Below are 54,839 nucleotides of genomic sequence, written 5' to 3'. Positions count from 1 at the left end.
GGTCGCGGGCCGCCTCCAGCGCGGCGATGAACGCCGCGCGCACCTTGTGGTCCTCCAGCTCGCGGATCGCGCTGATCGTCGTCCCCCCGGGCGAGGTGACGGCTTCCCGCAGGGTCACGGGGTGCTCGCCGCTGTCCCGCAGCATCACCGCCGCGCCGACCGCCGCCTGCACGATCAGGTCGTGGGCCTTGTCGCGCGGCAGCCCCAGCAGGATCCCGGCGTCCGTCATCGCCTCGACGAGGTAGTAGAAGTACGCCGGGCCCGAGCCCGACAGCGCGGTGGCGGCGTCCTGCTGGTACTCCGGCAGCCGCAGCGTCTTCCCCACCCCGTCGAAGATCTCCTCGGCGTGGACCAGGTGCTCCTCGGTGGCGTGCTTGCCCGCCGAGATGACGGACATGCCCTCGTCGACCAGCGCGGGCGTGTTGGGCATGACGCGGACCGTGGGAACGCCGGGCGTGAGGCGGGACTCGACCGTGGCGGTCGTGATGCCGGCGGCGCAGGAGATCACGAGCCGGTCGGCGGGCGTGTGCGGGGCCAGCTCGTCCAGCAGCGCGGCCATGTCGCGCGGCTTGACGGCGAGGATGAGCGTGGCGGCGACCTTGGCGGCCTCGGCGTTGCTGACCGACTCGATGCCGTAGCGCTCGCGCAGCTCGGCCGCGCGCTCCGCGCGGCGCGTGGTGGCCAGCAGGTCCTCGGGGCGGCGTCCGGCGCGCAGCATCCCGCCGAGCAGCGCCTCGCCGATCTTCCCGGCGCCGAGGACGGCGATCTTCTGGGTGGTGGGCGTCATGGGAGCGGCTCACTTGTCGTGAGGTGACGGATGGACGTATGCCCTCATCCTCGCACCGGGCAGGCGCCGGCCGCGCGGGCGTCCACTACGCGGTCGTCCGCTTGCGGATGGCCTCTTCGTCCGCGTCCGTTCAGTCCCGCGTCCGGGGGACGACCGTCAGGCGCACCACGTACGCCTCCTCCACCTCCCCGGCCGGGAACAGGGCGGCCAGCCGCTCCGCCTCGGCTTCCACGAGGGCGCGGGAGCGCTCCGGCGGCAGCACGGCGAGGGTGGAGTGGGTCGCGAGGTGGGTGAGGTGGGTGGCGAGCGGGATGGTGCGGCTCCAGCGCACCTCGCGGTGGGAGGCGGCGAGGCCGAGCCCGAGCTCGCCGATCATGGCGGGGGCGCGCTCGGGGATGTTGAAGCGGCGGCGTTCGGGGTTGATGGCCGTGAAGCGCTCCTCCTGTTCGCGGAGCCACGGCACGCGCGGGTCGGGGACGTTCCACCACAGCGCCAGCGCCCCGCCGGGCCGCAGCACGCGCAGCGCCTCCGGCACGGAGTGGCGCGGCTCGGTCCAGTGCCACGCCTGGGCGTAGGTGACGAGGTCGAAACGGCCGGCGGCGAACGGCAGGGCGTCGCCGTTGGCGCGCACCAGCGGCACGCCGGGCAGGCCCGCGCGGAGCTGGGCGGCCATGCCGGGGCCGGGCTCGGCGGCGGTGACGTGGGCGCCGCGCTCGCGCAGCAGGCGGGTGGCGATGCCGGTGCCGGCGCCGACGTCCAGCGACCGCGCCCCGGCCAGCGGCAGCCCAGCCAGCTCCTCGATCGCGTCGAAGAGGGCCGGCGGGTAGCCGGGGCGTGCGGCGGCGTACTCGGCGGCGACGGCGTTGAAGGACGAGGCGAAGGAGGTGGAGGAGATGGACGAGTAGAGATCGGCATCGGACATGACGATCAGCCTTCCCGATCCGGCTCCTTCGAGTCCATGGGCTCCCTCACGCTGCGCGGGTGCTCCAGCGGGAAGCCGTCGTTGGCGTACTCGCCGCGCGGTCGCGGCAGTAAGGGGCGGGACGGGCGGGAGGGCCGGGAGGGGCGGTGCGGGAGGGTGGGTCGCAGGCGGCGGACGAGCCTGCCCAGGCTGGGCATGGAGGGTCTCCTATTCCACTTCGCGCATCATGCGTTCGATCGAGGTGACGGCCTTGCGGGTGTCGGCCAGCTCGTCGGTGTAGCGGCGAAGGATCTCCGTGTTGTCCTCCAGCAGTTCGGCGTACTTGAAGGCGAGCTTCTTGTACTCCTCCTCCCGCGCGGCCAGCATGCGGGCGCGCCAGGTCGCCGCTGTCTGCCAGACGATGACGATCAGCAGCGCGAAGAAACCGGCGACGCCGAATCCCGCTCCCACGACGCCGGCCCAGTCGTCCCCGGCCAGAGTGGTGTGGTGGTTCACGTGGCGTCCTCTCTCTGCCCGCTGAGCGTCCTGGCGGCGTCGGCGATGGTGCGCGGGGTCAGTTCGTACAGGAAGGGCGTCACCTCGTAGAACTTCATGGCCTTTCCGTCCTCGGACAGCTCCAGCGTGCCGACGACGAGTCCCGCCGCCTCCAGGCGTTGCAGGTGCATGTGGAGGAGCGGACGGCTCATGCCGATCTCGCGGGCGAGTCTGCTGACGTAGTTCCGTTCGGCGGCGAGCGCGGCGATGATCCGCATCCGGTGCGGGTTGCCGAGCGCGGCCAGGACCTTCAGCAGCTGATCGCCCTGCAAACGGTTCCCCTTCCGTCCTGGTCAGTTGAAGCGTGGCAGCGCGGCAGCTGACCTGTCAATCAAACCTGACACATGTCCGGGACGAGTCAGGGACGAGTCAGGGACGACCCTGACCGCGACCCTGACCGACCCCTCTGACGCGCTACTGACGCCGCTTCCCGGCACGCCGCCGGGCCGGGTTGCCGGAACGCCGGGACAGGGAGCGGCGGTGGCGTTCCAGCGCCTCCTCGTGGTCCGCGCGCCGCAGCCCCTCCCCCGGCGCCTCGACAGCGGTGCGCAGCGCGTACGCCAGCAGCACGCCGACGAAACCCGCCGCCTTGATGCTGCGGAACGCCGACTCCTGCGCCGCGTCGCGGGGCCCGGGGCGGGTGTAGCCCTTCCAGGTGTGGGTGAACGCCATGACGGAGGCCAGGGCGAGGCCCAGGACGACCAGCGCCCGGAGCCAGCCGGCGCCCACGCCGGCGAAGAGCAGCACCAGCAGCGTCGCCCCGGCGGCGGCGAGCAGCAGCGCGCCGAGGCCGAGTCCGGCGCGGCGCAGCGCGTATCCGCGCGAGTGGTCGACCCAGCACGTGCCGTAGAAGCGGATGGCGTCGGGTATCGGTTCGGGTTCCCGTTCCGGTTCGTGAGGTGATCGCGGCATGTCGGCAATTATCGCCGCGGGTACGCTGTGCTCCGGCGATCGGGCATAACGGCGAAGGCGTTATATCGGGGGATGGCTCATGACGGATGATCGTCTATCGGTTGGCGGCGGCATCGGCGCCGGCGCCGGGGTGCCGGACCGGCTGGGGGACTACGTGCTCGAACGCCGCCTGGGCGCGGGTGGGATGGGCGTGGTGTACCTGTCCAGGACGGTGGCGGGGCGGCAGCTCGCGGTGAAGGTGATCCGCCGCGAGTACACCGAGGATCCCGCCTTCCGCGACCGCTTCCGGCGCGAGGTGGCGGCGGCGCGGCGCGTGAGCGGGGCGTTCACCGCGCCGGTGGTGGACGCCGACCCCGAGGGCGACCCACCGTGGCTGGCCACGCTGTACGTGCCGGGCGGCTCGCTCACGGACCGGATCGAGCGCGACGGGCCGATGGACGCCCGCGAGGCGGCGCGGGTGGGGGCGCAGCTCGCCGAGGCGTTGCAGGACATCCACCGCTGCGGGCTGGTGCACCGGGACCTCAAGCCCGGGAACGTGCTGCTGGCCGAGGACGGCGTGCGGCTGATCGACTTCGGGATCTCGCGGGCGCTGGCGGCCTCGCGGCGGCTGACGGAGAGCGGGGTGGTGCTGGGGTCGCCGCCGTTCATGGCGCCGGAGCAGCTCACCGGGTCGGGAGAGGTGACCGAGGCGGCGGACGTCTTCGCGCTGGGCGCGGTGGTGGCGTTCGCGGCGACCGGGCACAGCCCGTTCGAGGCGGGCGGGCTGCCGGGCGGCGACCCGCTGGCGGTGGCGTACCGGGTGGTGCACGAGGAGCCGGACCTGAGCGACGTGCCGGACTCGCTGCGGGACCTGGTGTCGCTGTGCCTGGCGAAGGACCCGGAGCGGCGGCCGGAGGTGGCGGCGGTGCTGCGGATGGCGGCGTGGGCGGACTCGCCGCAGGCGCAGGAGGTGCGGGGGTGCCCCACGTCGCCTCCGCCGGCCTGGCAGGGCGCGGTACGCCGGGCGGCGGCACCCCCGGATCCCGAGACGCGGCCCGAGGTCCTGCGGCGGGGACGGCGGGGGCGGTTCGCGTCCGTGGCGGTCGCGGTGGCGCTGGCGGTCGCGGTGGCGGGCGTGGGCGTGTGGCTGGGCGTTTCCCCCGAGGAGGACCTGGAGAAGGCGAGCGGGGATGGGGATGCGCCGGCGTTCCGGCCGTGGGAGCTGGACCTGCGGGACCTCGGCGTGCGCGACGCACCGACCGAGGGCTTCGGGTGCGCGCGGCCGGCGCTGCTGTGCACGGCGGGCAGCGGCATGACCGTGCTGCTCGACCCGGCGCGCGGCGGGGAGCTGTGGGCGCACAACGGCCCGCGCGACGCGGTCGGCGGCCCGGGCGCGCTCGCGGCGGACGGCAAGGTCTTCGCCCACTCCGACAAGGGCGTCGTGGCGCTCGACGCGGCGACGGGCGAGGAGCTGTGGGAGATCGACGCGCCCGAGCTGATGGGCGCGATGCACCGGGTGGGCGGCGCGCTGGCGCTCCAGAACGGCGACAGCACGCTGCGCTTCTACGAGCTGGGCGGGCCGGAGCCGGCCGGCAGCTGGGAGGTCCCGGGCCGCTACATCACGCAGACGACCGGCGACGGGGCGCGGCTGCTGGCGGAGAGCCGCGAGGGCGACACCGGCGCCGACCCGGAGCTGATGCTGCTGGACGCCGAGGGCCGGGAGATGTGGCCAACGGCCCTCGCCCCGCCGCCCGAGGCGCTCGGCTTGCTGGAGATGGTCGGCATGGACGGCCAGGCGGCGTACTTCCAGGAGATGGACACGGATCTGCCGGTGATCACGTCGGTGCTGCGGCTCGATCTGGCGGAGGGCACGTGGACCCGCACCGAGCTGCCGCACACGGCCGACCCGCGGTCGGTGGTGGCCGGGGGCGTGGTGTACGCCACGGACACCGGCGGGCGGGTCACGGCCGTGGACGCGGCGAGGGGGGAGGTGCTGTTCAGCGAGGTCGTCGAGGCGCGCCATGCCTCCGAGCCGACGGTGGTGGACGGCGTCGTGTACCTGTCCGACGCCGACGGCCGGCTGTACGGCGTCGACGGCCGCGACGGCTCGGTGCTGTGGAAGGGCGACGCGCACCCGGGAACGCCGGGGCCGGGCAGCGACGCCTGGGCCCCGGCGCCGTTGATCGTGGACGGCAGGGCGTTCGTGACGACGCTGGGCAACACCCTGTACGCGGCCGACCTGCCTCCGTCCCTCGGCTAGGCCCTGTCCGGGCGGCCGGTTCGGCTAGCCGAGCTGGGCCTTGACGTGGTCGATGGTCTTGTCGAACTCCTTCGTCGGCGAGAAGTCCATGAACTCCGTGTCCTCAAGGGCCTCCGGCGCGTGCCCCGGCTCCCAGTAGAACGCGTCGCCGGGCTCGTAGGTCTCGCTGCCGTGCGGGGTGCGCAGCAGCACCCTGCCCTTGTTGATCACGCCCCAGTGCTGGCTCTGGCACATGTCGTCCGGCAGGCCCTTCAGCGGCGGGGCCATGTCCGTCCCCTTGGGCAGCCGGATGTACGCGACGCTCATGTCGCCGCCGATCTCCGCCCTGCGCAGCTCGACGCCCTCCTCGGTGCTGAACGCGACGGGCGCGTCCGCACGCTTGATCGCGGTCATCGCCACTCCTCCATTTCATTTCGCCCTTTTTGTCCAGTCTCGCGCTGCGAGACCGGAGGGCGAAACCCGAGGGCGGCGGGGCCCTCAGCCGCCGAGGAGGCGCTCGTCGCGGACCGCGCCCTTGTCCGCGCTGGTCGCCATCGCCGCGTAGGCGCGCAGCGCCCGCGACACCGGCCGGTCGCGGTCCGCCGGGGCGTAACGCCCGTCCAGCTCCGCGCGCCGCGCCGCCAGCTCCGCCTCGCCGACCCTCAGCTCGATGCTGCGCCCCGGGATGTCGATGCGGATCGGGTCCCCGTCCCGTACCAGCGCGATCGTGCCCCCGGCCGCCGCCTCCGGCGAGACGTGCCCGATCGACAGGCCCGAGGTGCCGCCCGAGAAGCGCCCGTCCGTGACCAGCGCGCACTTGGCGCCCAGCCCGCGGCCCTTCAGGAACGCGGTGGGGTACAGCATCTCCTGCATCCCCGGCCCGCCCTTGGGCCCCTCGTACCGGACGACGACCACGTCGCCCTCCTTGACGCGCTTGGCGAGGATCGCCTCCACCGCCTGCTCCTGGGACTCCACCACCACGGCCGGGCCCTCGAAGGTCCAGATCGACTCGTCGACCCCGGCGGTCTTCACCACGCAGCCGTCCTCGGCGAGGTTGCCGTAGAGCACCGCGAGCCCGCCGTCCGGGCTGTAGGCGTGCGCCACGTCGCGGACGCAGCCGCCGGCGGCGTCGGTGTCCAGGGACTCCCACCGCTCGGACTGGGAGAACGCGGTGGCGGAGCGGACGCAGCCGGGCGCGGCGTGGAACAGCTCGACCGCCTCCGCCGAGGGCGAGCCGCCCCGGATGTCCCAGGTCTTCAGCCAGTCGGCGAGCGAGGGGCTGTGGATGGAGTGCACGTCCTCGTTCAGCAGCCCGGCCCGGTACAGCTCGCCGAGGATCGCGGGGATGCCCCCGGCCCGGTGCACGTCCTCCATGTGGTACGCGCTGGAGGGGGCGACCTTCGACACGCACGGCACGCGGCGCGAGACGGCGTCGATGTCGGACAACCCGAAGTCGAGACCGGCCTCGTGGGAGGCTGCCAGCAGGTGCAGCACGGTGTTGGTGGAGCCGCCCATGCCGACGTCCAGCGCCATGGCGTTCTCGAACGCCGCGCGCGAGGCGATCGCGCGCGGCAGCACCGTGGCGTCGTCCTGCTCGTAGTGGCGGCGGGTGATCTCGACGACCGTGCGGCCCGCCTCCTCGTACAGGGCGCGGCGGGCGGTGTGGGTGGCGAGGACCGAGCCGTTGCCCGGGAGGGCCAGGCCCATCGCCTCGACCAGGCAGTTCATGGAGTTGGCGGTGAACATCCCGGAGCAGGAGCCGCAGGTGGGACAGGCGGCCTCCTCGATGCGCAGCAGGTCCTCTTCGCTGGTGGTCTCGGAGACCGCCTCGGACATGGCGTGGACCAGGTCGAGGTTGCTGCGGACCGTGCCGTCGACCAGGGTGGTCTTGCCCGCCTCCATGGGGCCGCCGGAGACGAAGACGGTGGGGATGTTGAGGCGGAGGGCCGCCATCAGCATGCCGGGCGTGATCTTGTCGCAGTTGGAGATGCAGATGAGGGCGTCGGCGCAGTGCGCCTCCACCATGTACTCCACGGAGTCGGCGATCAGGTCCCGGGAGGGGAGGGAGTAGAGCATCCCGCCGTGGCCCATGGCGATGCCGTCGTCCACGGCGATGGTGTTGAACTCGCGCGGGATGCCGCCGGCGGCGGCGATCGCCTCGGAGACGATCCGGCCGACGGGCTGGAGGTGGGTGTGGCCGGGCACGAACTCGGTGAAGCTGTTGGCCACGGCGATGATCGGCTTGCCGAAGTCCTCACGCGCTACGCCAGCGGCGCGGAGGAGGGCGCGGGCGCCCGCCATGTTGCGGCCGTGGGTGACGGTGCGGGACCTCAGCGTCGCCATGGTTCTCACCTCTCTGCGGGGATGCGTCAGCACGAGGCTACGCCTCTCGCCCGCGTTCCGGGACGGGGATATCGCGATCCGAGACACGGGCGGGGCGGGGGCGGGGGTGGTGGGCGGCCTCAGCCCCGGGGCGGCCGGTCCGCCGGGTGCGGGGCCAGCAGGGGCAGCTCCGACGCCAGGCGGCGTTCGCAGAACTCCGCCAGCACGTCGTAGCCCTCCTTGCCCATGAGCTGGGTGAGCTCGGGCCGGTAGGTCACGTACAGCGGCTCCCCCGCGCCGTGCGCCGACGGCGCGCCCGTGCACCACCAGTGCAGGTCGTGGCCGCCCGGGCCCCAGCCGCGCCGGTCGTACTCGCCGATCGACACGTACAGCACCTGCTCGCCGTCCGGCCGCTCCACCCACTCGTAGGTGCGCCGGATCGGCAGCTGCCAGCACACGTCGGGCTTGGTCTCCAGCGGCTCGCGCCCCTCGCGCAGCGCCAGCGTGTGCAGCGCGCAGCCCGCGCCGCCCGGGAAGCCCGTGCGGTTGAGGAAGATGCACGCCCCCTCCACGCGGCGCGTACGCCGCTCCGGCCCGCCGTCCTCCTCCTCCGGGTCCTCCGGTCCCTCCACGTCCTCTTCCGCGTCTTCTTCCTCGTCCTCTTCTTCGACCCAGCCCCGCTCGCCGTGCCCCTCGGCGTGGAACTGCCACGTCTCCGGCGTGAGGCGGGCGACGTGCCCCGCCACCCGGCGTTCGTCGTCCTCGTCGGCGAAGTGCGCCCCGAGCGTGCAGCAGCCGTCGTCGCCGCGGCCCGCGGTGATGCCCTGGCAGCCGCGGCCGAAGACGCAGTGCCAGCGCGAGGTGAGCCAGGTGAGGTCGCAGCGGAAGACCTGTTCCTCGTCGGCCGGGTCCGGGAACTCCACCCACGCACGCGGGTGGTCGAGCGCCATCTCGTCGCCGACGGCCCGCCGCCGCGCGCCGTCGAACGACAAAACGTCGACACTTGCGCCCGGCTTCTCCCTCTTCGCGTTCTTCGCCACACCGCAAGGGTAGGGCTCGGAGTAGCGTGGAACCTCATGAGGCTGGGAGTTCTGGACGTCGGATCGAATACGGTCCATCTGCTGGTCGTCGACGCGCACCCCGGGGCGCGGCCACTGCCGGCGTATTCACACAAGGCGGAGCTGAAGCTCGCCGAGCTGCTGGACAGCAGCGGCGCGATCGACGACGACGGCGTCGAACGGCTGGTGGCCACCGTCCGCGAAGGGCTGGAGGTGGCCGAGGACCAGGGCGTGGCGGACCTGCTGCCGTTCGCCACCTCGGCGGTGCGGGAGGCGAGCAACGCCGACTCCGTGCTGGCCCGGGTCGACCGGGAGACCGGGGTCAGGCTGGCGGTGCTGACCGGCGAGGAGGAGGCGCGGCTGACCTTCCTGGCGGCGCGGCGGTGGCTGGGGTGGTCGGCGGGGCGGCTGCTGATGTTCGACATCGGGGGCGGCTCGCTGGAGATCGCCTACGGTCTTGACGAGGCGCCGGACGCGGCGGTGTCGCTGCCGCTGGGCGCGGGGCGGCTGACGGCGGCCCGCCTGCCGGGCGACCCGCCCTCACCGGCCGACGTGCGGGCGCTGCGGCGCAGCGTGCGGAGCGAAGTGGCGGGCGTGGTGGGCGACTTCACGCGGTTCGGGGCGCCGGACCGGGTGGTGGCCACCTCCAAGACGTTCAAGCAGCTCGCGAGGATCGCGGGGGCCGCGCGCTCGGCGGACGGGCTGTACGTGCGGCGCGATCTCAGCCGCGACGACCTGCGGGTCTGGAGCCAGAAGCTGGCGGAGATGCCCGAGCGGGAACGCCAGGAGCTGCCGGGCGTCTCCGAGGGCCGGGCACGCCAGCTCCTGGCGGGCGCGGTCGTCGCCGAGGCGGCGATGGACCTCTTCGACGTCGATTCCCTGGAGATCTGCCCGTGGGCGCTGCGGGAGGGCGTGATCCTCCGTCGCTTGGACAGCATGCGCAACGGGACGGGCTAGGCCCAGTCCGGGCGGCCTTGCCGGATCCGGGGTTCCGTCGGGCGGAGCCCCGGCACGGTCACGGCGTGCGGCGGCGGAGCGTCGCCGCGCCGAGGGCCAGCACGGCGACCGCCGTGACCAGCACCACCGTCGCGTCGCGCACGAAGTCCCCCGTGAGGTCGGAGCTGGCCAGCACCTCGTTCATGCCGTCCACGGCGTACGACATCGGCAGCACGTTGGAGACGTACTCCAGCACCGGCTGCATGCTCTCCCTCGGCGCGAACAGCCCGCACAGCAGGATCTGCGGGAACAGCAGCGCAGGGCTGAACTGCACCGCCTGGAACTCCGACGCCGCGAAGGCCGAGACGAAGAGCCCGAGCGCCGTGCCCAGCAGCGCGCTCAGCAGCGCCACCACCAGCAGCAGCCACGCCGACCCGGTGATGTCCAGGTCCAGGAACCACAGCGCGACCCCGGTGGCCAGGCTGGCCTGGACCACGGCGAGCAGGCCGAACGCCAGGGCGTACCCGGCGATCAGGTCGCCCTTCCCCAGCGGCATGACCAACAGCCGCTCCAGCGTGCCCGAGGTGCGCTCGCGCAGCGTGGCGATCGAGGTGACCAGGAACATCGTCACCAGCGGGAAGATCCCGAGCAGCGAGGAGCCGATGAAGTCGAAGGAGCCGCGGTCGGCGTCGTAGACGTAGTAGAGCAGCACCAGCAGGAAGACGGGCACGAGCAGCAGCAACGCCACCGTGCGGTGGTCGTGCCCGAGCTGCCGCAGCACGCGGCGGGCGGTGGCGGTCGTACGCGTCAGGCTCACGGCGTTCACACCCCCGCGTCGACGTCGACGAGGTGCAGGAAGGCGTCCTCGACGCTGCCGCCGACCAGGTGCCGCAGCGCGTCGGGCGTGTCGTCGGCAAGGATGCGGCCCTCGCGCATCAGCAGCAGGCGCTGGCAGCGGTCGGCCTCGTCCATGACGTGCGAGGAGATCAGCAGCGTGGCGCCGCGGCCGCGCGCGAGGCTGTGGAAGAGCTGCCACAGGTCGCGGCGGAGCACCGGGTCGAGGCCCACGGTCGGCTCGTCGAGCACCAGCAGCTCGGGGCGGCCGAGCAGGGCGACGGCGAGGGAGACGCGGGAGAGCTGGCCGCCGGAGAGATTGGCGGCCAGGGCGTCGGCGCGCGAGGTGAGGTCGACGTCGGCGAGGACGGCGGTCACCTGGGCGGCGCGCTCGGCGCGGGGGATGCCGAGGACGGCGGCGTAGTAGTCGAGGTTCTGCCGGGCGGTCAGGTCGCGGTAGACGGACGGGCTCTGCGTGACGTACCCGATGCGGTGGCGCAGCTCGGCGCTGCCGGCCGGGAGGCCGAGCACCTCGATCCTCCCGCTCACCCTGGCCTGGGCGCCGACGATGGCGCGCATCAGCGTCGTCTTGCCGCAGCCGGAGGGGCCGAGGAGGCCGGTGACGCTGCCGCGCTGGACCGTGAAGTCCAGCCCCTTGACGACCGCGGCGCCGCCGCGCACCACCATCAGCCCCTCCGCCCGGATGGCCGCCCCCTCGGCGGCGGTCCCGGACGGCTCGTGCTGGATTTTATTCATCATGCGATGAATACTTCTCGGCGTGGACCTCGCTGTCAACCCGGTGGACGCCCGGCTTCCCCTTAGGCTTGCTGCCGTGGCACACCAGGCACCGCAGGCACGGATCCCGGGGACGAAGGTCGCTCTGTCGACGGCCTCCGTCTATCCGGAGAACACGGAGGCGGCGTTCGAGATAGCCGGACGGCTGGGCTACGACGGGGTCGAGGTCATGGTCTGGACCGACCCGGTCAGCCAGGACACCGACGCGCTCAACCGGCTCGCCGACGGGCACGGCGTACCGGTGCTGGCCGTGCACGCCCCCTGCCTGCTGATCACCCAGCGGGTGTGGTCCACCGACCCCTGGCGCAAGCTGACGAGGGCGCGGCACGCCGCCGAGCGGCTCGGGGCCTCGACCGTGGTCGTGCACCCGCCGTTCCGCTGGCAGCGCGCCTACGCCCGCGACTTCGTCGCCGGAATAGGGCGGATGGCGCATGAGACGGACATCAGGTTCGCGGTGGAGAACATGTACCCCTGGCGCTACCGGGACCGGGAGATGCTGGCGTACGCCCCCGGCTGGGACCCCACCGAGGAGGACTACCGGCACTTCACGCTGGACGTGTCGCACGCCGCGACCTCGCGCGTGGACGCGCTGGCCATGGCGGAACGCATGGGCGACCGGCTCGGGCACGTCCACATCGCGGACGGCAGCGGCTCCGGCAAGGACGAGCACCTGGTGCCGGGGCGCGGCGGGCAGCCCTGCGCCCAGCTGCTGGAACGCCTGGCGGCCACCGGCTTCGACGGGCACGTCGTCGTCGAGGTCAACACGCGGCGCGCCGTGTCGTCGGCGGCGCGCGAGGCCGACCTCGCCGAGGCGCTGGCGTACACCCGGCGGCACCTGGCCGCGCCCGCGCCACAGCCCCGGCTGCCGCTGGCGCCGGTGTCGGCGGAGCGGGGAGAGCCGCGGTGAGCGGCACGCATGCGGCCGGCCGGCCGCGGCTGGCGAGGGGCGGCCGCCGTCGCCGCGGCGGAGACGCCGTGAGCGCCGCGCCACGCGCCTCCACGGGCGCCGCCTCGGCGGGCCGCCGCCACGTCGACGTGCGCGGAAGGGCACGCGGAGGCCTGCCAAGCGCCCCCACGAGAAACGCCACGCCAGGCCCCGCGCCGGGCGCCGCGCCGGGCGGCGGCATGCCGGACGCCTCGCCGGCGGGCCGCCGCAGCCGGGCGGCGCATGGCCAGCCAGGCGGAGGCACGCCGTGAGCGTCCCCGCGGGCGCGAGGCGCGGGCGCGGGCGACCGCCGCGCGCCGCCGCCCAGGACGGCACGCCCGCCGCGCGGGAGCGCATCCTGGACTCCGCGCGCACCGAGTTCGCCAAGCGCGGCTACGACAAGACCTCCATCCGCGCCATCGCCCGGGGCGCCCAGGTGGACCCGGCCCTGGTCCACCACTACTTCGGCACCAAGGAGCGCGTCTTCTCCGCCGCCGTCGCCCAGGCGGCCGCGCCCGCGACCAACGCGCTCATCGGCGAACAGCCCATCGACATCGAGGCGTTCGGCGAGCGCTTCACCCGCATCTTCTTCCGCATCTGGGAAAACCCGGTCACCCGCAGCCCGCTGCTGGCGATCGTGCGCTCCGCCGTGAACCACGAGGCCGCCGCCCGCATCTTCCGGGACTTCGTCGCCACCCAGCTCCTCTCCCGCGTCGCGGGCGGCATACCGGGCCCCGACGCCCGGCTGCGGGCCGAGCTGGCCGCCGCCCAGCTCATCGGCTGCGTGCTGCTGCGCTACGTGATGAAGGCCGAGCCGGTGGCGAGCGCCGACCCCGAGGACCTGATCCGCCGCCTGGCGCCCGTCGTCCAGCACCACCTCACCGGCACCCCGCTGGACGGGCCCCAGGACAGGCCTGGCTAGGGCGCGTCCGCGCGCCGCAGCGCGGCGTAGCCGCCGAGCAGCGAGGCGGCCGTCCACAGCACGACGATGACCACGGCCGCGCCCGGCCCGTAGGCGTCGGTGACGGTCTGGTCCTTGGCGCCGTCCCACAGGTGCATGGCCACCATGCCCGCCTGGTCCGGCTGAGGGGCGCCACCTCCCGCCCCCGCCCCTGACCCGAGACGAGGGTGGGCACACCTCGGGGCGGCAGGCCGCGCCCTAGGGCGGCGAGCCGGGCGCTAGCTCGGGGACGGCTCGCCGCTCGGCGGCGAGCTCGTCGGCTCCGGCTCGGGCTCCGGCTCCGGCTCCGGCTCCGGTTCGGGTTCGGGCTCCGGCTCCGGCTCCGTCGTAGGCGTCGCGGACGGAGCCTCCCCGCTCCCCTCCACCGTGATCACCGTCGCCGCCGGCTCCACCGAGATCCGCCCCCGCCACGGCCCCGACGGCTCCCGCTGGCGGTCCACGGTCACCTCGATGACCGCCGTCTCCCCCGGCCGCAGCCTCCCCGAAGCCTCGCTCAGCACCAGCCAGTCCACGTCCGGGACCGCCGTCCACTCCACCGGCGCGTCGCCGGACGCGGTCAGCGTGATGCGCGTGCCCGTCTCCGTCGACTCCGCGTGCGCCGTGAGCCGCCCGGTCCCCGGCCGGGTGCCGCCCTCGCCGGGCCCGGCGCCCGGGCCGCCGCCGCTCCCGCCACCGCCACCACCGCCGCCACCACCAGAACCGCCCGCCTCCCCCGCCGAGCCGGACGTGGTGCCCGAGCCGGAGCCGTACGGGTCGGAGCCGGTGCCGCCCTCCCCGCTCTCCCCGCCCGCCGCGCCGCCCGAACCGGCCGAGGGACCCGCCCCGCCCGCGCCGCCCTCGCCCACGCCGTCCCGCTCGGCGCCCGCGAACGCCCCCTCGCCCCCGCCGTCACGGCCGTCCAACGCCTCCGGGTCGCCGTCCGCAACGGCAGCCGCCGCCGAGCCGTCCCGCGCCTGGCCGCCGAGGTCACCCGTCAGCGGCGCGCCCCGGTACGCCGCCCACAGCGCCAGCACCGGCGCCGCCAGCACGCTCGCCACCACGGTCGTCGTCACCGCCCGGCTGCGCAGCCGATCGCGCCGCGCCGCCCGGTTCCGCTCCGACAGCGGGAACCCGGCCCGGTCGAAACGGGGCGCGTGCTGGGCGCGGGCGCGGCGCACCGCCAGCCGGGCGGCGTTCACGGCGGCGCGCGGCGCGGCCAGCACCGGCAGCCGTGAGGCGCAGGAGCCCACCAGCGTGGAGGCCGTGGAGGCGGCGGAAACGGAGACGGTCGTGGCCGTCGAGCCCGGCCAGCCGGCCGAGACCATCGCCCGCTGCGCGATCAGGCGGCAGGAGGGGCACTCGTCCACGTGCCGCACCAGCTCGTGGCGCAGCCGGGGCCCCAGCAGCAGCCGCCGGTCGTCGCCCGACAGCACCGCGACCGCCGGGCAGCCGCCGGACTCCACGGCCGCCAGCGCTCCGCGCGTCCGCTCCACCTCGCAGGCGGCGGCCGTCAGCAGCGTGCGGGTGGCCTCGTCGGACAGCCGCAGCACGCGGGCGATCTCGCGCGGCGGCAGCTGGTGGCGTACCGCCAGCTCCAGCGCCTCGCGCTGCTCAGGGCTGGTGCCGGCCGCCTCGGGCCAGGCCAGCGCGGCCAGCTCGCGGCGGCGGCGCCGGGCGTCGTCGCCGTCGGTGGCGCGAGGCGTCGCGGGGCCCGCCGGTTCCTCGTCCTTCAGCCGCTGGGCGGCGAGGCGGCGCAGGCAGGCCCAGCGGGCCAGGGCGTACAGCCAGGGCCGCAGCAGCGCCGCGTCAGGCGGGCGGCGCCCGCGCTCGTGCCGCCGCTCGGCCAGCGCCAGCGCCTCGCCGAGCGCGGCCGTGGCCGAGTCGTGCTCGCACATGATCGACAGGCAGTAGGTGAACAGCCCGTCGAGATACACGTCCTCATACGCCGCCTGGCGGGCCTTCTGCCGCGGGCGTGGACCAGCGGTGGTGGCCGGGGTGGCCGGGGTGGCCGGGATGGTCGGTGTTGCCGGTGTTGCCGGGATGACCGGTGTGGCCGGGTCGCCGCCTCGCCGGGGCGCGCGGGCGACGGTGTCCGTGTCGGTGGGTCGTACGCGACTGCGGGTGCTCACGTCGCGACCGTAGGCGCCCGGCCGCCGCGCCGCCGAGCCCGCCCGGCACATGTTCCCCCGATCGGGTGAAGCGAGACGGCAGTTGTTGTCGTGTGGTTGTCGGTCCCTGCCGGTAGCGTTTCGGCATGGCTCGTAAACCTGGTAAAGCGGATCGGCCCGCCTATCGCTGCGGCGAGTGCGGCTGGTCCACGGCGAAGTGGCTGGGCCGCTGCCCCGAGTGCCACGCCTGGGGCACGATCGAGGAGGTCGGGGGCAATCCGGCTGTCCGGACCGCCGCGGTCGCGCGCGTTGCGCAGCCCGCCGTGCCCATCGGCCAGGTGGACGGGCAGCAGGTCATCGCCCGGGGCACGGGCGTTCCCGAGCTGGACCGGGTGCTGGGCGGGGGGCTGGTGCCGGGCGCGGTGGTGCTGCTGGCCGGGGAGCCGGGCGTCGGCAAGTCCACGCTGCTGCTCGACGTCGCCGCCAAGGCCGCCTCCGGGCAGCACCGCACGCTGTACGTCACGGCCGAGGAGTCGGCCGGGCAGGTGCGGATGCGCGCCGACCGCATCGGGGCCCTGAGCGACCACCTGTTCCTGGCGGCCGAGACCGACCTGGCGTCCGTGCTGGGCCAGCTCGACGCCATCCGCCCCGCGCTGCTCGTGCTCGACTCGGTGCAGACCGTCGCCTCGGCCGAGGTGGACGGCGCGCCGGGCGGCATGGCGCAGGTGCGGGAGGTGGCCGGGGCGCTGATCCGCGCCTCCAAGGAGCGGGGGATGTCCACGGTCCTGGTGGGGCACGTCACGAAGGACGGCGCCATCGCCGGGCCCCGGCTGCTGGAGCACCTGGTGGACGTGGTGCTCCAGGTCGAGGGCGACCGGCACGCCCGGCTGCGCCTGGTGCGCGGCGTGAAGAACCGGTACGGCGCGACGGACGAGGTCGGCTGCTTCGAGCTGCACGACGAGGGCATCACCTCGCTCGCCGACCCCTCGGGCCTCTTCCTCACCCGCCGCGACGAGCCGGTGCCCGGCACCTGCCTGACGGTCACCCTGGAGGGCCGCAGGCCGCTGGTGGCCGAGGTGCAGTCGCTGACCGTGGCCAGCCAGATCCCCTCGCCCCGGCGCACCACCTCGGGCCTGGAGACCTCGCGGGTGTCGATGATGCTGGCCGTGCTGGAGCAGCGCGGCCAGATCGCGGCGCTGGGGAAGAACGACATCTACACGGCGACGGTCGGCGGCGTACGCCTCACCGAGCCGGCGGCCGACCTGGCGGTGGCGCTGGCGCTGGCGAGCGCCGCGAGCGACACCCCGCTGCCGAAGAACCTGGTGGCCATCGGCGAGGTCGGCCTGGCGGGCGAGGTGCGGCGGGTCACCGGCGTTCAGCGGCGGCTGGCGGAGGCGTCGCGCCTCGGCTTCACGCAGGCGCTGGTCCCGGCCGACTCCGGGGACGCGCCGCCGGGGATGCGGGTGCGGGAGGTCGCCGACATAGGCGAGGCGCTGCTGATGCTGCCGCGCAGGCCCCCGCGCCCGCGCACGCAGGACGCGCCGGTTCCCGGCGGGACGGATGTCTCGGATCCGTACGCCGAACGGCTGGCCGAGATGCCCCGGTAGACTCACGGGCACTACGGCCAGATTCGTCCACTCTCAGCCCCCCGTCCCTGCTCCTTGGCCCCTGTCACCCGACCCTTGTCCCTTGTCCCTTGTCCCTTGTCCCCGCCAACGCCCGTACCCCCGCTCGTGGAGGACCGCATGGCAGCCAGCGACCGACCGGCGCTGCGCGCCGCGCTGAGCGCCGTCGCCCCCGGCACCCCGTTGCGAGACGGCCTGGAGCGGGTCCTTCGGGGGAACACCGGCGGCCTGATCGTGCTCGGCGTGGACCGCACCGTCGAGTCGCTGTGCACGGGCGGCTTCGTGCTGGACGTGGAGTTCACGGCGACGCGGCTGCGCGAGCTGTGCAAGCTGGACGGCGCGGTGATCGTCGACCGCGAGATCTCCAAGATCGTCCGGGCCGGGGTGCAGCTCGTGCCCGACCCGTCGATCCCCACGGAGGAGACCGGCACGCGGCACCGCACCGCGCAGCGGGTCTCGATCCAGACGGGCTTCCCGGTGGTGTCCGTCAGCCGCTCGATGCGGCTGGTCGCGCTCTACCTCGACGGGCAACGCCGCGTGCTGGAGGACTCCGGCGCCATCCTCTCCCGCGCCAACCAGGCGCTGGCGACCCTGGAGCGGTACAAGCTGCGCCTGGACGAGGTGACGGGCACGCTCTCGGCGTTGGAGATCGAGGACCTGGTCACGGTGCGGGACGTGGCGGCCGTGGCGCAGCGGCTGGAGATGGTGCGCCGCATCGCCGCCGAGATCGCCGAGTACGTGGTGGAACTGGGCACGGACGGGCGGCTGTTGTCGCTCCAGCTCGACGAGCTGATCGCGGGCGTGGAGCCCGAGCGGCAGCTGATAGTGCGGGACTACCTGCCGGACCCCGGCGGCTCGGGCGGCTGGGGCGGCTCGGGCAAGCGGTCGCGCCGGGTCGGCAGCGCGCTGGCGGAGCTGGACCGCCTCGGCCACGCGGAGCTGCTCGACCTGGCCATCGTGGCCCGGGCCCTGGGCCACGGCGCCACCCCCGAGTCGCTGGACGGCTCCGTCTCGCCGCGCGGCTTCCGCCTCCTGGCGAAGGTGCCGCGCCTGCCGGGCCTGGTCATAGACCGGCTGGTCGACCACTTCGGCGGCCTGCAGAAGCTGCTCGCGGCGAGCGTCGACGAGCTCCAGGCGGTCGACGGCGTCGGCGAGACCCGCGCCCGCTCCGTCCGCGAGGGCCTGTCGCGCCTGGCCGAATCCTCGATCCTCGAACGCTACGTCTGAGCCACGCGACCGGCCGGGCCGGTCCCTCAGCCGTTCAGCCGTTCAGTCGTTCAGCCGTTCAGTCGTTGTCGAGGCGGAACGGCGCCTGCGGGACGTCCGGGAAGCCCGAGAGCGTCGCCTCCGCCAGGTAGCTCGTCCCGGCCGCCGCGGCCGGGCCTCGCGCCGGGTCGCAGTCCCCGGTGCTGTGGTATCGGTCCCACTCGATCGTGTACGTGGCGCTGTCGTCCGCCCACACGGCCGTGGGCAGCGAGGCCGCGCCGTCGGGGCAGTCGGCCGAGGACCACACCTGCTCGGCGCCGGCGTCGGTGATCGTGACGGTCAGCGCGCTGTAGCCGAAGTCCACCGCACAGGAGACGCCCGAGACGTTCTCCACCGTGAGCACGAGCTCCGGCACCTCGTCCAGGCCGTACTCGTTCTCCGCGCTGCTCAGCGACAGGGACACGTCCCCCGGGGCACACGCCGCCAGCCCCTCGGCGTCGTCCGTGCCGCCGCCGCCCGCGCCGCCGCCGGAGGCGGTGCCGCCGCTGCCGCCGGTGCCACCGCCCGCGTCACCCGAGTCGCCCGCGTCACCCGTCCCGTCGTCGTCGCTGGGGTCCGGTTCCGGTTCCGTTTCCGGGTCCGGTTCCGGCTCCTCGCGCCCGCCCGGGCGTTCGTCGATGAAGGACTCCGAGGGCGTCGGCCCCGGCGTGATCGACTCGGCGGGCCCACCCCCCTTGCCGTCGCCGGCCGGCTCGGTGTCGTCGCCCCCGCCCCCGCCGACCGAGTTCCACGCCCAGACGACGAGCAGCACGATGAGCGCGATCCCCAGCAGCACGACGAGCCTGCGACGCCAGTAGATTGATGACGGCAGTGGCCCGACCGGGCGGCGCAGAGAACCCATGGCGGAAACCTTACGAGACTTGACCTCCTCCCCCGATGCGGGGGATTCCCGGACCAACGCTGCGCGCTGCTCGCGGGTTTCGGCCGGTCGCCCGGCCTACGGGTTCCTGCTTCGCAGACCGCCCCATGGCGAGGTCTCCACAGGCTGAGACGGCGAGCCCCGCCGCCTTGATGATGCGGGCCGCGTTCACATCGGCGTGCTCGGTATGACCGCAGGCGGTGCAGGCGAACTTCGCTTGGCTCTCGCGAGAGTTCGCGTCCACCACCCCGCACCGGCTGCACGTCTGAGAGGTGTGCGCGGGATTGACGACGACCACCGTGGTGCCGGTGGTCCGGGCGGCGTTGCGGAACGCCCGCTCGCCGATGCGCCAGCCCTTGTCCAGGATGGCCCGGTTCAGCCCGGCCTTCTGCCGCACCCGCCGCCCCGGCGCCTCGACCGTGCCGACCGCGCTGGCCGTCATGCTCTTGATCCTCAGGTCCTCCAACACCACCAGGGCGTTGCGCCGGCAGATCCGGTGGGCCGTCTGCGCCCAGAAGTCAGCCCGCCGGTCGCTCACCCGGGCTGTCATCCGGACCATCGAGTGCCGTGCCGTGACACGGTTCTTGGAGCCCTTGGCGCACCGCGCAAGGCGTCGCTGGAGCCGTCGGTACCGCTCGGCCTCACCGGGCCGGATGAACTCCCGGTCGAAAAACTCACCCTCGCTGGTGGTGGCGGCCACCACCACGCCCCGATCGATCCCCACCGAAGCGCCGGGCACCGCGTGCCGCTCAGGCGTCGTGGCGCCGTCCTCCACCAGGAAGGACACATACCACCTGCCCCTCTTGCGGGACACCGTGGCAGAGCGCGATCCCACCTCCCAGGGGGCGAGACCAGCGGAAGCGGACCCAGCCCAGCTTGGGCAGCTTCGCCCGGCCCCACTTCCGCCCCAGGCGCTCCACCACAATCAGATTCCCGGCGGGGAACCTGAAAGACGGAGCCCAACGCGCCTTGGACCGCCAGCGGACCCTGAACGTGCCATGCTCCCGGCACGCCCGACCCAGATCCCGCAGGGTTTGCTGCAGCACGTGCGAGGGTGCCGTCTTCAGCCACGGGTGTTCCTTCTTGGCCTCGGCCAGCTCCGCCGCCTGCGGCACATAGTTCATCCACGCACCACGCCGCCGTACTCCCGCCGCTGCTCCAAGGCGGTGTTCCACACCGCCCGGCAGACGTTCCCGAACTCCTCGCACGTCTCCGCCTGCTCAGGCGACAGGTCGAGCAAATACCGGCGACCGGACAGCATGACAACACCCCCCTCAGTACATGATTAGTGGGCCCATCTTATGGTATCGGTGCAGGTCAGGACAGTTCGGAGCGATGCCACGGCGCTCTGCGCCGGAAGGCCGGGCCGCCTTATCCCTCGCCTGAAAGCGGGCTACAGCGAAGAAGTTTCACCACCCGCCGCGAACATGCGACCCGAGCCGCTTTGTCCGGTGCCCGGAACATGCCAGGATCGCCCTGCGATGACTACCACGACCCCCACCACGACCGCGACCACCACGACCGACAGCGCAGCGACGGACGACGCCCAAAGTCCCGACCACGCCACCCTCCACGCCCCCGTCATCGACTGGTTCGGCCAGCACGCCCGCGACCTCCCCTGGCGGCGGCCCGAGGCCGGGGCGTGGGGCGTGATGGTCAGCGAGTTCATGCTCCAGCAGACCCCCGTCAGCCGCGTGCTTCCCGTCTACACCGAGTGGCTCGCCCGCTGGCCCCGCCCCTCCGACCTCGCCGCCGAGCCCCCCGGCGAGGCCGTACGCGCCTGGGGCCGCCTGGGCTACCCGCGCCGCGCGCTGCGCCTCCACGGCGCCGCCGCCGCCATGGTCGAACGCCACGGCGGCGAGGTCCCGCGCGACCACCACCAGCTCCTGGCGTTGCCGGGCGTCGGCGAGTACACCGCCGCCGCCGTCGCCTCCTTCGCCTACGGGCAGCGCCACGCGGTGCTCGACACCAACGTCCGCCGCGTCTTCGCCCGCGCCGTCAGCGGCACCGAGTTCCCGCCGAACGCCACCACCGCCGCCGAGCGCAAGCTCGCCCGGATGCTGCTCCCCGACGACGAGGCCACGGCGGCCCGCTGGGCGGCGGCCACCATGGAGCTGGGCGCGCTGCTGTGCACCGCCCGCAACCCGCAGTGCGGGCAATGCCCCATCGCCGACGCCTGCGCCTGGCGCAGCGCGGGCTCCCCGCCCCACCAGGGCCCGGCCCGGCGCGGCCAGACGTACGCCGGCACCGACCGCCAGGTGCGCGGCAAGCTGCTGGCCGTGCTGCGCACCGCGCCCAGCCCGGTGGAGCGGGCGACCCTCGACCTGGTCTGGCAGCACGACCCGGAACAGCGCGCCCGCGCCCTGGCCGGCCTCGTCGCCGACGGCCTGGCCGAACGCCTCCCCGACGGCCGCTACCGCCTGCCGGGGGCGCGCTAGGCGGTTCTCCTTCGTCCCGACTACTGCGTCCCGACTATTGCGTGACGCGTCGAGGAAATGCGGGTCAATGCGACTGCGGTGGCACGTGAGCCTTGCAGGGCAGCCGATGGAAGAACAAGCGTAGGGGGACAAAGCCCCCTGGCGTGAAGGCGACGTCGACGGCGAGAAACCTCCAGCCCTGGCGCTTCCCCCCGGCGTACTCGAATGGCGGCAGCACGGCCTGCCGCATCCGCCCTTTGCTCGCCCACAACCCGATCAGGAATGCGGCCCCTGCGGCCGCCGCGAGGAGCGGAAAGGGGGGCGAACACCCCTGTCTCGCCGAGGTGTCCGCCCCCTCTCGCTCGTGCTCGCTCAGCTCAGGAGCACTGCTTCCAGGCGAGTTCCAGCGTGGTGCCCGGGACGTCGGTGGACTCCATCGCCATCATGTTGACCGCCCCCGAGCCGGAGGACGCGGGGTCGACGCGGAGCTCGGTGTTGACGTTGAGGTTCCGGGTCTGGTCGCAGGGCGCCCAGACCAGATCCTCCTGCGGGATGTCGTCGGAGCTCGACAGCGACCCGTCGTACGGGCCCGAGAAGTCGTGCTCCACCTCCGTCCCGTCGGTCGAGCCCTGGAAGTAGTACTGCGCCTGCTGCAGGCCGACGGCTCCGTTCTCGAGGTGAGCGAAGCCGTCGTAGTCCAGCCCGCGGATCGCGTACGTGTACCCGGCCGGGGCGTCGACCTGGAGCCCGATCGCGCAGTTCTTGCGGATGTCCTCGGGCGCCGCGCCGGGGCCCGCCCAGGCGAGGAAGTCGCTGTACACGATGGTCAGCGTGCTGCCGCCCGACGCCATCCCGACCTTGACGGTGCCGGCGGGACAGCCCGAGCCGTTGACGCTGACCAGGCTGACGCCGGCGGCCTGGTACGGCGTGTCGGTCGTATCCGCGGAGGCGCTGGGGGACAGGCAGAGCACGGCAGTTAACGCGACTGCCGCGCCTCCAGCGGCAGGAAGACGAGCAGGAAGACCAGCCATGATGGTCCAATCGGTGTAGGGGAAACGTGACGGATGCTCCACAACCGTTGCGGGGGAGGTGGGAGCGCTCCCAAATATTGCACAACTCACACCCCCAGCAACAGGGCGTGATGAAAATGCACCGTCGACCTCGGGCGCGGCGGGGACGAACGCGCAGCTGAGCGCGGCCCGAGGACGCGGAAATCCGTTGCCGGTTAGCCGGTTTGCGGCGGCGGTCGGCTCAGCCGATGACCGTGCTCACGACCCGGCGGACGGCCCCGGGCTCCGGCGGGGCGCCCTTGCGGTCGGCGAAGAGCAGGTGCGCGGCGCCGATCAACGCCGGGGCGAGCGTGTCGACGTCGGCGTCCGCCGGGACGCGGCCCAGCTCCCGCTCGGCGGCGAGGTACGACGCGATCATGGCCGCGGCCTCCGTGAGGAGCGGAACGCCGGTGGGCCGGGTCTCGCGCAGGCGCGCGCGCAGCCCGTCCCGGGAGATGACGAGGCCGACGATCGCCACGGCGACCGACCCGAAGAGGTCGGTGAGCGCGTCGGCGAGATTGCCGACGACGGTGCCGGTCCCGGCGGCGTCGCGGAGGGCGGCGGCCTGGGCGTCGAGCCGGGCGATGCGGTCCAGCACGAGCTCGGCGAGGAAGGCGTCGAAGTCGGCGAAGTGCCGGTGCAGAACGCCCTTGGCGCAGCCCGCCTCCGTGGTGACCGCCCTGCTGGTCAGCGCGCTCGGCCCGTCCCGGAGCAGGACGCGCTCGGCGGCGCCGAAGAGCTGCTGGCGTGCGTCGCGCATGGCCACACCTGTCGGCACCGCGCGTTCCTCCGTCCCCGGCCCGTTGGCGGGATTGGCTGGCGGGGTGGGCGCGGGTCAAGTGGGCAGGCGCCCACTTGTCTTGCCCGCCGGCCCCACTAGAGTGGGCACGTGCCCACTCTATCGAACGAGCCCCATCAACACCGCCAGATGGCGGAGTCGTTCGGCACCGACGCCGAGCGCTACGACCGGGCCCGCCCCCGCTACCCCGACGCCCTCGTCGACCGGATCGCCGCCGCGGCGGGCCCCGGCCGCCGCCGCGTCCTCGACGTCGGCTGCGGCACCGGCATCGCCGCCCGCCAGCTCCGCGCCGCCGGCTGCCGGGTACTCGGGGTCGAGCCCGACGCGCGCATGGCCGACCTGGCGCGGCGGCTCGGGGACGAGGTGGAGGTGGCGACGTTCGAGGGCTGGGACCCGGCGGGCCGGGCGTTCGACGCGGTCGTCGCCGCCACCGCCTGGCACTGGGTCGACCCGGTGGCGGGTGCGGCGAAAGCCGCGCGCGTGCTGCGCCCCGGCGGCCTGCTGGCGGCGTTCTGGAACGTGCCGCAGCTCCCGCCCGAGGTGGCGGAGGCCGTCGCCGAGGCCTGCCGACGCGCGCTCCCCGACGCGCCGTTCGACCCCCGTGCCTTCCAGGCCATGTCGAAGGACGCCGGAGCCGGCTACCAGCCGATCCTCGACAAGGCGGCCGACGGGATCCGCGCGGCGGGGGCGGCGGTGACGGCGCAGCCGGGCGGCGGGTTCGGCGAGCCGGAGCAGTGGCGTTACGACTGGGAGGTGCCGTACACCCGGGACGAGATGCTGGACCTGCTGCCCACCCAGGGCCTCTTCACCCGGCTCCCCCCGGACAAGCTTGCGGAGGTGCGGGAGGGGGTGGGCGCCGCGGTCGACGCGCTGGGGGGCAGCTTCACGATGCGCTACGCCACGGTGGCGCTCGCCGCGGCGCGGCTCGCGGAACCGGGGCCCGCCCGCGCCCGTTGAACGAGCACGATGCACGCCGCATGGCTCGTCGCCGGAGGCGTGGTGGTCGCCCTGCTCCTGGCCGACCGTCCGAAGGAGTGAGGCGTGGACCAACTCGTGCCCCTCATGGTGATCACTGGCTGCCTGCTCGCCGCCCTGGCTCTCCTCTCGTGGTTCGCGGCTCGCGTCCGGCGCCGCGGGACGGCCCGGGACGCGTTCCAGGTGATCACCGGGGTCACCGACATGATGTACCAGCCGTCGGCCCAGGAGTCCCACCACGAGATCCAGGCCCAGGCCGAGCGCAAGTCCCCCTTCTCCACCCCCGGCGCCGGCCCCTGGCGCCCGGCCGCCGCCCGGGACCTCCGTACGCCGCCGGGAGCCGGGCGCCGCCCGCGCCGGCGCCGCTGGCGGCCGAGGCGCTGAGGCTACGGCCTCCCGGGCGCGGCGGCCTCCAGGGCGTCGACGCTGCCGGACATGATCGTGCGCACGTGCTCCGTGATGTGCTCCAGCTGCCAGTCCCACCACGCGACGGCCAGCAGGCGGGCGATGTCCTCGTCGGCGTACCGGCGGCGTATGAGCCGGGCCGGGTTGCCGCCGACGATGCCGTAGTCCGGCACGTCGTCGACGACCACGGACCCGGAGGCGATGACCGCCCCGTGGCCGATGGGCACGCCGGGCATCACCAGCGACCGGTACCCGAACCACACGTCAGCGCGCATGGCAGTCCTCCAGGTGGTCGTTGACCAGTCCGCAGGCCTGCATGAGGGCGTACGCCGTCGTCGGGCCGACGAAGCGGAAGCCGCGCTGCTTCAGCGCCTTGGAGAGGGCTATCGACTCCGGCGTCGTGGCCGGGACGTCGGCCAGGCGCCGCGGCACCGGGCGGTCGCCGGGGTCCGGGGCGTGGGACCAGATCAGGTCCGTCAGCTCGCCGTCCGGCCACTCCGCCGCGACGCGGGCGTTGGCGATGGCGGCCTGGATCTTGAGCCGGTTGCGGATGATCCCCGGATCCGCCAGCAGCCGGGCCGCGTCCGCCTCGTCGAACGCCGCCACCTTCGCGATCTGGAACCCCGCGAACGCCGCCCTGAACCCCTCGCGGCGGCGCAGGATCGTCAGCCACGACAGCCCGGACTGGAACGCCTCCAGGCACAGCCGCTCGAACAGCGCGTCGTCCCCCCGGACCGGGCGCCCCCACTCCTCGTCGTGATACGCCCGGTAGTCCTCCGGCGCCACGCCCCACGGACACCTCGGCAGCCCGTCGGTCCCGGGCACCACACCACTCTCGTCGTCCATGGTGTGAAGTGTGGCGCACGGGACTGACAGTCAGCGCTTCACCGACGTCCCCCCGCCTCCGCTCGGCCGCCCGTGCTCAGCCGGCGGTCAGGGATCTGTGACGTCACAGTCACACTCTTCTCATGACCTCAGACGTCCACGTGCGCCGGGCGCACACCGCCGATGCTCCCGTCCTGGCCCGGCTGCGCTGGGAGTTCAAGCAGGAGGACTGCGGAGAAGACCCTCCGGCGCCGGTCCGGCCGGTGGCCGACGCCGAGCGGTGGATCCGGGAGCGGCTCGGCAGCGGACGGTGGCTGGCCTGGGTGGCGGAAAGCGGCGGGGAGGTCTGCGGGCATGTCTTCCTCCACCTCGTGGAGAGGATGCCGGAGCCCTACGAGGACAACACCCCCGTCGGCTATGTGACCAACTTCTACGTGGTGTCCCGGCACCGCGACCGCGGGTTCGGCACCGCCCTCCTTCGGGCTCTGCGACGGCACGCTCGGGAGAAGGGCATCGCGGCCCTCATCGTCTGGCCCTCCGAACGCAGCGTCCCGCTGTACCGACGCGCCGGGTTCGAGCCCTCGGCGGAGCTGCTGGAGGCACGATGAACACGTGGCCGGCCGGGCGGCTGCCGGGGCCGCGTCGCCCCCCAACGGACCGAGGCGCGTGAGGGCTTCGCTTCCGCACCGAGCAGCCGCCGTACTCGCTCAGGACGGCGCCCCGGTGCCCGCCCTCGCTCATCCATCTCGCGCGCCGACGGCGGGCGGTGTCGGACCGGGCCGCGGCGTAGGACGCGATCCGGGACGCGAGCCGGGACGCGAGCCGGGGCCGGGGCGAGGGCGCAGGAGCCGCAGTGCGAGGGCCGGGTACGGGGTCGCGAGGAGGACGAACGCCGCGGCGTGGCTGCCCGTCGTCGCGGCCAGCGGGGCGTACGCGGCGTAGACGGCGATCGTCGTCAGGCCGGTGGCGACGCCGGCCAGCGAGGTGACCGTCGCCCGGCTCGTGCCGGCGATGCGCTCCTGGAGGCGGGCGTCGGCCAGCACGCTCGCCATCTGGAAGCCGCAGAACGCCGCCGCCACCAGGCCGATGCCCGCCGGGGTGCGCAGCGCGGCGCCCGCCGCGAGGGACAGGGCGCTGGCCGCCAGCAGCCCCGCGAAGCCGGGCGTGCTCAGCCGCTGCCACCGGCCCACGCCCGCCAGCAGGCCGCCGAGGGTCGCGCCCGCCCAGATGAGCAGCAGGAGCCACGGCACGGCGGCGGCGGAGACGCCGGTGTCGCGCGACAGGAGCGGCGTGTACTCGTCGAGGGCGCCCCACACGGCGGTGACGGCGGGGACGAGCAGCAGCGCGCCGCGCACGGCACGGTCGCCGCGCGCCTCGGCGAGCCCGGCCCGCAGGGCGGCGGCCCAGTCGCCCTCCCCGCCGCCGCCGGAGGCAGGGGCGCTCTCGGGGAGGCGGGTCGCGATCAACGCCGCGAGCAGGCAGGCCAGCACGCTCGCCAGGCCGACGGCCCGGTATCCGCCGGCCGCGAAGACGGGCCCGGCCAGGCCCATCGACGCCATCGAGGCCGCCATCCCGCACGCGCGGGCGCGGCCCATGGTGCGGGCGTACCGGCCGGCAGCGCCGAGCCGGTCCAGCTCCTCGTACACCAGCGCCTCCAACGCGCCCGAGCCCAGCGCGTCCTTGGCGCCCCACAGCACGAAGCCGAGGGCGAACGCCCAGTACGACGGGACGAGCACCCACAGCGCGAAGCCGGCGGCGCCGAGCAGCGGACCGAGGACCAGCAGCCGCCGCCGGGAGACGGCGTCGGCCCAGGCCCCTGAGGGGACTTCGAGCAGCATGCCGCTGAGCGACCACAGCACGAAGAGCGAGGAGATCTGCCAGACGGCCAGGCCCGTGTCGCTGAACAGCAGCGCGTACAGCGGGTAGAGGAGGATGAGGTTTTCGAGGAACGCGTAGCCGTACAGCGGGATCGTCAGACGCGTGTGCGCAGAGGTCATGGAGTGCCTTCCCAGGGAGGTCGTTCGGACGCCGGAGGTGCGGCGCCCGAGGCGGACCTCGGGAGGCACAGGCACGCGTGCCGCTAGGGCTGCTGCTCGATCAATGTCGTCGTCGGTTCATGGTGTCGATGCTACGTCGCCGCGCCGACAATCGTCTCCGCCGCCCAGCGGCCGTTGAACGCCGCCGCGTCGGTCCAGGGAAATCCCATGTGGTCGCCGGCCAGCAGCACGGGGCTGCCGGGGGCCGCCTGCGAGCGGTACCGGGCCACCGCTGCGGCGTGGCCGAAGGGCACCATCGGCAGGGCCCGGTCCCAGCGGACGACGCGGGCGTCGGTCACGCGGCCCGCCAGGCCGGGCACGAGCGGCGCCAGGGCCGCCACCGCCGCGGCCACCACCTGCGCGTCCTCCGCCGCCCACAGCCGGTCGACGGCCCCCGTCCGGAACATCACCGTGATGACGTCGCCCTCGCCCTTCGTCCAGGCGCCGGTCCGGGAGTAGACGGCGACGCCCGCCAGCGGTGAGGGTTCGCGCGTGCCGACGAGGACGCCGTAGGCGCCGTCGAGTTCGTCCGGGTCCAGCGGTTCGGCCAGCCCGAGCCCGACGACCAGCGTCTGGCTGTAGGGCACGGTCAGGACGCCCCGCTCGGCGGGGGTGGGGTCGGCGAGGAGCGCGACGGACTCGCGCGAGGGCGTGGCGAGGATGACGGCATCGGCGCCGCGGCGGCCCTGGCCGGTATGGACCACGGCCCGCGGGCCGTCCGCCCCCTCGGCCCGGCGTTCCACGCGCTCCACCCGCTCGACGCGAACGCCGTACTCGACGTCGAGCCTCCCCCAGCCCTTTGAGGGCCTGAGAGGTGCCCCCTTCGCGAGCGCGGCGGTCAGCCGGCCCACGCCGCCGCGGATGGTGAGGGCCTGGGCGCGGCGGGCGCTGAAGGCGGCCATGACGCCCGCGAGGGCCGCGCTGTCCGACAGTCCGTCGTAGAAGAGCAGGCCCTGGAGCGCGGGGTCCAGCAGCCGCGTGGTCACCCCGGCGCCGAGCCGCTTCCGCGCCCAGACCCTCCCCTCGGTCATGTCCAGGTCGAGCCAGGCGCCCAGGTCCGCCGTCGGCCGCGCGGCCAGCCCGCGCGTGGCGAAGGCGCCGCGCAGCGCGGGGAGGACATCGCGCGCCCGCAGGACGCCGCCGGTCAGGAAGGACGGCACGCTGCCGGTGTCGAAGGTGTGGGTGCGGCCGTCCACGAGCACCATCGTCCGCCCGGAGACGTGGGTCACGTCGTCCGCGAGCCCGGCGGCGTCGATCAGCTCGGGTATCAGCCGGTAGCCGGTGGAGAGGAACTGCGCGCCGCGCTCCATCGGCCCGGTGTCGAGTTCGAGCGTGGACATCCGCCCGCCCGGGCCGGGCGCCGACTCGAGCACCGTCACCTCGGCGCCGGCCTCCGCCAGGCGGTGCGCGGCACTCAGCCCCGCGATGCCCGCGCCCACCACGATGACCCTCACGACCACGTCCCCTCGTCGCGCCGAAAGCCGATCGCCTCAGCGTGCCGCATGGGGGCACAAGGACCTCAGCGGGGGTCGGTCTGCTCCTCGCCGAGGACGTCGTTCCCGAGGGAGCGGCTCGGCACGTCGAGGCATCGGCGCCCGGCCAGGCCGTGACCGCTCCCGGCGCCTGCTACGAGCCGGGCGGCAGCAGCGCGGCGGCGTAGTTGCGGACCGAGCGCTGGTAGCGGGGCAGGTGCGGGGCGAGGGTGTCGAGGAGGAGGGAGACGGCCTCGCGTTCGCGGCCGGCGTCGGTGAGGGCGAGGGCGAGGAACGCCGCCACCGCGTCGCCCAGGGCGTTGCCCTCCTCCCGCGTGTCCTCCAGACGCAGCAGCGCGATGCTCTCCTCGGGCCGCCCGAGGTTGCGCAGCGTGCTGGCGAACTGGATCACCGCCTGGTCGCGCCGGGCCGTGTCGGCCTCGCCGAGTCCGGCGGCCAGGGCGCGGCGGTAGTGGTCGGCCGCCTCCGCCTCGCCGTCGGTGGAGTCGTAGGCCGAGGCCATCTCGAAGAGCCCCACGGGGTCCTCGTCCGGGAACTCGGCGACGAGCCGCGCCATGGCGGCGCGGAACCCGGCCTCGTCGCCGAGGCGTTCGTAGGCGTCGTACTCATCCCACAGGGCCTCGACCCGGCGGTCCCAGTCTTCGCTGCTGACGCCGCTGCCCCTGCTGACTCGGCTGCCCCTGCTGCCCCTGCTGACTCGGCCGTCCCTGCTGTCGCTCGTCACCCCGGCATTGTCGCAGCGTGGGCGGTGTAGCAGCGTGGGCGGTGTCGCAGCGTGGGCGGTGTCGCAGCGTGGGCGGTGTAGCAGCGTGGGCGGGCCCGAACCCGCCGGGGCCGCCTCGCCCCCCGGGCGGCGCGCGGCCCCGGCGAGATCAGCGCCCGCCCACGCCGCTGGGAACCGTGGGAGCCGGCGGCGTCCGCACGGGGCCGGGGCTCTGGCCCCGCGCCGGCGTCTCCGTCTCCGGGCCCAGCAGGCTCGGGGGCAGCGCCACGAACGCCGAAACCCCCGCCCCGGTCGCCACCGGGCCGCTGCCGGTGGGCGCCTGCGTGTGCCGCACCTCCACCTGCGCGCCGAGGCGGGCGGCCAGCTTGCCCACCACGTAGTGGCCCAGGTGGCGGCTGGGCGCGACGAGGAAGCTCTCCCGGCCCGCGAGGCGGGCGTTGGCGCGCGCCAGCTCCGCCTCGGTCATGCCGCGGCCCCGGTCGACGACGGCCAGGCAGAACTCCCGGCCGTCCCACCAGCCGGCCACCTCCACGGGGCGGGCGGGCGGCGTCGCGGCGAGGGCGTTCTCGATCAGCTCGGCCAGCAGGTGCGCCAGCTCGGCCACGCACTGCCCCCACACCTCGCAGCGGTCGATCGCGGTCAGCGTCACGCGCCGGTAGTCCTCGACCTCCGAGACGGCCGAACGCACCACCTCCGCCACGGGAACGGTGCCGGGCCAGACGCGGGGCGGCGACTGCTCGCCGGTGAGGATCAGCAGCGACTCGGCGTTGCGCTGCATGCGGGTGGCGAGGTGGTCGAGCTCGAAGAGCCCGGCCAGGGCCTCGGGGTCGGTCTCCTGGCTCTCCAACGCCGTGATCAGGCGGAGCTGGCGGTCGACGAGCCGCTGATTGCGCTCGCCGAGGTTGGCCAGCGACTCGCTGCTGTTGCGGCGCAGCGCGGTCTGCTCGGCGGCCAGCTCGACGGCGGCGCGCTCGACTCCGTGCAGGGCCTCGGCGAGGCGGGAGATCTCCTCGGCGTCCGGGGTGCGGGTGCCCTCCGTGGGAGAGGACGGCCCGGCGGGCACCGGGAGCAGGCGTTCGGCGGCGTCCGGCTCCGCCTCCTGGATGGCACGGACGGTCTCCGGCAGCCAGCGGCCCGCGACCTCGTTGGCCTCCCTGGCCAGCGCGTCGAGGGGGCGGGTGATGGAGCGGACCGCCAGCCACGCCAGGGCGGCGACGGCGACGACCACGAACACGCCCAGGCCGAGGAAGCCCGCGAGCTGACGGCCGGCGTCCTGGCTGAGGCCCTGGGCGCGTGCCCGGGCGTCGGCGCCGAGGCCGCGCTGCGCGGCGTGGAGGGAGTCGACGACCGTCGTGGCGGAGCTCCACCACGCCTCGGGATCGACGGCGAGCGCCGAGCCGTCGGCGGCGAAGGCGGCCTCCTCCTCGAAGCCGGCGGCCCGCGCGGCGGCGTCGGAGGCGAACGCCTCGTCCAGCGGCGCCTCCTGCTCCGCGGTGGCGAACTGGCGGAAGTCGCCGAGCGCCGAGAGCCGGGCGGCGCGCGCCTCGCTGAACGCCGCGTACTCCTCGGTGCCGGCGAAACGGCCCGCGGCGAACACGCCGTTGAGCAGGCCGCGTTCGAGGGCGAGGGACTCGGTGACGTCGGCCAGGGAACGCAGGGCGTCCAGGGTGTTGCCGAGCCGCCGGTCGCTGTGGTGGTGGTCGGCGACGAGCGCGTCGTTCAGGTGCGTGATGACGCCGGTGTAGAAGCCGAGCGACTCGGCGCGCCCGATGCCGCCGCCGTCCACGGCGTCGCGGACCGCGGGCAGCCCGCCGTCCAGCTCGCCGAGGGCGTCCTCGACGGCGGGCGGGCCGGTGCCGCGCAGCGCCCGGCGCGCGTCGTCGGTGCGTTCGCGGGTGGCGGTGAGGCCGTCGCGATAGTCGCCGGCACCGCCGAGGAGGCCGTTGGTGAGGCCGCGTTCGCGTTGCAGCTCCCGCACCAGCGTCTGAACGTCGAGGAGGAGCTCGACCCGCCCGGTGGTGTCACGCGCCTCGAACCAGTCGTCGGCGCGCTCGGCCACCTCCGTGCCGGCGAGCGCGAGCAGGAGGCATGTCGGCACGACGAGCACGACGGCCACCCGGCCGCGGATGCTGCGCCAGGCGGACAGCCGCATCGGGAAGCCCTGCCGGTACTGACCCTGACCCTTCTGACCCATGGCCAGAAGCTAGAGAGGCGACGGAGAGCCCGCGGTTACCCGGCCGTAAGGGATGAGTTGCGCTCCGCTCAACACGCACGGCGCGCCGCCGTGCAGTGTGCGCCACGCGGCCGTAACTCACGGGATTTCGCGCAGATACATGGCGCCGCAGGTATGGCAGAACGGCTCGGCGGTGCGGCCCCACTCCTCCTCCGGCAGCGCGGCGGCACCCGGCGGCAGAGGCCGCCCGCACATCGCGACCGCCTCCTCGGCCCGCACCATGTGCCAGAACCTCACCCGGCCCGGCTTCCCGCCCTGCGCCTCCTCGCCCTCGTGCTCGGCCCGCATCTCGTGCCGCACGACCGGCTCACCTCCCTCCGCTCTCCTCTCCCTCCTCGGCCTCCTCGCCTCACGGCCTCCTCGGCCTTCCTTCCATGCTGGAGCCGGCCGCGCCCGGCCGCACGGCGGGGCCGCCGTCAGTGCGCCCGCCCGGGCGAGATCGGCAGCAGCCCCGCCCCCGCCTCCGCGACATGGCCCTTGTGCAGCCCACGCACGGTGCCTCCCAGCGGCTCGACGACGCGACGCTTCAGCGGCGTCAGCCGCTCCCGACCGCCGTCGCCGCCACCACCCCTGGGTCGCCGCCGACCGCCCCCTGCGTTGCCCGGAACCCGCGGCGGTACGCCGTCGGCGTCGTCCGCATGATCTGCCGGAAGTGGTGCCGGAAGGTCACCACCGACTCGAACCCGACCGCCGCCGACACCTCCTCCACCGGCGCGTCCGACGACTCCAGCAGCGGCAGGCTCGCCCGCACCCGCTGCGCCGTCAGCCACCGCATCGGCGCGCTGCCCGTGGCGCGCGCGAAGTGCCGCAGGTAGCTGCGTTCCGACATGCGGGCCACGCGCGCCAGCGTCCCCACCGTCATCGGCTCGGTCAGGTGCCCGAGCGCCCACTCCATGCTCCGCGCGACGCCGGTGTCCTCCTCCACCGCCCGCACCGGCACGTCGATGTACTGCGCCTGCCCGCCCTCCCGGTGCGGCTGCGTCACCAGCCGCCGCGCCAGGGCGTTGGCCACCTCCGCGCCGAGGTCCTTGCGCACCAGGTGCAGGCAGAGGTCGAGGCTCGCCGCGCTGCCCGCGCTCGTCAGCACGTCACCCTCGTCGACGTACAGCGGCCTGGGGTCGACCGTCACCCGCGGATACATCTCCTTGAGCTGCGCGGCCCACTTCCAGTGCGTCGTCGCCCGCCGCCCGTCCAGCAGCCCGGCGGCGGCCAGCGTGAACGCCCCCGTGCAGGTCGACGCGATGCGCGCGCCGCGCGCGTGGGCCAGCCGCAGCGCCTCGACCAGCTCCGGCGACGGCGGCACGCCCACGCCGTGCGAGCTGGGCACGATGACGGTCCCGGCGCTCGCCAGCACGTCCAGCCCGTGCGGCGTGGTCAGCCTCGCGCCGTTCCCGAGGTCCACCACGCCGCCGTCCTCGCCGCAGATCAGCAGGTCGTAGTGCCGCTCCATCATGCCGGGGACATAGCGGCCGAAGACCGCCGTGACCATCCCGATCTCGAAGGTCGAGCCGTTGGGCGTGGAGAGCAGGGAAACGGTGCGGCGCGTCATGGCGGCATCTTATCGAAGAGTGGCGTTTACGCCAGTGGCGGGGTCGCCCCTCCCACCGCATCCTCGAAGCATGAAGATTCCACGCGTACTCAAGGACCTCGCCGAAGGCATCAACACCGCCCACGCCATCAGGCACGGCACCTACCGCCACCAGCCGCCGTCCCGGCCTCAGCCGACCTCGCCGCCGGAGTCGCCGGAGTCGCCGGAGTCACGGCGTTGGGTCAGCGAGTACCAGTTCCCGGTCGGATCGCGGAGGATCGCCTCAACGCCGTACGGCCGCTCCTGCGGCTCCTGAACGAAGTCGACCCCGAGCCCTCGCAGCCGCTCGTACTCCGCGCGGCAGTCGTCCGTCCGCAGCACGCCCGCGCCCAGCACCCCCTTGGTGACCAGCTCGGTGAGCGCCTTGGACGACTCCGGATCCAGCCCCGGCCCGTCCGTCCGCATCAGCGAGTACTCCATGTCCGGCTGGCCCGGCACCCCCACCGTCAGCCACCGGAAGTCCCCCATGGTGGCGTCGGTGCGGACCTCGAAGCCCAGCTTCTCCGTGAAGAACGCCAGGCTGCGCTCCTGGTCGGTGGTCCACACGGTGGTGATCGCGATCCCCTTGATCATGACTGACCCATCCCTTTCGCACTTCGCATCGCGGACCCGATGCGAGCCACGCTAGGGGCGATACACCTCAGCCCGCTTCTTCAGAATTGCGGTCTCCGCCCTCGGCGCGCCGCGGGAACCCGCCGGCCCACAGCAGCGCGTAACACCCCGGGATCAGCGCCACCCCCTGCCCCAGATGCCGGTCCCGGTACGCGGTCGGCGTCATCCCCGTCTGCCGCTTGAACGTCGCGCAGAAAGTGCCGAGGCTGCCGAAGCCGACGAGCCCGCAGATCTCCGTCACCGCGAGATCCGCCGTGCGCAGCAGCTCCTCGGCCCGCTCGATGCGCCGCCGCGACAGGTACTGCCCGGGCGTCTCGCCGTACGCCGCCTTGAACGCCCGCACGAAGTGATACGCCGAATACCCGGCGTGCGCGGCGACGTCCGCGACACCGATGGACCGCCCCCACTCGCGATCCATGTAGTCCTTCGCGCGCCGCAGCTGTCGCAGCCGCACCATTCCCGGGGTGTTCACGCTGGCGAGCCTAACGTCTTGACATGTACTCGCTTGGCGTTGAACATCCTTCCGACGAGGTGGTGGGAGCGCTCCCATCGCCGCCTCCCATCGCCCAGACAGTGCGGACGGATTGAGGTGCGCGACGCATGGCCACGAGGGACAGACGACGGCAGCGACACGAGCACACACAGCCGGGAGGGACCAGGCGCCCGCGCGGCGTACGCACCACCCTGCTCGCCGCCATCGCGGCGTGCGCCCTGGCCCTGATCGCCACGGGCGCGGGCGCCACCCCGGCCGCGGCCGACCACCCGGAGATCCAGCAGCCGTTCTTCGCGGACCACACCCGCACCTGCCAGTACAGCTACGCCGAGGGCGAGCTGAACTGGGCCGCCACCCACGACCCCGAGCCGCACCACGTGGACGTCACGGGCGTCGTGGCCGAGAAGCACCCGGACGACTGCGACACGCACTGGGTGACGTACGCCGAGTTCACCGCCTACATCAAGGGCGGCACCGAGCCCGTGGACTTCGCGTCCGTGCCACTGGGCGAGCTGGATCTCACCCTCAGCGGCGACCCGGCCCTCTCCGAGGCCCGCATCGACCTCGTCACCGTCCGGGTCTGCCAGAACGCGGGCCCCTCCCTCCCGGCCTTCACCTGCGGCGAGCCCGTCTCCGTCACGCCCGCCGGATCCGCCGCCCTCACCCCCTGAGCCGATGGGGCGGACGGGCCAGCGTCGTCCCGTCCGCCCCATCTCCTTCCGCGTGTTCCGCGTGCCCCGGTTCGCGGGTTGCACCCCCATGACGACTCGCTGCCGGATCTCTTCCCCTGGGTCATCCTCCTGAGTACGTGGAGACCGCCCGCCGCTGCACCGCGACTCAGCACCTCACGGCGTTGGACGAGAAGATCGCCGAATGGCATGACCGAAGGGGCAGCATCCGGCGGCAGAGTGACGCATGAGCGCATGTCTTGACGCACAAGCTGTAGAATGTACGACATGAGCGCCGAGGAGTGCGACACCAAGGTCACCGTGCGGGACCTCCAGCGGAACGCCGCCGCTGTCCTGCAACGGATCGAGCATGGCGAGACCATCACCGTGACTCGCCGTGGCAAGACCGTGGCCCGGATAGTCCCTCCGGACCCCGCCGAGGACGCCATCAACCGTGCCATCGCCGATGGCTACCTGGACCCCGCAGACCTCGCCCGAGCCCGCACGGCCGCCGAGTCGGCGCGCAGACATCCGGCGCCAACCGCCCCAGATGAGAAGCCCGCGACACAGGTGCTGGCCGAACTGCGCGAGGAGGACAGCGAGCGGTGACGAGGCTCATCTATCTCGACACCTCCGCCGCGCTCAAGCTCATCAAGCGAGAGACAGAATCCGATGCCCTCGCCGCCTGGCTCTCCACGGAGGGATCGGCCACCGTTCTCACCTGTGACCTCACACGGACAGAAATGCGACGGGCGCTCCACGCCCTCGGCACCTCCCCGGCCGTTCTGCGGGACGCCGAGGAGTGGCTGGAGGAGTGTGCCCTGATTCGGATGCCGCCCGATCTCTTCCGGCGAGCCGGGGATCTGAGCCATGGGAGCCGACTCCGCTCTCTCGACGCCCTGCACTGCGCCGCCGCCATGAAGCTGGGCGCGGCCTTAACCGCCTTCGTGGCCTACGACAAGCGGCTGGTCGAGATTGCCGCCTCCCTGGGGCTCCCGGTGAAAAGTCCCGGGCGGTAACGACCTGGACATCTTTTTCCGCAATGCGGACGGTGGCCGGGACCTGGCCAGATCACATGGCCAACAGGCTGTTGGACAACTGCCGCAGAGCCAAGTCGTGGCCTCGTGAGCAAGCTGGACGCCTACGGCGAGCTGGATCTACGCCGCCCCCAGTCGAGCACGGCTCTCACCCGCCTGCCTCACTACGTGGTCCAGGCGAACGGCTGAGCGCCCGGCCACTTTGGCAACAGGCTGTTGCCAAAATTGTGCAACAGGCTGTTGCACAATTGGCCAGGCATGGAGATAGCCGCCATGACCGCCCACCGCCTGATTCACGAACCCGGATACCTCGCCGCCGACTACGGGTGCACGAAGCTCGACGCCGGGCTGCTCCGGCATCGAGCCGCCCGAGGTGTTCACGATCAACGCCCACGGCCGCGCGGGCGGGGCCACCGCCACCATCAGGAGGGGCTTGATGCCGGTCACTGACACAGATCGGGGGCGAACACACCGGCCACACTGGTCTGTTCGCCCCCGATCTGCTGCTCAGCCCTTGACGTGCCGCACGAACGCCCCCCACGCGTCAGCCGACACGGCGATAACTGGGGAGGGGTTCTTGCTGTCCCGGACAGGAACGACCCCCTCGAAGCCGCGCGCGAACTCTATGCACTGTCCCCCATTGCCATTGCTGTAGCTGGACTTCTCCCACACCGCTCGGGAGATGTCGATGAAGGTGCTCATCGGGTGAAACCCTCCATGTATGTGCCGATCAGAGCGAGGGACTCGGCCCGAGGCAGAGCCTCGGCCCTGAGACGATCATGGATTTCGTCCACATGGGTGACCGACCCCAATTCGTCGGTCATCTGCCCCTGCATGATCGTGTCCGCGTACACCATGGTGGATCGGTCAGCGAACGTGAGCAGCGTGAAGCTGTCCACAGCCGGTGGCGTTGTGCCGAACGGCAGCACCTGGATGGTGACGCCGGGCGACTGGGCCTCCTTCAGCACGTGCTTGAGCTGGTCTTCCATAACGCGAGCGCTCCCGACCTGCGTCCGCAAACAGCTCTCGTGCAGTACAACCCACAGCAACCGCGGCTTCTCCCGGGCCAGCACGTCTCGTCGCTTCAGCCGGGAAGGGGCTTTGGCCTCGATCGCCTCGGAGGTCCAGCGCGGATTCTGAGCGCGGAACACAGCTTCGGCGTACTCCCGCGTCTGCAACAGGCCCATGATCAGGCTCGCGCTGTAGTCCAGGATGGAAACGGCCTCCTCCTCCAGCTTGGCGTAGGGCCGGAACCACGAGGGATGGCCACGCTTGACGATCCGTTCACGCAGACGCTCGAAGAGTCCGTTGCTGGCGAAGACCAAGTCGCAGCCGCTAGCGAGCTTCTCGCTGCATAGGAGGGCGCCAGCCTCCACCTTGCTGACATAGCTCTCCGAGTACTTGCCGGCAGACCTGCCCAGCTGCTTCTGCGTGATCTTCCTCCCCTTCCTGGCCTCCCGGACCTCGATTCCGAAGTGCTCAAGATCATTCAGATGCTCACCGGGTGCACCCACTCCCTTCGGCCTGACCTCCCACCATTCGACCGAGGCATCGTCAACTTCGCACCCATCGACATGAACCGAGGGGCATCAAGTCTGGTCAACCCTACCGACTTTCGGCCGAACTGGTAACCGCGCAAGCACGCAGCGTAGAACACCTGAGCGGAAGGACATCACCCATGGACACCGAGACGGCACGCCGCGAGGCGGCCGAGACGTGCGAGGAGCTGAAGCAGGCGCTCGACCGGCACGGCATCGTCCTGCCCTCGCTGGACGTGGACTTCGTCTCGTACGCCCGCTTCACGGGCCGCCCTCTCATCGAACTCGGCCGCGTCAACACGCGACGGCAAAGGCCCTCACGGCCGTGCTCAACCAGGCGGAGGTGGCTGAGCGGTGAACGCCCGAGCTGTCCGCCATCTACCCTCGTACGTATGGACGTTGGGGGTGCCGGGGTCGGCTTGCGATTGGCGTCGGGAGCGTTCCAGCCGCTGATCAGGCGGCTGTTCCCGCAACAGAGCCCGGGGGCGGGCCTGGTGGACAAGCCGGTGCGGGTGTCGGCGCTGGTGGCGTTCAAGGGCGAGAAGCGGACGCTGACCGAGAAGGATCTGCGCAGGCTGAGCGAGGAGCTCGTCCGGCGGGCCGTGCATGCCATCGGACGGCACGACGCGCCGTCCGACGACGAGGTGCTGATCGTCTCGGACGTGCTCGCCCGCTCCCTCGTCCGCCTCGGGGAGCTGGACATGGACGACGTGCAGGCCGTACGCCTCGGACACGACGGGCTGGCGGAACGCATCGGCGCACCGATCGACCTGTTTCACTCCCCCGGCACCTACGCCCTCTACCGGCGGCTGCTGGACCAGTGCTGCCTGCACATCCTCAACTTCTTCACCCAGCGCTCCACCTTCGTCGCCCGCACCCTCGTCGAGCAGAGCCGCCAGCTCGACCAGCTCACCAACAGGCTCGACCTGCTCGTCGAGCGCATCGGCCACCGGTCGTCCGAGGACGCGGCGTTCGAGAAGCGGTACGCCGAGTACATGCAGCGTGAGCACAGCAGGCTCACGATCTATGGCCTCGACCTCCACCAGGAGCGGGAGTGGCCACTGGACGACGCCTACCTCAGCCTGGAGGCCCGGGGCCGAGTCAGCGAAGATGCCCCACCTGTGCGCGCCGAACGGGCCCTCGCGGGTCAGGAGCGCGTCCTGCTGCGCGGCCTCGCCGGATCCGGCAAGACGACCCTCGTCCAGTGGCTGGCTGTCTCCACCGCCCGCCAGGACGCCAGCGACGGTAGCAGCATGACCCACCTCCTCGGCCGCGTGCCGTTCGTGCTGCCGATGCGCACGCTCACCCGTGAGGGCGGCAAGCCTCCTGGCCCGGAACGCTTCCTCACCGCCGTCGGCTGCCCTCTGGCGGCCGCCCAACCAGAGGGCTGGATCGACCGCGTGTTCTCCGCCCGGCGCGGACTGATCCTCATCGACGGCATCGACGAGATCCCCGAAGCCGAACGCGAGGACGTACGCCGCTGGCTGCGCCGCGTCAACGCCACCTACCCCGGCAACCTCTGGCTCGTCACCGCCCGCCCGTCCGCCGTGAGCGAGGACTGGCTGGAGGCGGAGGCGTTCACGGAGCTGACTCTCGCCCCCATGAACATCCGCGATGTCGAGGCGTTCATCCAGCGCTGGCACAACGCCGCCGACGCAGGTGATGAGATGTCGAACGCGCTACTGGACCTCGTCCACTCCCGGACCGACCTCAGCACCCTCGCCACCAACCCCCTGATGTGCGCGATGATCTGCGCCCTCCACCGGGAGCGGAACCGCTACCTGCCTCGCGGTCGCAAGGCGCTGTACGACGCCGCACTGATGATGCTGCTGGAACGCCGCGACCGAGAACGCCCCGACCGGCCGCGCGGTGGCGTGCAAGGCGTGGAGCTCGACGCGGAGACGCAGATTTCTCTGCTCCAGAAGCTCGCCTACTGGCTGGCCAACAACGGCCGGTCGGAGATGACGAAAGCTGTGGCGGCGTCACTCATCAGGCAAGCGCTGCCCGTCATTCACCAGGTCGGTGGCATGCACCGCCCGAGGGCCAAGCAGTTACTCCAGCACCTGCTCGAACGCTCAGGAGTGCTCCGCGAACCCGGCGCGGAATCGGTGGACTTCGTTCATCGCACGTTCCAGGACTACCTCGCCGCCCGTGAGATCGTCGAGTGGCAGCACTTCCCGGCGCTGGTGGCACGGGCGCACGAGGACCAGTGGGAGGACGTGGTGCGCATGGCCGTCGCCCACGCCCAGCCGCTCCAGCGCGGCGAGATCCTCACCGCGCTTCTCGAGCGCGGTGACTCGGAGAAGGAGCATCGCGTCCGCCTTCACCTGCTGGCGATGGCAAGCCTGGAGCATGCCACGCAGCTGCGCATGGAGATGCGCGACGAGGTCGTCGAGCGCGCCGTGAAATTTCTTCCGCCCCGTGACGGACACGAAGCCAAGACCCTGGCGGCCGCCGGATCAATCGTGCTGGAGCTGCTTCCCGGCCCGGAGAACCTGAGGCCGGAGGAGGCGGAGGCTGTGGTGGCCACGGCACTGGAGATCCCGTCGAGCGCCTCGCTGATCCGGCTGCGGGCCTTCCGGGAGCACCCGTCACGCGATGTCCAGGGTCTGCTCGCAAAGGGCTGGTCCCGCTTCGACACGCACCGGTACTTCGCGGAGATCACCTCACAACTGTCCCAGCGCGACAGGCTCCTGATGCCGGTCACGAACCGGGACGAGCTGGAGCTTCTCTCTTCTCTGCATGGTGTGCGCCGGGTGAGCGTGACAGGGGACTTCACCGCGGAGGACCTTGCCCTCGCGCTCGGCGAGCACGACATCACCGATCTCGAAATCATGAACAACACCCAGATCGGTGACCTGGAGCCTCTTCGCAACCTCGTTGGGCTGACATCGCTCTATCTCTTCCAGTGCCCCCATGTCACGGACGTCTCTCCCCTCGCCGCCCTGCCGATTCAGGACCTGGAGATCTTCGGTGAGGATGAGGTGAGTGGCCTTGAGCCCCTCTCAACGCTGCGATCGGTCATCGTGAAGTCGTATGTGCCGTGCGAACTGTCGGACCTTCCCCAGCAGGCGCCGCTCGAACGGATCAGCCTGGAAGCCGATGTGCCGGAGCTGGCGGACATCATGAACTGGCCTACTCTGACGGCACTCGACATCGATTTCCCGGCCGAAACGGAACTCGCGGAGCTGGATCCGCTGCGCTGGACAGTCATCGAGGATCTGCCCAGGTTGCGATCCCTCAGCCTGGACAGGCTGACGCTCCAACTCTTCGCAGCAGGCGGGGTGTGTCTACCCAAGGTCACTTCGCTGAGCGTGTTCGACAGCTACCGATCCCGGACTCTCCCAGAAGGGCTTCCCGAGGTCTTGCCGCAACTGCGCGAACTCACTATCGACGATCCCCCGGAGGACTTCGCCCCCCTCGCCGCGCTCCCCAAGCTTCGGAGGGTCCGCGTTCTCGAGCCCTGCAAGCGCGTCAACGTCCCCCCGCACATCGAGGTGACCGCCCCGCCCGCGCCCCGCTACTGACCGTCCGCGAGACCCGCCAGGTCCAGCTCCGCCAGCCGCTCCGGGTCCACCAGCGCGTGGATCTCCACGATCTTCCCGTCCACCACCGTGAACGCCATCACCGAGAACGGCCGCCCGCGCGGCGCCACGACCACGCCCGCCGTGCCGTTGATGATCGCCGGGCGAGCCCACGGCGATAGCCGCGCGTAGGTGACCGCCCCCTCGGCGACCGTGCGGGCGCCGCGCAGCACCTGCGACGCGCTGCGGCGGGCCGTGCCGCCGTCCGCGACCACCACGATGTCGGGGTGCAGCACCGCCACCAGCGCGTCGAAGTCGCCCTCCCGCGACGCCGCGAAGAAGGCGTCGACGGCCTCGCGCTGCCGCGCCATGTCGGGATCCGGCTGCTGTGGCGACGCCGTCCGCACCCGCCGGCGGGCGCGGCTGGCGAGTTGGGCCGCGCTGTTCGGCGTACGGTCCAGGACCTCGGCGATCTGCTCGAAGGGCACGGCGAACATGTCATGCAGCACGAACGCCAGCCGCTCGGCCGGGCCGAGCCGGTCCAGCACGACCAGCATCGCCAGGCCCACCTCGTCGGCGGCCAGCGCCGCCTCCTCCGGATCGGCCCGGCGCACGACCGGATCGGGCAGGCGCACCGGCGCGTCCTCCCCCTCCAGCGGCTCCTCGCGGCGCGAGGCACGCGAGCGCAGCATGTCCAGGCAGATGCGACCGACGACCGTGGTGAGCCAGCCGCCGAGGTTCGTCACGCCGCCGGTGTCGGCGCGCTGGTAGCGCAGCCACGCCTCCTGGACGGCGTCCTCGGCGTCGCTGAGCGAGCCCAGCATCCGGTACGCCACCGCCCGCAGGTGCCGCCGGTGTGCCTCAAAGAATTCTTCGTCAGCTGTCACGTTCTGCCGCCGCGCTCCGTCAGAGAGGTGTCGGAGAGGTTCGGAGACTTCCGAGAGGTTCGGAGAGGTTCCGAGAACCGCAGGACCGACGCAGCGTAACCCGGCATAACAAGGAGAACAGCCATGGGGCACGAGCAGCGCATGACCAACCCGGCGATCGTCCTCGACGCGCAGAAGCAGATCCACGCCCTGGTGCGGGCCGCCCAGAGCGGCGGCGTACCGGAGGACACCATGGAGCTGGTCCACCTCCGCGCCAGCCAGATCAACGGATGCAGCTACTGCGTCGACTACGGCGTGCGCGACGCCCGCAAGAGGGGCATGGCGGACGAGAAGCTGTTCGGGGTGTCGGCCTGGCGGGAGATGCCCTACTTCACCGACGCCGAGCGGGCCGCGCTGGCGCTCACCGAGGCCGCGACCCGGCTCAGCGACCGGTCCGACCCCGTGCCGGACGCGATCTGGGAGGAAGCCGCCCGCCACTACGACGAGAAGGCCCTGTCCTCCCTGATCCTGTGGATCGCCACGACCAACCTCTTCAACCGCATCAACGCCACGGTCCGGCAGGCCGCGGGCCAGACCCAGGTGGCCTGAGGGAGGGGAGCCCGGCCCGCCGGCCCCGGGCCGGGGCTCCCGGGCCGGGCTCCTCGGGCCGCCGCGGTGGCCAGTACGGTCTTCCCTCAGTGAGGTCGAGTGAGGTCGATCCGAGAGGGAAGCCGCCCGTTGACCACCGAGAGTTACTTTGAGCCCATCGCTGGTGACCGCTACAAGCCCACCTCCCACACGAGCGGCGCGTGGGACCCCGCCGAACAGCACTTCAGCCCGCTCGGCGGCCTCGTCGTCCACGCCATCGAACGCCACCTGGCCGCGCGGCCGGACAGGCCGGACACGAACAACAGCCTGGCCCTGTCCCGGATCAGCTTCGACATCCTCGGGCGCCTCGCCCTCGACGAGTGCGAGATCCGGGTGGAGACCATCCGGCCCGGCCGCACCATCGAGCTGATCGAAGCCGTCGCGCTCATCGCCGGCCGCGCCGTCGTGCGCGCCCGCGCCTGGCTCCTCGCCTCCGCCGACACCACCGCCGTCGCGGGCGGCGCCGCCGACCGGCTCACCCCTCCCGACGCCGTCGCTCCCTGGCCCCTGACCCCCACCTGGCCCGGCGGCTACGTCGCCTCCCTGGACGTCCGCCCGCTCGCGCCCCCGCAGCCGGGCCGCACCACGGCCTGGGTCTCCACCCGCCTCGCCCTGGTCGCCGGGCAGACCGCCGGCCCGCTCGCGGCGTACATCGCCCTCGTCGACACCGCCAACGGCATCGCCGTACGCCAGCCACCCACCGCCTGGATGTTCCCCAACGTCGACCTGACCATCCACCTCCACCGCCAGCCCGAGGGCCGCTGGGTCGGGCTCGACACCACCGTCGTCTTCGGCGGCACCGGCCAGGGCGTCACCAGCAGCGTCCTGCACGACGTCAGCGGCCCCGTCGGACACGCGCAGCAGATCCTCACGGTGCGGCCCTTGGCGGCCGACTAGACCCATAATATCCAGTCTGTCTAGACTGATCTGTGGAGGTGGTCGATATGCGCTGGCAGGTGCAGACAGCCAAGCAGAGATTCAGCGAGGTGCTTCGGGAGGCCGCTACGGGTGAACCCCAGGTCGTCACCCGGCACGGGGAGGAAGTAGCCGTCGTGCTGGACATAAGAGAGTACCGGCGCTTGCGCGGCGAGGACGTGGAGTTGCGGGATGTGCTGCTTGAGGACATCGACGAGGTGAGCGACGAGTTCGCCGAGGCGTTCGCCGCAGACATGGAGGCCATCGTGGCCGCGCGCGACCTGCCGCGCGAAGTGGATCTCGGAGAGGACTAAGCCAGCGTGTATCTGCTCGACACCAACACCGTGTCGGAGCTGCGTAAGCGCCACCCCGACCCTTCTGTCGTCAACTGGATGCAGCAGACCCCGAACAACTCACTGTTCATCAGCCCGCTGGTCATCGGCGAAATCCGCAAGGGCGTAGAGCGGGCGCGCCGCCGAGAACCCAGGCAGGCAGAGGCCCTGGAGAGCTGGCTGCGCAAGCGCGTCATTGACCGGTTCACGGAGCGCATCCTCCCCGTGACCACTGAGGTGGCCGAGGTCTGGGGCCCGCTGAACTGCCCCGATCCCCTTCCTGTCATCGACGGCCTGCTGGCGGCCACGGCGCTGGTGCACGACCTCACCCTCGTGACCCGGAACGTGAAGGACGTCGAGCGCACCGGGGTGCGCCTGCTCAATCCATTCGAGGCGCCTTCGGCATGACTCTCGCCGACATGCTGGTAGCCCGCGCCGTCCATCCAGCCTTGTCCGCATGGAACTTGGGGGTACAAGCGCAGGCATCGGGCTGCGGCTGGCGTCGGGCGCGGTCCAGCCGCTGATCAAGCGGCTGTTCGGGCAGGGCGGCGGCCCGGGAGCCGGGCTGGTGGACACGCCGGTGCGCGTCCTGAACCCGGCCTCGGGCGCCAACCTCCATGCCCTCCCGTGCCATGTCGAGGTCAACGCCGGGCCCCCGCCCCGCTATTGACCGGCGTTCCAGCGCCCGTCTCCCCTACGCTCGGGAGGATGGACCCCACCGCGACCACCGCGCTACGCATCGCCAGCACCGCCGCCGCGCCGCTCGTCAAGCGGCTGTTCCGGCAGGAGGGAGCCGGAGCGGGGCTGGCGAGCGGGCCCGTGCGGATGGCCGCGCTCGTCTCCTTCCGGGGGGAGAAGCGCACGCTCGGGCCGGGCGATCTCCTCAAGCTCGCCAAGGAGCTGGTCAAGCGCGGCGAGCAGGCCGCCGGCCCCCGCGATCCCCGCCTCCCGGCGGACGAACGCCCCGCCCTGGCCGAGGCAGTCGCCCGCACGCTCCATGCCCTCGGGGACCTGGACATGGACGACGTGCAGGCCGTCGGCCTCGGGCCCGAGCGGTTCGCCGCCCGCTTACGCCGGCAGGCGGGGCCGGACGCCACCCGCGAGCTGTCGCGGGACGCGGCGCTCTTCCACGACCGGCTCGTGGACGCCGCCAGCGTGCACATCCTGCACTTCTTCACGCAGCGCTCGACGTTCGTCGCCCGCACCCTCGTCGAGCAGAGCCAGCGCCTGGAGGAGATCACCCGGCGCCTGCCGTCACCCGCCAACCCCGACGCGGCGTTCGAGGAGGAGTACGCCGCCAGCCTGGTGCGGCTGCACAGCCAGCTCACCATCGTCGGCGTCGACTTCACCAACTCGCCCGACACCTGGTCCCTCGGCGCCACCTATCTCGGCCTCGGCGCCGAGTTCCCGGCGGACGGCCCGCACCCACCCGTGCCCGTGCCCGTCGACCAGGCGCTGGCGGGTGCCGACTCCGAGCGGGTCATGCTGCGCGGCATCGCCGGCTCCGGCAAGACGACCCTCGTGCAGTGGCTGGCCGTCTCGGCGGCCGATCGGCGGCTGCCCGCCGCGCTGGCCCGCCGCCTCGCCGACCGCGTCCCGTTCGTGCTGCCGGTGCGGCGTTTCTCCGACGCCGACCTGCCCTCGCCCGCCGAGTTCCTCTCCGCCGCCCGCCACCCGCTGGCCGGCGCCGAGCCGACCGGGTGGGCCGTGCGCGTCCTGAGGGCCGGGCGCGGGCTGCTGCTGGTCGACGGCATCGACGAGGCGCCCGCCGAGCGGCGCGAGCCGATCCGCCGGCAGCTCGCCACGCTGCAGCGCACCTTTCCCGGCAACTTCTGGCTCGTCACCGCCCGGCCCTCGGCCGTGCGCGAGGACTGGCTGACCGCGCAGGGCTTCACCGAGCTGAGCCTGGCGCCGATGAACCGCGAGCAGGTGGCGCGCTTCATCCGCATGTGGCACGCGGCTGCGGCCGGCGACGCGGGCGCGCGCCGCGACGCCGCCCGCCTGCCGGAGTACGAACGCCGCCTGCTGCACGCCGTCAGCACCGGCCGGGAGCTGGGCCGCCTGGCCACCAATCCGCTGATGCTCGGGCTGATCTGCGCCCTGAACCGCGACCGTTACGGCATCCTGCCGCGGGGCCGCAAGGCGCTGTACATGGCGGCGCTGGCGATGCTGCTGGAACGCCGCGACCCGGAGCGGGAGGTGGATCCGGACGGGATCACGCTGCAGCGGGAGGCGAAGGAGCGGCTGCTGCAGAAGCTGGCGCACTGGATGCTGCTCAACGACCGCTCCGAGATCTCCCGCGACATGGCCGTGGACATCCTCGGCAGCCACCTGCCGGCCATACCGTCCGCCGGGGAGCAGGGCAACGCCGAGCAGCTCTTCAAGCACCTGCTGGAGCGGACGGGCCTGCTGCGCCGCCCGACGCCCGACACGGTGGACTTCGTGCACCGCACCTTCCAAGACTACCTGAGCGCGAGGGAGGCGGTGGAGCGGCACGACTTCCCCTTCCTCATCAACAACGCCCACCGCCCGGACTGGGACGAGGTGATCCGCATGGCGGTGTCGCTGGCCCGGCCGGACGAGTGCGCGATGCTGATGACGAGCATGATCTCGGCCAGGCCGCACCTGCGCTCCTCGGAGCGGACCTACCTGAAGCTGCTGGCGGCGAGCTGCGTCGACTTCGCGACCGAGATGAGCCCGCAGGTGCGGGAGGAGGTCCGGCGGCGGACCCGGTACCTGCTGCAGCGCAACACGGCGCTCGGCGCCCGGGGCCTGGCCTGGATCGGGCCGATCGTGCTGGAGCTGCTGCCGGACCCGGAGGGCGTGCCGGACGTGCGGGCGCTGCGGCTGGCGGAGACGGCGACGCGCGTCGGGGACGACGCGGCGATCGACTACCTGGCGCGGCTGCGCTCCCGCGGCTCGCTGAAGGTGCGGGAGGAGCTGGCGGGGGCGTGGCACCGCTTCGACACGCGGCGTTACGCCGACGAGGTGATCGCGCACCTCGATCCGGAGGGGCTGTACTTCACGGTGACGGACCCGGGCGAGCTGGCGGCGCTGCGCGCGCTGGGCGGGCGGGAGCGGGTGAGGGTGGCGGAGGGGCTCACCCCGGAGCAGCTGACGGGGGCGGAGGGGCTGGTGGCGGAACGCCTCACGCACCTGTACCTGCTGGCGTACGACGCGGGCCGCGACCTGGGCTGGCTGGCGGCGTTCCCCCGCCTGCGGGTGCTGCGGCTGGGCCGGGGGGTGGGCGCGGTGCGTGGTGTGCCGCCGGGCGTGCGGGTGGAGGGCGACGAGGGATAACGACGGCGCCCGGCCCCGGGTGGGGGTCCGGGGGCGGAGCCCCCGGACACGCGAGCGCCCCCACCGCGCAAGCGGTGGGGGCGTCGCTGCGTCGCGCTCGGTGCGAAGCGCTATGCGCTATGCGTCCTTCGACAGGTTCGGACCGCCGCCCGCGGCCTGCTCGACCGGCGGGGCGTCCGGCAGCGCGGACTTCTCCTCGCCGCGGAAGGTGAAGGTCTTGTCCTTGCCTTCGCCCTCCGTGCCGACGACCACGATGTGGCCGGGCCGCAGCTCGCCGAAGAGGATCTTCTCCGACAGCACGTCCTCGATCTCCCGCTGGATGGTCCGCCGCAGCGGCCGGGCGCCGAAGATCGGGTCGTATCCGTGCTTGGCCAGGAGCTCCTTCGCGTCCTGGCTGAGCTCGATGCCCATGTCCCGGTCCTTCAGCCGCTCGTCCACCTGGTGGATCATCAGGTCGACGATCTTGATGATGTCCTCCGGCGTGAGCTGGTGGAAGACCACCGTGTCATCGACGCGGTTCAGGAACTCGGGGCGGAAGTGCTGCTTCAGCTCGTCATTCACCTTGGACTTCAGCCGGTCATAGCCGGTGTTGACGTCGCCGGCGACGGCGAAGCCCATACCGAAGCCCTTGGAGATGTCCTTCGTGCCGAGGTTGGTCGTCATGATGATGACCGTGTTCTTGAAGTCCACGACCCGGCCCTGGGAGTCGGTCAGGCGACCGTCTTCCAGGATCTGCAGCAGCGAGTTGAAGATGTCCGGGTGGGCCTTCTCGACCTCGTCGAAGAGCACGACCGAGAACGGCTTACGCCGCACCTTCTCCGTCAGCTGGCCGCCTTCCTCGTACCCCACATATCCGGGCGGGGAGCCGAAGAGCCGCGAGACGGTGTGCTTCTCGCCGAACTCCGACATGTCGAGGGAGATCAGCGCGTCCTCGTCGCCGAACAGGAACTCGGCGAGCGTCTTGGACAGCTCGGTCTTACCGACACCGGACGGGCCGGCGAAGATGAACGAGCCGCCGGGGCGCTTCGGGTCCTTAAGGCCTGCCCGCGTGCGCCGGATGGCCTGCGAGAGCGCCTTGATGGCGTCCTCCTGACCGATGACGCGCTTGTGCAGCTCGTCCTCCATGCGCAGCAGCCGGGAGGACTCCTCCTCCGTCAGCTTGAAGACCGGAATGCCGGTGGACGCGGCGAGAACCTCGGCGATCAGCTCCTCGTCCACCTCTGCGACGACGTCCATGTCGCCGGACTTCCATTCCTTCTCCCGCTGGGACTTGGCGGTCAGCAGCTGCTTCTCCTTGTCGCGGAGAGACGCGGCCTTCTCGAAGTCCTGGGAATCGATGGCGGATTCCTTCTCGCGCCGAACGCCCGCGATCTTCTCGTCGAACTCGCGCAGGTCCGGCGGAGCGGTCATCCGGCGGATCCGCATCCGCGAGCCCGCCTCGTCGATCAGGTCGATCGCCTTGTCCGGCAGGAAGCGGTCGGAGATGTACCGGTCGGCCAGCTGGGCCGCGGCGACCAGCGCCGAGTCGGTGATCGAGACGCGGTGGTGCGCCTCGTACCGGTCGCGGAGACCCTTGAGGATCTCGATCGTGTGCGGCAGGGACGGCTCGGCGACCTGGATGGGCTGGAAGCGGCGCTCCAGGGCCGCGTCCTTCTCCAGGTACTTGCGGTACTCGTCGAGCGTCGTGGCGCCGATGGTCTGCAGCTCGCCCCTCGCCAGCATGGGCTTGAGGATCGAGGCGGCGTCGATCGCGCCCTCGGCGGCGCCCGCGCCGACGAGCGTGTGCAGCTCGTCGATGAACAGGATGATGTCGCCGCGGGTGCGGATCTCCTTCAGCACCTTCTTCAGGCGTTCCTCGAAGTCGCCGCGGTAGCGGGAGCCGGCGACCAGGGCGCCCAGGTCCAGGGTGTAGAGGTGCTTGTCCTTCAGCGTCTCGGGGACCTCGCCCTTGACGATGGCCTGCGCCAGCCCCTCGACCACGGCGGTCTTGCCGACGCCGGGCTCACCGATCAGCACCGGGTTGTTCTTGGTGCGGCGGGAGAGCACCTGCATGACCCGCTCGATCTCCTTCTCGCGCCCGATGACGGGGTCGAGCTTGGATTCGCGCGCGGCCTGCGTGAGGTTGCGGCCGAACTGGTCAAGCACCAGGGAGGTGGACGGCGTGCCTTCGGAGGGCGCGCCGGCGGTGGCGGCTTCCTTGCCGCCCGAGTAACCGGAGAGCAGCTGGATGACCTGCTGCCGCACCCGGTTCAGGTCGGCGCCGAGCTTCACGAGGACCTGGGCGGCGACGCCCTCGCCCTCGCGGATCAGGCCGAGCAGGATGTGCTCGGTGCCGATGTAGTTGTGGCCGAGCTGGAGGGCCTCGCGGAGCGACAGCTCCAGGACCTTCTTGGCCCGGGGGGTGAAGGGGATGTGCCCGGACGGGGCCTGCTGGCCCTGGCCGATGATCTCCTCCACCTGCTGGCGGACCGCCTCAAGCGAGATCCCGAGGCTCTCCAGGGCCTTAGCGGCGACACCCTCACCCTCGTGGATCAGGCCCAGGAGGATGTGTTCGGTGCCGATGTAGTTGTGGTTGAGCATCCGGGCCTCTTCCTGAGCCAGGACGACAACCCGCCGCGCGCGGTCGGTGAACCTCTCGAACATCGTTATCGCTCCTCAGAGCGGTCAGGCAGTAAAGGGGTCGGTCCCCTCCCTGTCCTTCCGCAGCTTAGTCCCGCAACGGGGGACCGCTCATTCCAACTGTCTACTCCTGTCCCCGGCCCCGCTGCCCCGAACAGGCGACGACAGTTACAACCCGATGGTGCGAGACGATGTTCCCGCAGGCCAAGCATTGGCACCCCAGATGGCTACGCCGTCGGCGAACGCCCCTGGCGGGCCGGGCCCGGACCACGGCACCGCCCCCCTGCACATCGATCGTGTCGATTAGAGACTTCTTACCCTTCCAGGCTGACACTCCATGCCCCAGCGCGGGGGCAGCTCAGCTACAGGCGAACACGGGCAACCACCACCCCAGGATGGTTACGCAACGCAGTCGTCCAATAACTCTCCATAACGCACCTCGGGGAGCCGCCCAATGGGTGCGGCTCCCCGTACAAGGGGCGCGGACCAGTCGCTCCGCGCCCGCTCGCCGGTCGGTCTCCGGCAGGTGCGGTCAGGCGTTCGTCAGAGCCTCGTCAGACGCCCGCCTTCTCGTACGCCTCGCGAATGTTGGCGGGAACGCGGCCACGGTCATTGACCTCGTATCCGTTTTCCTTCGCCCAGGCGCGGATTTTCGCGGTGTCCTGGCTGCTGGTGCCCCCGGCGGGAGCGGCCGCACGGCCACGCCCACGGGCTGCGCGGCCACCGCCGGAGCGACGGCCCGCCTTGACATAGGGCTCCAGAGCGCTGCGGAGCTTGTCCGCGTTTTCGGAGTTGAGGTCGATCTCGTAAGACTTGCCGTCCAGGGCGAACGTAACGGTCTCGTCTGCCGCGCCGCCGCTGAGGTCATCGAGGAGAAGGACCTGAACCTTCTGTGCCACCGGGCTACTCCTCTTTCCTAGTCACCGAATACCAATAGGTTCACTGTGGATGTAATCAAACCGCCATGGCGGGGAAAACACAAACCCTGGGTGGGGATTACGCGGAACCCCATAAGACACGATAGGACGATTCGGACATAACGCCCTCATCTTGGTCCGCATTGCACTGGGAAGATAATTCGCTGGGCCGGGACCATGTCCCACACCTGCCCGTTAGGCGACCGGCCACACGGGGATGATGTGGCCACGGTAGTCCCCGCGCGGCGGACAGTGACTTCAGGTTGACGTTTCCGGGCGCGGATGGCGCCTATCCGCCTCCGGCTTCGCCTTCCGGCCGGCCTTCCGCTTCACCCGGCGCTTCCTCTTCTTCACGCGCATCAGGTGTGATGACCGGCTCTTCGGAGGTCTCATGTCCGCGCTCGGACTCTTCGGGGGTGACGACCTGCACGCCGGGCACATCACCCACACGCAGCGCGTCGCGCAATGCCTCGGTCTGCTCCGGCGCCATCATCCCGAAGAAAGCCACGAGCGCGGCCGCGGGGTTGTCACTCTCTGCCCACGCGTCATTCATCAAAGCAGCCGAGTACGCCGCTCGTGTCGACACGGCCGCATATCGATAGGCCCGGCCCTCCTGCTCACGGCGCACCCAGCCCTTCTGCCGCAGGTTGTCGAGGACCGTCATCACGGTCGTATAGGCGATCGAGCGTTCCTGCCGCAGATCTTCAAGAACTTCCCGCACGGTGACGGGACGGTTCCACTCCCATACGCGGGTCATCACGGCGTCTTCCAGCTCTCCCAATGGCCGAGGCACAGGAGGAAGAATAGCCGTGGGGTGACAAAACGGACACCCGCACCGCCCGGGGCGGGCGGTGCGGCGGGGACGCGCGGGGACGCGCGGGGTCAGGCCGTGGGCCTGTCCCCGTCCTCCGGGGCGCGGGCGTCACGGGCACCCTGCGCCGCGCGGGCCGCGAGGGCCGCGTCGACGGCGGCGTCCTCCTTGTACTTGTTGGCGCCGCCCTGGGTCCGCACGATCGTCAGGATCAGCCAGGCGAAGGCGACGGCCATCACGGCGGGCGGGAAGAGTGCGGCGACATAGTCCACGGCGATCGGCCTCCTTGGTGCGGCACAGGGCCGCGCCCCAGCCTACTCACCGGCGTCCGGGGCTCCTCCACCGCCACCGCCCTGGTCCCTGTCGCCCGGCTCCGTCCGGGGCCGCTCGGGCTCCGGCTCGGGCACCGGCCCGGGCCCCTGCTTCTCTTCCGGGGGCGACGGCGGCCGGGACGGGGGACGCTTGCGGTGCGGGGGGAAGACCTCCGCCGGGGTCGGCACCGGGCGGCGCTTGTTCTCACCGTTCTCGCCTGTCGTAGCCATAAACCCGACATTAAGTGGTAACCAGACAAACGCGCACGATCCAGCGCCACCGGGCGTGGCGGCGCGGCGTAACGGGGCCGGAGGCGTCAGGAGCGCGAAACGTTCCGCTCGTAGACCAGGCGCAGGCCCACCAGGGTCAGCCACGGCTCGTGCTCGTCGATCACCGTGGACTCGCGCAGCACCATCGGCGCCAGCCCGCCCGTCGCGATCACCGTCACGTCGTCCGGGTCGTCCGCCAGCTCCCGCGACATCCGCTCCACCATGCCGTCCACCTGGCCCGCGAAGCCGTAGAGGATGCCGGACTGCATCGACTCCACCGTGTTCTTGCCGATGACGTGCCGGGGCCGGGCCAGCTCCACCTTGCGCAGCTGCGCGCCGCGCATCCCCAGCGCCTCCACCGAGATCTCGATGCCCGGCGCGATCGCGCCGCCCGCGTACTCGCCGCGCGCCGAGACCGCGTCGTACGTCGTCGCCGTGCCGAAGTCGACGATGATGCACGGCCCGCCGTACAGCTCCACGGCCGCCACGGCGTTGATGATCCGGTCCGCGCCGACCTCCTTGGGGTTGTCGGTGAGGATCGGCACGCCCGTCTTGACGCCGGGCTCGACGAGCACCGAGGGAATGTCGCCGTAGTAACGCCGGGTGACCTCGCGCATCTCGTGCAGCACCGACGGCACCGTGGAGCAGATCGCGATGCCGTCGATGCCGTCGCCCAGCTCCTCGCCGAGGAGGGGGTGCATGCCCATCAGGCCCTGCAGCAGCACGGCCAGCTCGTCGGCGGTGCGGCGCGCCTCGGTCGAGACCCGCCAGTGCTCGACGATCTCCTCGCCGTCGAAGAGACCGAGCACGGTGTGGGTGTTGCCGACGTCGATGGTGAGGAGCATGGTCAGCGGGCCTTCAGGTCGAGGCCGATGTCGAGGATCGGCGCGGAGTGGGTGAGGGCGCCGACGGCCAGGTAGTCGACCCCTGCGTCGGCGTAGGCGCGAGCCGTGGCGAGCGTCAGGCGGCCCGAGGACTCCAGCGCGGCGCGCCCGGCGACCAGCCGCACCGCCTCGGCGGTCTGGGCGGGCGTGAGGTTGTCGAGCAGGATCAGGTCGGCGCCCTCGGCGAGCACGGGCTCGATCTGGTCGAGGCGGTCCACCTCCACCTCGACGGGAACGCCGGGGAACTCCTCGCGGACCCGCCGGAACGCCTCGGCGACGCCGCCGGCGGCCACGATGTGGTTGTCCTTGATCAGCGCGGCGTCCGAGAGCGACATGCGGTGGTTGACGCCGCCGCCGCAGCGCACGGCGTACTTCTCCAGGGCGCGCAGGCCGGGGGTGGTCTTGCGGGTGTCGCGGACGCGGGCGCGGGTGCCGGCCAGGGCGTCGGCCCAGGCGCGGGTGGCGGTGGCGATGCCGGAGAGGCGGCAGAGGAGGTTCAGCGCGCTGCGCTCGCCGGTGAGGAGGTCGCGGGTGCGGGCGGTGACGGTCAGCAGCACCTGGCCGGGCGCGACGCGGTCGCCGTCGGCGACGTGGCGCTCGACCTCGAACTCCTCGGTGGCGACGACGGACAGCACGGCCTCCACGACGCGCAGCCCGGCGACGGTGCCCGCCTCGCGGGCGGTGAGGTCGCCTGCGGCGACGGCGTCCTCCGGCACGGTGGCGACGGTGGTGATGTCGGTGCCCTGGTCGAGGTCCTCCTCGATCGCCAGGTGCGCGATGTCCTCCACCTGGACGGGGTCGAGCCCGTCGGCGGCGAGCTCGGCGGCGAGGCCGGGGTCGAGGCCGCACTCCAGCGCGTCGAGCGTCGCCTGGCCGTCCGCCGCGCCGTCCCCCGCGCCGCAGGCGCAGCCGTCGCCGCAGCCCGCGGGCTCGGCGTCGCCGGGCCGGGTGCCGACGGGCAGCAGGGTCAGGTCCACGGGCTGGGGCTGCGGGCTGGTCACGGGCTCTCCCGGGTGGGCGGAAACGCGGTGGTGTCGGTGGTCCGGATGTCGAGCGTAGAGCCCCGCATGCGGACGATGAGATGGCGCTGCCAGGCGGCATCGTCCCGCTCCGGGCGGTCCTCGCGCCAGTGGCAGCCACGGGTCTCCTCGCGCCGCCGCGCGGCGGCGACCAGGACCCGGGCGACGAGGTGCAGGTTGGCGATCTCCCAGGTGTCCGTGCCGGGCTCGGCGGGCTTGCGGCCGTCGCCGCCCGCGACGATGGCGTCCAGCGCCCGCGCGGCGGCGGCGAGGCTTTCCTCCGACCGCAGCACGCCGGCCCCGGCGGTCATGATGCGCTGGATCTCGCCCCGGGCCTCGGGAGGCAGCAGCCACTGGCTGTCCGGGACGGGGGCTCCGCCCCCGGACCCCCGGCCGCCCCCACGGGGGACGACGGCGCTCGGCCCCGGGGGGGGTGCCGGGGTGTGGGCGGCAACCGGGGGCCGGGGCGGAGCCCCCAGGGGCGGGCGGG

At 72.7% G+C, this 54,839-nt stretch carries 58 protein-coding genes and 2 pseudogenes; 20 read left to right on the top strand and 40 right to left on the bottom strand.

What is annotated here, in order from left to right; genetic code table 11:
- The 6 genes from proC to ACTWQH_RS26290 form a co-directional block, all read right to left on the bottom strand.
- Window positions 1-787, bottom strand: a 787-nt coding sequence (proC, locus tag ACTWQH_RS26315) for a pyrroline-5-carboxylate reductase (RefSeq protein ID WP_443289236.1), incomplete at its 3' end; no start/stop codon positions are given.
- A 130-nt stretch (window positions 788-917) separates the two neighbouring features.
- Complete coding sequence (locus ACTWQH_RS26310) at window positions 918-1,709, bottom strand: class I SAM-dependent methyltransferase (RefSeq protein WP_443289235.1); 792 nt, start codon at window positions 1,707-1,709, stop codon at window positions 918-920.
- A gap of 5 nt (window positions 1,710-1,714) precedes the next feature.
- Window positions 1,715-1,906, bottom strand: coding sequence for a hypothetical protein (locus ACTWQH_RS26305; protein ID WP_443289234.1), 192 nt, complete (start codon window positions 1,904-1,906; stop codon window positions 1,715-1,717).
- 10 nt (window positions 1,907-1,916) lie between these two features.
- Window positions 1,917-2,204, bottom strand: coding sequence for a hypothetical protein (locus ACTWQH_RS26300; protein ID WP_443289233.1), 288 nt, complete (start codon window positions 2,202-2,204; stop codon window positions 1,917-1,919).
- Window positions 2,201-2,515 (bottom strand): ArsR/SmtB family transcription factor, encoded by a 315-nt coding sequence (locus tag ACTWQH_RS26295; protein WP_443289232.1) that lies wholly within the window; start codon window positions 2,513-2,515, stop codon window positions 2,201-2,203. The genes ACTWQH_RS26300 and ACTWQH_RS26295 overlap by 4 nt, the downstream gene beginning before the upstream one ends.
- Window positions 2,516-2,657: 142 nt before the next feature.
- Window positions 2,658-3,155 (bottom strand): hypothetical protein, encoded by a 498-nt coding sequence (locus tag ACTWQH_RS26290; RefSeq protein ID WP_443289231.1) that lies wholly within the window; start codon window positions 3,153-3,155, stop codon window positions 2,658-2,660.
- Between the two features lie 79 nt (window positions 3,156-3,234).
- Here ACTWQH_RS26290 and ACTWQH_RS26285 point away from each other — a divergent pair, with 79 nt between their 5' ends.
- On the top strand, window positions 3,235-5,394 hold the full coding sequence (locus ACTWQH_RS26285; protein WP_443289230.1) for a protein kinase domain-containing protein: 2,160 nt from the start codon (window positions 3,235-3,237) through the stop codon (window positions 5,392-5,394).
- 24 nt (window positions 5,395-5,418) lie between these two features.
- Here the strand turns inward: ACTWQH_RS26285 and ACTWQH_RS26280 are convergent, their stop codons facing one another.
- The 3 genes from ACTWQH_RS26280 to ACTWQH_RS26270 all read right to left on the bottom strand — a co-directional run bounded on the left by ACTWQH_RS26280 (window position 5,419) and on the right by ACTWQH_RS26270 (window position 8,645).
- A complete protein-coding gene (locus tag ACTWQH_RS26280) occupies window positions 5,419-5,787 on the bottom strand; it encodes a hypothetical protein (RefSeq protein WP_443289229.1) in 369 nt (122 codons plus the stop codon).
- A gap of 84 nt (window positions 5,788-5,871) precedes the next feature.
- Complete coding sequence (gene ilvD, locus ACTWQH_RS26275) at window positions 5,872-7,716, bottom strand: dihydroxy-acid dehydratase (protein ID WP_443289228.1); 1,845 nt, start codon at window positions 7,714-7,716, stop codon at window positions 5,872-5,874.
- A gap of 119 nt (window positions 7,717-7,835) precedes the next feature.
- The gene (locus ACTWQH_RS26270) at window positions 7,836-8,645 is read right to left on the bottom strand and encodes a hypothetical protein (protein WP_443289239.1); all 810 of its coding nucleotides are present in this window, start codon (window positions 8,643-8,645) and stop codon (window positions 7,836-7,838) included.
- Between the two features lie 126 nt (window positions 8,646-8,771).
- On the opposite strand from ACTWQH_RS26270, the gene ACTWQH_RS26265 reads away from it, so the two are divergent.
- Entirely contained in the window at window positions 8,772-9,710 is a 939-nt protein-coding gene (locus tag ACTWQH_RS26265; RefSeq protein ID WP_443289227.1) for a Ppx/GppA phosphatase family protein, read from the top strand.
- 58 nt (window positions 9,711-9,768) lie between these two features.
- Here ACTWQH_RS26265 and ACTWQH_RS26260 read toward each other — a convergent pair whose 3' ends face one another.
- Together ACTWQH_RS26260 and ACTWQH_RS26255 are read right to left on the bottom strand one after the other, a co-directional pair.
- Entirely contained in the window at window positions 9,769-10,506 is a 738-nt protein-coding gene (locus ACTWQH_RS26260; protein WP_443289226.1) for an ABC transporter permease, read from the bottom strand.
- Between the two features lie 5 nt (window positions 10,507-10,511).
- Complete coding sequence (locus ACTWQH_RS26255; RefSeq protein WP_443289225.1) at window positions 10,512-11,282, bottom strand: ABC transporter ATP-binding protein; 771 nt, start codon at window positions 11,280-11,282, stop codon at window positions 10,512-10,514.
- A gap of 73 nt (window positions 11,283-11,355) precedes the next feature.
- Here ACTWQH_RS26255 and ACTWQH_RS26250 point away from each other — a divergent pair, with 73 nt between their 5' ends.
- Window positions 11,356-12,225: a sugar phosphate isomerase/epimerase family protein gene (locus tag ACTWQH_RS26250; protein WP_443289224.1), complete on the top strand. Its 870-nt coding sequence runs from the start codon at window positions 11,356-11,358 to the stop codon at window positions 12,223-12,225.
- 286 nt (window positions 12,226-12,511) lie between these two features.
- Window positions 12,512-13,165, top strand: coding sequence for a TetR/AcrR family transcriptional regulator (locus ACTWQH_RS26245; RefSeq protein WP_443289223.1), 654 nt, complete (start codon window positions 12,512-12,514; stop codon window positions 13,163-13,165).
- On the opposite strand, the gene ACTWQH_RS26240 is transcribed toward ACTWQH_RS26245, so the two are convergent.
- Both ACTWQH_RS26240 and ACTWQH_RS26235 read right to left on the bottom strand, forming a co-directional pair.
- Window positions 13,162-13,311 (bottom strand): hypothetical protein, encoded by a 150-nt coding sequence (locus ACTWQH_RS26240; RefSeq protein WP_443289222.1) that lies wholly within the window; start codon window positions 13,309-13,311, stop codon window positions 13,162-13,164. The two genes, ACTWQH_RS26245 and ACTWQH_RS26240, sit on opposite strands and share 4 nt — an antisense overlap.
- 111 nt (window positions 13,312-13,422) lie before the next feature.
- Window positions 13,423-15,312, bottom strand: coding sequence for a BACON domain-containing protein (locus ACTWQH_RS26235; RefSeq protein WP_443289221.1), 1,890 nt, complete (start codon window positions 15,310-15,312; stop codon window positions 13,423-13,425).
- A 125-nt stretch (window positions 15,313-15,437) separates the two neighbouring features.
- Between ACTWQH_RS26235 and radA the strand changes: the two genes are divergently transcribed.
- Entirely contained in the window at window positions 15,438-16,898 is a 1,461-nt protein-coding gene (gene radA / locus ACTWQH_RS26230) for a DNA repair protein RadA (RefSeq protein ID WP_443289220.1), read from the top strand.
- 138 nt (window positions 16,899-17,036) lie between these two features.
- Window positions 17,037-18,143 carry a DNA integrity scanning diadenylate cyclase DisA gene (gene disA, locus ACTWQH_RS26225; protein ID WP_443289219.1) on the top strand — a complete coding sequence of 369 codons (1,107 nt, stop codon included), beginning with the start codon at window positions 17,037-17,039 and terminating at the stop codon, window positions 18,141-18,143.
- Window positions 18,144-18,201: 58 nt separating this feature from the next.
- On the opposite strand, the gene ACTWQH_RS26220 is transcribed toward disA, so the two are convergent.
- The 3 genes from ACTWQH_RS26220 to ACTWQH_RS26210 all read right to left on the bottom strand — a co-directional run bounded on the left by ACTWQH_RS26220 (window position 18,202) and on the right by ACTWQH_RS26210 (window position 20,302).
- Window positions 18,202-19,023 (bottom strand): hypothetical protein, encoded by an 822-nt coding sequence (locus tag ACTWQH_RS26220; protein ID WP_443289218.1) that lies wholly within the window; start codon window positions 19,021-19,023, stop codon window positions 18,202-18,204.
- A 10-nt stretch (window positions 19,024-19,033) separates the two neighbouring features.
- Window positions 19,034-19,876, bottom strand: a complete 843-nt coding sequence (locus ACTWQH_RS26215) for an RNA-guided endonuclease InsQ/TnpB family protein (RefSeq protein WP_443289217.1) — start codon at window positions 19,874-19,876, stop codon at window positions 19,034-19,036.
- Between the two features lie 285 nt (window positions 19,877-20,161).
- Window positions 20,162-20,302: a helix-turn-helix domain-containing protein gene (locus tag ACTWQH_RS26210; RefSeq protein WP_443289216.1), complete on the bottom strand. Its 141-nt coding sequence runs from the start codon at window positions 20,300-20,302 to the stop codon at window positions 20,162-20,164.
- A 220-nt stretch (window positions 20,303-20,522) separates the two neighbouring features.
- Between ACTWQH_RS26210 and ACTWQH_RS26205 the strand changes: the two genes are divergently transcribed.
- Window positions 20,523-21,479: an A/G-specific adenine glycosylase gene (locus tag ACTWQH_RS26205; RefSeq protein WP_443289215.1), complete on the top strand. Its 957-nt coding sequence runs from the start codon at window positions 20,523-20,525 to the stop codon at window positions 21,477-21,479.
- A 356-nt stretch (window positions 21,480-21,835) separates the two neighbouring features.
- Here ACTWQH_RS26205 and ACTWQH_RS26200 read toward each other — a convergent pair whose 3' ends face one another.
- Both ACTWQH_RS26200 and ACTWQH_RS26195 read right to left on the bottom strand, forming a co-directional pair.
- Window positions 21,836-22,429, bottom strand: coding sequence for a DUF4360 domain-containing protein (locus ACTWQH_RS26200; RefSeq protein WP_443289214.1), 594 nt, complete (start codon window positions 22,427-22,429; stop codon window positions 21,836-21,838).
- Window positions 22,430-22,709: 280 nt separating this feature from the next.
- On the bottom strand, window positions 22,710-23,285 hold the full coding sequence (locus ACTWQH_RS26195) for a TetR/AcrR family transcriptional regulator (RefSeq protein WP_443289213.1): 576 nt from the start codon (window positions 23,283-23,285) through the stop codon (window positions 22,710-22,712).
- 150 nt (window positions 23,286-23,435) lie between these two features.
- Here ACTWQH_RS26195 and ACTWQH_RS26190 point away from each other — a divergent pair, with 150 nt between their 5' ends.
- Window positions 23,436-24,263 carry a class I SAM-dependent methyltransferase gene (locus tag ACTWQH_RS26190; RefSeq protein ID WP_443289238.1) on the top strand — a complete coding sequence of 276 codons (828 nt, stop codon included), beginning with the start codon at window positions 23,436-23,438 and terminating at the stop codon, window positions 24,261-24,263.
- A gap of 84 nt (window positions 24,264-24,347) precedes the next feature.
- Complete coding sequence (locus ACTWQH_RS26185) at window positions 24,348-24,665, top strand: hypothetical protein (protein ID WP_443289212.1); 318 nt, start codon at window positions 24,348-24,350, stop codon at window positions 24,663-24,665.
- Window positions 24,666-24,667: 2 nt separating this feature from the next.
- On the opposite strand, the pseudogene ACTWQH_RS26180 reads toward ACTWQH_RS26185, so the two are convergent.
- Window positions 24,668-24,967, bottom strand: a pseudogene (locus tag ACTWQH_RS26180) (antibiotic acetyltransferase); the annotation flags it as partial.
- Window positions 24,951-25,532, bottom strand: coding sequence for a DNA-3-methyladenine glycosylase I (locus ACTWQH_RS26175; protein WP_443289211.1), 582 nt, complete (start codon window positions 25,530-25,532; stop codon window positions 24,951-24,953). The gene ACTWQH_RS26175 and the pseudogene ACTWQH_RS26180, both read right to left, overlap by 17 nt.
- 122 nt (window positions 25,533-25,654) lie before the next feature.
- On the opposite strand from ACTWQH_RS26175, the gene ACTWQH_RS26170 reads away from it, so the two are divergent.
- Window positions 25,655-26,119, top strand: a complete 465-nt coding sequence (locus tag ACTWQH_RS26170) for a GNAT family N-acetyltransferase (RefSeq protein WP_443289210.1) — start codon at window positions 25,655-25,657, stop codon at window positions 26,117-26,119.
- Between the two features lie 129 nt (window positions 26,120-26,248).
- Here ACTWQH_RS26170 and ACTWQH_RS26165 read toward each other — a convergent pair whose 3' ends face one another.
- From ACTWQH_RS26165 to ACTWQH_RS26130, 8 genes are all read right to left on the bottom strand, one after another.
- The gene (locus ACTWQH_RS26165) at window positions 26,249-27,508 is read right to left on the bottom strand and encodes an MFS transporter (RefSeq protein ID WP_443289209.1); all 1,260 of its coding nucleotides are present in this window, start codon (window positions 27,506-27,508) and stop codon (window positions 26,249-26,251) included.
- Between the two features lie 131 nt (window positions 27,509-27,639).
- Window positions 27,640-29,001: a protoporphyrinogen/coproporphyrinogen oxidase gene (locus ACTWQH_RS26160; protein WP_443289208.1), complete on the bottom strand. Its 1,362-nt coding sequence runs from the start codon at window positions 28,999-29,001 to the stop codon at window positions 27,640-27,642.
- A 172-nt stretch (window positions 29,002-29,173) separates the two neighbouring features.
- A complete protein-coding gene (locus ACTWQH_RS26155; protein ID WP_443289207.1) occupies window positions 29,174-29,764 on the bottom strand; it encodes a tetratricopeptide repeat protein in 591 nt (196 codons plus the stop codon).
- A gap of 148 nt (window positions 29,765-29,912) precedes the next feature.
- Window positions 29,913-31,958: a nitrate- and nitrite sensing domain-containing protein gene (locus tag ACTWQH_RS26150; protein WP_443289206.1), complete on the bottom strand. Its 2,046-nt coding sequence runs from the start codon at window positions 31,956-31,958 to the stop codon at window positions 29,913-29,915.
- 117 nt (window positions 31,959-32,075) lie between these two features.
- The gene (locus tag ACTWQH_RS26145) at window positions 32,076-32,297 is read right to left on the bottom strand and encodes a hypothetical protein (protein ID WP_443289205.1); all 222 of its coding nucleotides are present in this window, start codon (window positions 32,295-32,297) and stop codon (window positions 32,076-32,078) included.
- A 235-nt stretch (window positions 32,298-32,532) separates the two neighbouring features.
- On the bottom strand, window positions 32,533-33,546 hold the full coding sequence (locus ACTWQH_RS26140; RefSeq protein ID WP_443289204.1) for a GlxA family transcriptional regulator: 1,014 nt from the start codon (window positions 33,544-33,546) through the stop codon (window positions 32,533-32,535).
- Window positions 33,547-33,714: 168 nt separating this feature from the next.
- Window positions 33,715-34,158: a VOC family protein gene (locus ACTWQH_RS26135; protein ID WP_443289203.1), complete on the bottom strand. Its 444-nt coding sequence runs from the start codon at window positions 34,156-34,158 to the stop codon at window positions 33,715-33,717.
- Window positions 34,159-34,225: 67 nt separating this feature from the next.
- Complete coding sequence (locus tag ACTWQH_RS26130; protein WP_443289237.1) at window positions 34,226-34,615, bottom strand: helix-turn-helix transcriptional regulator; 390 nt, start codon at window positions 34,613-34,615, stop codon at window positions 34,226-34,228.
- Window positions 34,616-34,797: 182 nt separating this feature from the next.
- Here ACTWQH_RS26130 and ACTWQH_RS26125 point away from each other — a divergent pair, with 182 nt between their 5' ends.
- The 3 genes from ACTWQH_RS26125 to ACTWQH_RS26115 all read left to right on the top strand — a co-directional run bounded on the left by ACTWQH_RS26125 (window position 34,798) and on the right by ACTWQH_RS26115 (window position 36,377).
- Window positions 34,798-35,361 (top strand): hypothetical protein, encoded by a 564-nt coding sequence (locus tag ACTWQH_RS26125; RefSeq protein ID WP_443289202.1) that lies wholly within the window; start codon window positions 34,798-34,800, stop codon window positions 35,359-35,361.
- Window positions 35,362-35,646: 285 nt separating this feature from the next.
- A complete protein-coding gene (locus ACTWQH_RS26120) occupies window positions 35,647-35,967 on the top strand; it encodes a type II toxin-antitoxin system Phd/YefM family antitoxin (protein WP_443289201.1) in 321 nt (106 codons plus the stop codon).
- Entirely contained in the window at window positions 35,964-36,377 is a 414-nt protein-coding gene (locus ACTWQH_RS26115) for a type II toxin-antitoxin system VapC family toxin (protein ID WP_443289200.1), read from the top strand. Before ACTWQH_RS26120 ends, ACTWQH_RS26115 begins: the two co-directional genes overlap by 4 nt.
- A 138-nt stretch (window positions 36,378-36,515) precedes the next feature.
- On the opposite strand, the gene ACTWQH_RS26110 is transcribed toward ACTWQH_RS26115, so the two are convergent.
- Genes ACTWQH_RS26110 through ACTWQH_RS26100 form a run of 3 tightly spaced genes read right to left on the bottom strand, consistent with a single transcriptional unit; the run spans window position 36,516 to window position 37,909 of the window.
- Window positions 36,516-36,842 carry a hypothetical protein gene (locus tag ACTWQH_RS26110; protein ID WP_443289199.1) on the bottom strand — a complete coding sequence of 109 codons (327 nt, stop codon included), beginning with the start codon at window positions 36,840-36,842 and terminating at the stop codon, window positions 36,516-36,518.
- A 60-nt stretch (window positions 36,843-36,902) separates the two neighbouring features.
- Complete coding sequence (locus ACTWQH_RS26105; protein ID WP_443289198.1) at window positions 36,903-37,097, bottom strand: DUF397 domain-containing protein; 195 nt, start codon at window positions 37,095-37,097, stop codon at window positions 36,903-36,905.
- The gene (locus ACTWQH_RS26100; protein ID WP_443289197.1) at window positions 37,094-37,909 is read right to left on the bottom strand and encodes a helix-turn-helix domain-containing protein; all 816 of its coding nucleotides are present in this window, start codon (window positions 37,907-37,909) and stop codon (window positions 37,094-37,096) included. The genes ACTWQH_RS26105 and ACTWQH_RS26100 overlap by 4 nt, the downstream gene beginning before the upstream one ends.
- A 164-nt stretch (window positions 37,910-38,073) precedes the next feature.
- Between ACTWQH_RS26100 and ACTWQH_RS26095 the strand changes: the two genes are divergently transcribed.
- On the top strand, window positions 38,074-41,460 hold the full coding sequence (locus ACTWQH_RS26095; RefSeq protein ID WP_443289196.1) for an NACHT domain-containing protein: 3,387 nt from the start codon (window positions 38,074-38,076) through the stop codon (window positions 41,458-41,460).
- Here ACTWQH_RS26095 and sigJ read toward each other — a convergent pair.
- The gene (gene sigJ / locus ACTWQH_RS26090; protein WP_443289195.1) at window positions 41,454-42,344 is read right to left on the bottom strand and encodes an RNA polymerase sigma factor SigJ; all 891 of its coding nucleotides are present in this window, start codon (window positions 42,342-42,344) and stop codon (window positions 41,454-41,456) included. The genes ACTWQH_RS26095 and sigJ overlap by 7 nt on opposite strands.
- A gap of 123 nt (window positions 42,345-42,467) precedes the next feature.
- Between sigJ and ACTWQH_RS26085 the strand changes: the two genes are divergently transcribed.
- The 6 genes from ACTWQH_RS26085 (at window position 42,468) to ACTWQH_RS26060 (ending at window position 47,518) form a co-directional block, all read left to right on the top strand.
- On the top strand, window positions 42,468-42,932 hold the full coding sequence (locus ACTWQH_RS26085; protein ID WP_443289194.1) for a carboxymuconolactone decarboxylase family protein: 465 nt from the start codon (window positions 42,468-42,470) through the stop codon (window positions 42,930-42,932).
- Window positions 42,933-43,061: 129 nt separating this feature from the next.
- Window positions 43,062-43,868, top strand: a complete 807-nt coding sequence (locus ACTWQH_RS26080) for a thioesterase family protein (RefSeq protein WP_443289193.1) — start codon at window positions 43,062-43,064, stop codon at window positions 43,866-43,868.
- Between the two features lie 32 nt (window positions 43,869-43,900).
- The gene (locus ACTWQH_RS26075; RefSeq protein WP_443289192.1) at window positions 43,901-44,200 is read left to right on the top strand and encodes a type II toxin-antitoxin system Phd/YefM family antitoxin; all 300 of its coding nucleotides are present in this window, start codon (window positions 43,901-43,903) and stop codon (window positions 44,198-44,200) included.
- A gap of 6 nt (window positions 44,201-44,206) precedes the next feature.
- A complete protein-coding gene (locus tag ACTWQH_RS26070; protein WP_443289191.1) occupies window positions 44,207-44,626 on the top strand; it encodes a type II toxin-antitoxin system VapC family toxin in 420 nt (139 codons plus the stop codon).
- Between the two features lie 49 nt (window positions 44,627-44,675).
- Window positions 44,676-44,888, top strand: coding sequence for a hypothetical protein (locus tag ACTWQH_RS26065; protein WP_443289190.1), 213 nt, complete (start codon window positions 44,676-44,678; stop codon window positions 44,886-44,888).
- Between the two features lie 38 nt (window positions 44,889-44,926).
- Window positions 44,927-47,518, top strand: a complete 2,592-nt coding sequence (locus tag ACTWQH_RS26060; RefSeq protein ID WP_443289189.1) for an NACHT domain-containing protein — start codon at window positions 44,927-44,929, stop codon at window positions 47,516-47,518.
- Window positions 47,519-47,635: 117 nt separating this feature from the next.
- On the opposite strand, the gene ACTWQH_RS26055 is transcribed toward ACTWQH_RS26060, so the two are convergent.
- The 8 genes and pseudogenes from ACTWQH_RS26055 to ACTWQH_RS26020 form a co-directional block, all read right to left on the bottom strand.
- Complete coding sequence (locus ACTWQH_RS26055; protein WP_443289188.1) at window positions 47,636-50,161, bottom strand: ATP-dependent Clp protease ATP-binding subunit; 2,526 nt, start codon at window positions 50,159-50,161, stop codon at window positions 47,636-47,638.
- A gap of 530 nt (window positions 50,162-50,691) precedes the next feature.
- Entirely contained in the window at window positions 50,692-51,036 is a 345-nt protein-coding gene (locus ACTWQH_RS26050) for a histone-like nucleoid-structuring protein Lsr2 (RefSeq protein ID WP_443289187.1), read from the bottom strand.
- Between the two features lie 307 nt (window positions 51,037-51,343).
- Window positions 51,344-51,847, bottom strand: coding sequence for a BlaI/MecI/CopY family transcriptional regulator (locus ACTWQH_RS26045; protein WP_443289186.1), 504 nt, complete (start codon window positions 51,845-51,847; stop codon window positions 51,344-51,346).
- Between the two features lie 89 nt (window positions 51,848-51,936).
- Window positions 51,937-52,137: a hypothetical protein gene (locus ACTWQH_RS26040; protein ID WP_443289185.1), complete on the bottom strand. Its 201-nt coding sequence runs from the start codon at window positions 52,135-52,137 to the stop codon at window positions 51,937-51,939.
- Between the two features lie 42 nt (window positions 52,138-52,179).
- The gene (locus ACTWQH_RS26035) at window positions 52,180-52,407 is read right to left on the bottom strand and encodes a hypothetical protein (protein WP_443289184.1); all 228 of its coding nucleotides are present in this window, start codon (window positions 52,405-52,407) and stop codon (window positions 52,180-52,182) included.
- An 86-nt stretch (window positions 52,408-52,493) separates the two neighbouring features.
- Window positions 52,494-53,291 (bottom strand): type III pantothenate kinase, encoded by a 798-nt coding sequence (locus ACTWQH_RS26030; protein ID WP_443289183.1) that lies wholly within the window; start codon window positions 53,289-53,291, stop codon window positions 52,494-52,496.
- A gap of 2 nt (window positions 53,292-53,293) precedes the next feature.
- Complete coding sequence (nadC, locus tag ACTWQH_RS26025) at window positions 53,294-54,331, bottom strand: carboxylating nicotinate-nucleotide diphosphorylase (protein ID WP_443289182.1); 1,038 nt, start codon at window positions 54,329-54,331, stop codon at window positions 53,294-53,296.
- Window positions 54,328-54,839 (bottom strand): annotated as a pseudogene (locus ACTWQH_RS26020) (FAD-binding protein); the annotation flags it as partial. The pseudogene ACTWQH_RS26020 and the gene nadC, both read right to left, overlap by 4 nt.

It is taken from the genome of Streptomyces sp. 6N223 (assembly GCF_052246635.1).
In the GTDB taxonomy this organism is placed as follows: Bacteria; Actinomycetota; Actinomycetes; order Streptomycetales; family Streptomycetaceae; genus Streptomyces.
Note: the sequence above shows the minus strand (reverse complement) of the source record. Positions and strands in the feature narration are given on the sequence as shown.

Bases quoted from the DNA above. Each gene is read 5' to 3' on its own strand.
- ACTWQH_RS26060 (WP_443289189.1), top strand. From the start codon at position 44,927: ATGGACCCCACCGCGACCACCGCGCTACGCATCGCCAGCACCGCCGCC.
- ACTWQH_RS26165 (WP_443289209.1), bottom strand. From the start codon at position 27,508: ATGACCTCTGCGCACACGCGTCTGACGATCCCGCTGTACGGCTACGCG.
- ACTWQH_RS26085 (WP_443289194.1), top strand. From the start codon at position 42,468: ATGGGGCACGAGCAGCGCATGACCAACCCGGCGATCGTCCTCGACGCG.
- ACTWQH_RS26065 (WP_443289190.1), top strand. From the start codon at position 44,676: ATGGAACTTGGGGGTACAAGCGCAGGCATCGGGCTGCGGCTGGCGTCG.
- ACTWQH_RS26030 (WP_443289183.1), bottom strand. From the start codon at position 53,291: ATGCTCCTCACCATCGACGTCGGCAACACCCACACCGTGCTCGGTCTC.
- ACTWQH_RS26290 (WP_443289231.1), bottom strand. From the start codon at position 3,155: ATGCCGCGATCACCTCACGAACCGGAACGGGAACCCGAACCGATACCC.
- ACTWQH_RS26220 (WP_443289218.1), bottom strand. From the start codon at position 19,023: ATGGGTTCTCTGCGCCGCCCGGTCGGGCCACTGCCGTCATCAATCTAC.
- ACTWQH_RS26120 (WP_443289201.1), top strand. From the start codon at position 35,647: ATGAGCGCCGAGGAGTGCGACACCAAGGTCACCGTGCGGGACCTCCAG.
- disA (WP_443289219.1), top strand. From the start codon at position 17,037: ATGGCAGCCAGCGACCGACCGGCGCTGCGCGCCGCGCTGAGCGCCGTC.
- ACTWQH_RS26265 (WP_443289227.1), top strand. From the start codon at position 8,772: ATGAGGCTGGGAGTTCTGGACGTCGGATCGAATACGGTCCATCTGCTG.
- ACTWQH_RS26130 (WP_443289237.1), bottom strand. From the start codon at position 34,615: ATGGATCGCGAGTGGGGGCGGTCCATCGGTGTCGCGGACGTCGCCGCG.
- ACTWQH_RS26170 (WP_443289210.1), top strand. From the start codon at position 25,655: ATGACCTCAGACGTCCACGTGCGCCGGGCGCACACCGCCGATGCTCCC.
- ACTWQH_RS26270 (WP_443289239.1), bottom strand. From the start codon at position 8,645: ATGGCGCTCGACCACCCGCGTGCGTGGGTGGAGTTCCCGGACCCGGCC.
- radA (WP_443289220.1), top strand. From the start codon at position 15,438: ATGGCTCGTAAACCTGGTAAAGCGGATCGGCCCGCCTATCGCTGCGGC.
- ACTWQH_RS26175 (WP_443289211.1), bottom strand. From the start codon at position 25,532: ATGGACGACGAGAGTGGTGTGGTGCCCGGGACCGACGGGCTGCCGAGG.
- ACTWQH_RS26210 (WP_443289216.1), bottom strand. From the start codon at position 20,302: ATGCTGTCCGGTCGCCGGTATTTGCTCGACCTGTCGCCTGAGCAGGCG.
- ACTWQH_RS26140 (WP_443289204.1), bottom strand. From the start codon at position 33,546: ATGACGCGCCGCACCGTTTCCCTGCTCTCCACGCCCAACGGCTCGACC.
- ACTWQH_RS26205 (WP_443289215.1), top strand. From the start codon at position 20,523: ATGACTACCACGACCCCCACCACGACCGCGACCACCACGACCGACAGC.
- ACTWQH_RS26285 (WP_443289230.1), top strand. From the start codon at position 3,235: ATGACGGATGATCGTCTATCGGTTGGCGGCGGCATCGGCGCCGGCGCC.
- ilvD (WP_443289228.1), bottom strand. From the start codon at position 7,716: ATGGCGACGCTGAGGTCCCGCACCGTCACCCACGGCCGCAACATGGCG.
- ACTWQH_RS26310 (WP_443289235.1), bottom strand. From the start codon at position 1,709: ATGTCCGATGCCGATCTCTACTCGTCCATCTCCTCCACCTCCTTCGCC.
- ACTWQH_RS26280 (WP_443289229.1), bottom strand. From the start codon at position 5,787: ATGACCGCGATCAAGCGTGCGGACGCGCCCGTCGCGTTCAGCACCGAG.
- ACTWQH_RS26190 (WP_443289238.1), top strand. From the start codon at position 23,436: ATGGCGGAGTCGTTCGGCACCGACGCCGAGCGCTACGACCGGGCCCGC.
- ACTWQH_RS26105 (WP_443289198.1), bottom strand. From the start codon at position 37,097: ATGAGCACCTTCATCGACATCTCCCGAGCGGTGTGGGAGAAGTCCAGC.
- ACTWQH_RS26255 (WP_443289225.1), bottom strand. From the start codon at position 11,282: ATGATGAATAAAATCCAGCACGAGCCGTCCGGGACCGCCGCCGAGGGG.
- ACTWQH_RS26135 (WP_443289203.1), bottom strand. From the start codon at position 34,158: ATGATCAAGGGGATCGCGATCACCACCGTGTGGACCACCGACCAGGAG.
- ACTWQH_RS26035 (WP_443289184.1), bottom strand. From the start codon at position 52,407: ATGGCTACGACAGGCGAGAACGGTGAGAACAAGCGCCGCCCGGTGCCG.
- ACTWQH_RS26240 (WP_443289222.1), bottom strand. From the start codon at position 13,311: ATGGTGGCCATGCACCTGTGGGACGGCGCCAAGGACCAGACCGTCACC.
- ACTWQH_RS26095 (WP_443289196.1), top strand. From the start codon at position 38,074: ATGGACACCGAGACGGCACGCCGCGAGGCGGCCGAGACGTGCGAGGAG.
- ACTWQH_RS26305 (WP_443289234.1), bottom strand. From the start codon at position 1,906: ATGCCCAGCCTGGGCAGGCTCGTCCGCCGCCTGCGACCCACCCTCCCG.
- ACTWQH_RS26055 (WP_443289188.1), bottom strand. From the start codon at position 50,161: ATGTTCGAGAGGTTCACCGACCGCGCGCGGCGGGTTGTCGTCCTGGCT.
- ACTWQH_RS26125 (WP_443289202.1), top strand. From the start codon at position 34,798: ATGGCCACGAGGGACAGACGACGGCAGCGACACGAGCACACACAGCCG.
- ACTWQH_RS26150 (WP_443289206.1), bottom strand. From the start codon at position 31,958: ATGGGTCAGAAGGGTCAGGGTCAGTACCGGCAGGGCTTCCCGATGCGG.